At 38.9% G+C, this 57,671-nt stretch carries 48 protein-coding genes and 2 rRNA genes (1 of these 50 running past the window's edge); 19 read left to right on the top strand and 31 right to left on the bottom strand.

Annotated elements, in window-relative coordinates:
- Both GWI68_RS06415 and GWI68_RS06410 read left to right on the top strand, forming a co-directional pair.
- A protein-coding gene (locus tag GWI68_RS06415; RefSeq protein ID WP_166539733.1) for a glycerol dehydrogenase crosses the window boundary here: on the top strand, positions 1 to 690 show its 3' portion. The gene continues 414 nt to the left of window position 1, outside the view; 690 of the gene's 1,104 nt are visible here — the last part of the coding sequence; its start codon lies off the left edge, out of view; the stop codon is at positions 688 to 690.
- 59 nt (positions 691 to 749) lie between these two features.
- Positions 750 to 1,895 (top strand): phosphoenolpyruvate-utilizing N-terminal domain-containing protein, encoded by a 1,146-nt coding sequence (locus GWI68_RS06410; RefSeq protein WP_166539732.1) that lies wholly within the window; start codon positions 750 to 752, stop codon positions 1,893 to 1,895.
- A 180-nt stretch (positions 1,896 to 2,075) separates the two neighbouring features.
- On the opposite strand, the gene glpC is transcribed toward GWI68_RS06410, so the two are convergent.
- From glpC to glpA, 3 genes are read right to left on the bottom strand one after another with little or no spacing between them, the layout of a single operon-like run.
- Positions 2,076 to 3,269, bottom strand: a complete 1,194-nt coding sequence (gene glpC / locus GWI68_RS06405) for an anaerobic glycerol-3-phosphate dehydrogenase subunit GlpC (protein ID WP_109409219.1) — start codon at positions 3,267 to 3,269, stop codon at positions 2,076 to 2,078.
- On the bottom strand, positions 3,266 to 4,573 hold the full coding sequence (gene glpB, locus GWI68_RS06400; protein ID WP_166539731.1) for a glycerol-3-phosphate dehydrogenase subunit GlpB: 1,308 nt from the start codon (positions 4,571 to 4,573) through the stop codon (positions 3,266 to 3,268). The genes glpC and glpB overlap by 4 nt, the downstream gene beginning before the upstream one ends.
- On the bottom strand, positions 4,563 to 6,221 hold the full coding sequence (gene glpA / locus GWI68_RS06395; protein WP_198624321.1) for an anaerobic glycerol-3-phosphate dehydrogenase subunit A: 1,659 nt from the start codon (positions 6,219 to 6,221) through the stop codon (positions 4,563 to 4,565). The genes glpB and glpA overlap by 11 nt, the downstream gene beginning before the upstream one ends.
- A gap of 380 nt (positions 6,222 to 6,601) precedes the next feature.
- Between glpA and glpT the strand changes: the two genes are divergently transcribed.
- From glpT to GWI68_RS06365, 6 genes are all read left to right on the top strand, one after another.
- Complete coding sequence (glpT, locus tag GWI68_RS06390; RefSeq protein ID WP_166539730.1) at positions 6,602 to 7,954, top strand: glycerol-3-phosphate transporter; 1,353 nt, start codon at positions 6,602 to 6,604, stop codon at positions 7,952 to 7,954.
- A gap of 134 nt (positions 7,955 to 8,088) precedes the next feature.
- A complete protein-coding gene (glpQ, locus tag GWI68_RS06385; RefSeq protein WP_109409216.1) occupies positions 8,089 to 9,168 on the top strand; it encodes a glycerophosphodiester phosphodiesterase in 1,080 nt (359 codons plus the stop codon).
- A gap of 264 nt (positions 9,169 to 9,432) precedes the next feature.
- Positions 9,433 to 9,990, top strand: a complete 558-nt coding sequence (locus GWI68_RS06380; protein WP_072069826.1) for a LemA family protein — start codon at positions 9,433 to 9,435, stop codon at positions 9,988 to 9,990.
- Positions 9,991 to 10,026: 36 nt separating this feature from the next.
- Complete coding sequence (locus tag GWI68_RS06375; protein WP_109409215.1) at positions 10,027 to 11,100, top strand: hypothetical protein; 1,074 nt, start codon at positions 10,027 to 10,029, stop codon at positions 11,098 to 11,100.
- Positions 11,101 to 11,109: 9 nt separating this feature from the next.
- Positions 11,110 to 11,652: a LemA family protein gene (locus GWI68_RS06370; protein WP_166539729.1), complete on the top strand. Its 543-nt coding sequence runs from the start codon at positions 11,110 to 11,112 to the stop codon at positions 11,650 to 11,652.
- Complete coding sequence (locus GWI68_RS06365; RefSeq protein WP_166539728.1) at positions 11,649 to 12,062, top strand: hypothetical protein; 414 nt, start codon at positions 11,649 to 11,651, stop codon at positions 12,060 to 12,062. The genes GWI68_RS06370 and GWI68_RS06365 overlap by 4 nt, the downstream gene beginning before the upstream one ends.
- Before the next feature lie 43 nt (positions 12,063 to 12,105).
- On the opposite strand, the gene epmA is transcribed toward GWI68_RS06365, so the two are convergent.
- Positions 12,106 to 13,083, bottom strand: coding sequence for an elongation factor P--(R)-beta-lysine ligase (gene epmA / locus GWI68_RS06360; RefSeq protein WP_109409212.1), 978 nt, complete (start codon positions 13,081 to 13,083; stop codon positions 12,106 to 12,108).
- A gap of 944 nt (positions 13,084 to 14,027) precedes the next feature.
- Between epmA and frdA the strand changes: the two genes are divergently transcribed.
- From frdA to frdD, 4 genes are read left to right on the top strand one after another with little or no spacing between them, the layout of a single operon-like run.
- Positions 14,028 to 15,824, top strand: coding sequence for a fumarate reductase (quinol) flavoprotein subunit (gene frdA / locus GWI68_RS06355; RefSeq protein ID WP_166539727.1), 1,797 nt, complete (start codon positions 14,028 to 14,030; stop codon positions 15,822 to 15,824).
- Complete coding sequence (locus GWI68_RS06350; protein ID WP_166539726.1) at positions 15,817 to 16,554, top strand: succinate dehydrogenase/fumarate reductase iron-sulfur subunit; 738 nt, start codon at positions 15,817 to 15,819, stop codon at positions 16,552 to 16,554. Before frdA ends, GWI68_RS06350 begins: the two co-directional genes overlap by 8 nt.
- Positions 16,555 to 16,568: 14 nt before the next feature.
- Positions 16,569 to 16,961, top strand: a complete 393-nt coding sequence (gene frdC, locus GWI68_RS06345; protein WP_036933153.1) for a fumarate reductase subunit FrdC — start codon at positions 16,569 to 16,571, stop codon at positions 16,959 to 16,961.
- Between the two features lie 14 nt (positions 16,962 to 16,975).
- The gene (gene frdD, locus GWI68_RS06340) at positions 16,976 to 17,335 is read left to right on the top strand and encodes a fumarate reductase subunit FrdD (protein ID WP_023583699.1); all 360 of its coding nucleotides are present in this window, start codon (positions 16,976 to 16,978) and stop codon (positions 17,333 to 17,335) included.
- Positions 17,336 to 17,408: 73 nt separating this feature from the next.
- Here frdD and sugE read toward each other — a convergent pair whose 3' ends face one another.
- The 4 genes from sugE to hydN all read right to left on the bottom strand — a co-directional run bounded on the left by sugE (position 17,409) and on the right by hydN (position 19,124).
- On the bottom strand, positions 17,409 to 17,723 hold the full coding sequence (sugE, locus tag GWI68_RS06335; protein WP_072069833.1) for a quaternary ammonium compound efflux SMR transporter SugE: 315 nt from the start codon (positions 17,721 to 17,723) through the stop codon (positions 17,409 to 17,411).
- Between the two features lie 130 nt (positions 17,724 to 17,853).
- Positions 17,854 to 18,144 (bottom strand): hydrogenase maturation factor HybG, encoded by a 291-nt coding sequence (gene hybG, locus GWI68_RS06330; RefSeq protein WP_036933156.1) that lies wholly within the window; start codon positions 18,142 to 18,144, stop codon positions 17,854 to 17,856.
- A gap of 8 nt (positions 18,145 to 18,152) precedes the next feature.
- Complete coding sequence (hypA, locus tag GWI68_RS06325) at positions 18,153 to 18,494, bottom strand: hydrogenase maturation nickel metallochaperone HypA (protein ID WP_109409209.1); 342 nt, start codon at positions 18,492 to 18,494, stop codon at positions 18,153 to 18,155.
- A 72-nt stretch (positions 18,495 to 18,566) separates the two neighbouring features.
- Entirely contained in the window at positions 18,567 to 19,124 is a 558-nt protein-coding gene (gene hydN / locus GWI68_RS06320; RefSeq protein ID WP_109409208.1) for an electron transport protein HydN, read from the bottom strand.
- Positions 19,125 to 19,528: 404 nt separating this feature from the next.
- Between hydN and GWI68_RS06315 the strand changes: the two genes are divergently transcribed.
- Both GWI68_RS06315 and GWI68_RS06310 read left to right on the top strand, forming a co-directional pair.
- A complete protein-coding gene (locus GWI68_RS06315) occupies positions 19,529 to 21,142 on the top strand; it encodes a sigma 54-interacting transcriptional regulator (RefSeq protein ID WP_109409207.1) in 1,614 nt (537 codons plus the stop codon).
- Positions 21,143 to 21,313: 171 nt separating this feature from the next.
- The gene (locus tag GWI68_RS06310; RefSeq protein WP_166539725.1) at positions 21,314 to 22,201 is read left to right on the top strand and encodes a 2OG-Fe dioxygenase family protein; all 888 of its coding nucleotides are present in this window, start codon (positions 21,314 to 21,316) and stop codon (positions 22,199 to 22,201) included.
- 22 nt (positions 22,202 to 22,223) lie between these two features.
- Here the strand turns inward: GWI68_RS06310 and GWI68_RS06305 are convergent, their stop codons facing one another.
- The 4 genes from GWI68_RS06305 to fdhF form a co-directional block, all read right to left on the bottom strand.
- Complete coding sequence (locus GWI68_RS06305) at positions 22,224 to 23,000, bottom strand: MurR/RpiR family transcriptional regulator (RefSeq protein ID WP_109409205.1); 777 nt, start codon at positions 22,998 to 23,000, stop codon at positions 22,224 to 22,226.
- A gap of 109 nt (positions 23,001 to 23,109) precedes the next feature.
- Positions 23,110 to 24,471, bottom strand: coding sequence for a 6-phospho-alpha-glucosidase (locus GWI68_RS06300; protein ID WP_166539724.1), 1,362 nt, complete (start codon positions 24,469 to 24,471; stop codon positions 23,110 to 23,112).
- 14 nt (positions 24,472 to 24,485) lie between these two features.
- Complete coding sequence (locus tag GWI68_RS06295; RefSeq protein WP_166539723.1) at positions 24,486 to 26,063, bottom strand: PTS transporter subunit EIIC; 1,578 nt, start codon at positions 26,061 to 26,063, stop codon at positions 24,486 to 24,488.
- Between the two features lie 298 nt (positions 26,064 to 26,361).
- Positions 26,362 to 28,506 carry a formate dehydrogenase subunit alpha gene (fdhF, locus tag GWI68_RS06290; RefSeq protein WP_109409202.1) on the bottom strand — a complete coding sequence of 715 codons (2,145 nt, stop codon included), beginning with the start codon at positions 28,504 to 28,506 and terminating at the stop codon, positions 26,362 to 26,364.
- A gap of 529 nt (positions 28,507 to 29,035) precedes the next feature.
- Between fdhF and eptB the strand changes: the two genes are divergently transcribed.
- Positions 29,036 to 30,727, top strand: a complete 1,692-nt coding sequence (gene eptB / locus GWI68_RS06285) for a kdo(2)-lipid A phosphoethanolamine 7''-transferase (protein WP_166539722.1) — start codon at positions 29,036 to 29,038, stop codon at positions 30,725 to 30,727.
- A 113-nt stretch (positions 30,728 to 30,840) separates the two neighbouring features.
- Here eptB and GWI68_RS06280 read toward each other — a convergent pair whose 3' ends face one another.
- The 9 genes from GWI68_RS06280 to GWI68_RS06240 form a co-directional block, all read right to left on the bottom strand.
- Positions 30,841 to 31,416, bottom strand: coding sequence for a sel1 repeat family protein (locus tag GWI68_RS06280; protein WP_109409200.1), 576 nt, complete (start codon positions 31,414 to 31,416; stop codon positions 30,841 to 30,843).
- The gene (locus GWI68_RS06275) at positions 31,407 to 32,510 is read right to left on the bottom strand and encodes a hypothetical protein (RefSeq protein ID WP_166539721.1); all 1,104 of its coding nucleotides are present in this window, start codon (positions 32,508 to 32,510) and stop codon (positions 31,407 to 31,409) included. The genes GWI68_RS06280 and GWI68_RS06275 overlap by 10 nt, the downstream gene beginning before the upstream one ends.
- Positions 32,511 to 32,703: 193 nt before the next feature.
- On the bottom strand, positions 32,704 to 33,900 hold the full coding sequence (locus GWI68_RS06270; RefSeq protein WP_166539720.1) for a lactate oxidase: 1,197 nt from the start codon (positions 33,898 to 33,900) through the stop codon (positions 32,704 to 32,706).
- Positions 33,901 to 34,027: 127 nt separating this feature from the next.
- Positions 34,028 to 34,651 (bottom strand): isochorismate family cysteine hydrolase YcaC, encoded by a 624-nt coding sequence (gene ycaC / locus GWI68_RS06265; protein WP_166539719.1) that lies wholly within the window; start codon positions 34,649 to 34,651, stop codon positions 34,028 to 34,030.
- Positions 34,652 to 35,028: 377 nt separating this feature from the next.
- Positions 35,029 to 35,706 (bottom strand): respiratory nitrate reductase subunit gamma, encoded by a 678-nt coding sequence (gene narI / locus GWI68_RS06260; protein ID WP_109409196.1) that lies wholly within the window; start codon positions 35,704 to 35,706, stop codon positions 35,029 to 35,031.
- Positions 35,703 to 36,428: a nitrate reductase molybdenum cofactor assembly chaperone gene (narJ, locus tag GWI68_RS06255; RefSeq protein ID WP_166539737.1), complete on the bottom strand. Its 726-nt coding sequence runs from the start codon at positions 36,426 to 36,428 to the stop codon at positions 35,703 to 35,705. Before narJ ends, narI begins: the two co-directional genes overlap by 4 nt.
- Positions 36,428 to 37,981: a nitrate reductase subunit beta gene (gene narH / locus GWI68_RS06250; RefSeq protein ID WP_166539718.1), complete on the bottom strand. Its 1,554-nt coding sequence runs from the start codon at positions 37,979 to 37,981 to the stop codon at positions 36,428 to 36,430. Before narH ends, narJ begins: the two co-directional genes overlap by 1 nt.
- A complete protein-coding gene (locus tag GWI68_RS06245) occupies positions 37,981 to 41,742 on the bottom strand; it encodes a nitrate reductase subunit alpha (protein WP_166539717.1) in 3,762 nt (1,253 codons plus the stop codon). The genes narH and GWI68_RS06245 overlap by 1 nt, the downstream gene beginning before the upstream one ends.
- 52 nt (positions 41,743 to 41,794) lie before the next feature.
- Complete coding sequence (locus GWI68_RS06240) at positions 41,795 to 43,189, bottom strand: NarK family nitrate/nitrite MFS transporter (RefSeq protein WP_166539716.1); 1,395 nt, start codon at positions 43,187 to 43,189, stop codon at positions 41,795 to 41,797.
- Between the two features lie 296 nt (positions 43,190 to 43,485).
- Here GWI68_RS06240 and narX point away from each other — a divergent pair, with 296 nt between their 5' ends.
- On the top strand, positions 43,486 to 45,291 hold the full coding sequence (gene narX / locus GWI68_RS06235) for a nitrate/nitrite two-component system sensor histidine kinase NarX (protein WP_109409192.1): 1,806 nt from the start codon (positions 43,486 to 43,488) through the stop codon (positions 45,289 to 45,291).
- A 25-nt stretch (positions 45,292 to 45,316) separates the two neighbouring features.
- Positions 45,317 to 45,970: a two-component system response regulator NarL gene (narL, locus tag GWI68_RS06230; RefSeq protein ID WP_082239485.1), complete on the top strand. Its 654-nt coding sequence runs from the start codon at positions 45,317 to 45,319 to the stop codon at positions 45,968 to 45,970.
- Here the strand turns inward: narL and GWI68_RS06225 are convergent.
- Positions 45,967 to 46,869: a LysR family transcriptional regulator gene (locus GWI68_RS06225; protein WP_166539715.1), complete on the bottom strand. Its 903-nt coding sequence runs from the start codon at positions 46,867 to 46,869 to the stop codon at positions 45,967 to 45,969. The genes narL and GWI68_RS06225 overlap by 4 nt on opposite strands.
- 111 nt (positions 46,870 to 46,980) lie before the next feature.
- Between GWI68_RS06225 and GWI68_RS06220 the strand changes: the two genes are divergently transcribed.
- Positions 46,981 to 47,421, top strand: a complete 441-nt coding sequence (locus tag GWI68_RS06220; RefSeq protein ID WP_109409190.1) for a PACE efflux transporter — start codon at positions 46,981 to 46,983, stop codon at positions 47,419 to 47,421.
- Between the two features lie 38 nt (positions 47,422 to 47,459).
- Here GWI68_RS06220 and GWI68_RS06215 read toward each other — a convergent pair whose 3' ends face one another.
- From GWI68_RS06215 to GWI68_RS06185, 7 genes are all read right to left on the bottom strand, one after another.
- Complete coding sequence (locus GWI68_RS06215; RefSeq protein ID WP_072063842.1) at positions 47,460 to 47,690, bottom strand: hypothetical protein; 231 nt, start codon at positions 47,688 to 47,690, stop codon at positions 47,460 to 47,462.
- A 103-nt stretch (positions 47,691 to 47,793) separates the two neighbouring features.
- Positions 47,794 to 48,591, bottom strand: a complete 798-nt coding sequence (locus GWI68_RS06210; protein WP_166539714.1) for a sulfite exporter TauE/SafE family protein — start codon at positions 48,589 to 48,591, stop codon at positions 47,794 to 47,796.
- A 203-nt stretch (positions 48,592 to 48,794) separates the two neighbouring features.
- Complete coding sequence (locus GWI68_RS06205) at positions 48,795 to 50,540, bottom strand: biotin carboxylase N-terminal domain-containing protein (protein ID WP_166539713.1); 1,746 nt, start codon at positions 50,538 to 50,540, stop codon at positions 48,795 to 48,797.
- A 16-nt stretch (positions 50,541 to 50,556) separates the two neighbouring features.
- On the bottom strand, positions 50,557 to 52,134 hold the full coding sequence (locus GWI68_RS06200; RefSeq protein WP_166539712.1) for a 5-oxoprolinase/urea amidolyase family protein: 1,578 nt from the start codon (positions 52,132 to 52,134) through the stop codon (positions 50,557 to 50,559).
- 14 nt (positions 52,135 to 52,148) lie between these two features.
- A complete protein-coding gene (locus GWI68_RS06195; RefSeq protein ID WP_166539711.1) occupies positions 52,149 to 52,955 on the bottom strand; it encodes a putative hydro-lyase in 807 nt (268 codons plus the stop codon).
- Between the two features lie 2 nt (positions 52,956 to 52,957).
- On the bottom strand, positions 52,958 to 53,743 hold the full coding sequence (locus tag GWI68_RS06190) for a 5-oxoprolinase subunit PxpA (RefSeq protein ID WP_166539710.1): 786 nt from the start codon (positions 53,741 to 53,743) through the stop codon (positions 52,958 to 52,960).
- A gap of 13 nt (positions 53,744 to 53,756) precedes the next feature.
- The gene (locus GWI68_RS06185) at positions 53,757 to 55,007 is read right to left on the bottom strand and encodes an NRAMP family divalent metal transporter (protein ID WP_166539709.1); all 1,251 of its coding nucleotides are present in this window, start codon (positions 55,005 to 55,007) and stop codon (positions 53,757 to 53,759) included.
- 467 nt (positions 55,008 to 55,474) lie between these two features.
- Between GWI68_RS06185 and GWI68_RS06180 the strand changes: the two genes are divergently transcribed.
- Entirely contained in the window at positions 55,475 to 56,134 is a 660-nt protein-coding gene (locus GWI68_RS06180) for a GntR family transcriptional regulator (RefSeq protein WP_166539708.1), read from the top strand.
- Positions 56,135 to 56,270: 136 nt separating this feature from the next.
- Here the strand turns inward: GWI68_RS06180 and rrf are convergent.
- Positions 56,271 to 56,386, bottom strand: a 5S ribosomal RNA gene (gene rrf / locus GWI68_RS06175).
- A gap of 116 nt (positions 56,387 to 56,502) precedes the next feature.
- A 23S ribosomal RNA gene (locus GWI68_RS06170) occupies positions 56,503 to 57,671 on the bottom strand; the annotation flags it as partial.

Below are 57,671 nucleotides of genomic sequence, written 5' to 3'. Positions count from 1 at the left end.
AGTTATCTATTTTACCCAACCAACCCTGATGTGGTTGTTATGGATACTAATGTTATCGCCTCTGCGCCTGCCCGTTTATTAGTTGCAGGTATGGGGGATGCTTTAGCGACTTACTTTGAAGCGAGAGCCTGTAGCAACGCACAAAAACAAACTATGGCAGGGGGTAAGTCAACGCTTGCAGCGCTTGCTCTGGCTGAACTTTGCTATAACACTCTTTTAGAAGATGGCTATAAAGCAAAACTGTCGGTTAGCCGAGGAGTTTGTACAACGGCTGTCGAAAATATTATCGAAGCCAATACATTCCTAAGTGGTATTGGTTTCGAAAGTGCGGGCCTTGCTGCGGCTCATGCCATCCATAATGGATTTACTGCACTAGAAGAGTGTCACCATATGTATCATGGCGAAAAAGTTGCCTTTGGTACATTAGTGCAATTAGTGTTAGAAAATAGCCCATTAGAAGAATTAGAAGAGTTTCTCGACTTCTGTATTTTAGTGGGATTACCTGTCACCTTAGAAGAATTGGGTATCAATACCACAGGCGATGAGCTGAATGAAAAAATCATGGCAGTGGCTGAGTTAAGTTGTGCTGAAGGAGAGACAATTTATAACATGCCGTTTGATGTTGATTCAGATAAGGTTTACGCCGCAATTTTAACTGCCGACCAATTAGGACGGGAATGGCTTTATTAAAGCCTGAGTAAACAGGGAGTCTTTATCTCCCTGTTTGTATTCATAAAAAAGGGTGCTTTATGGTCAGTATCGTATTAGTTTCAAAAAGCCTTACGCTTGCCAATGGTATAAAAGAACTCGTTAATCAGACTGTAGATCGCCAAGTAAAAATTGCCATTGCGACCAATAATCAAACACCTTTAGATCTCACAAATGAAGTGTCTCCAGAAACTATACTCACAGCAATCAAAAAGTGTTATAGCAAGCAAGGTGTACTCGTTTTACTCGATACTTATCACTCAGCGCAAAATGCCGCACTTGCAATCGCAAATCTCGAACATGCCGTTGCAGCAAATGTAGCACTAAGCTCTGCTCCTATTGTTGAGGGAACACTAGCGGCAGCCAATAGCATTGCGCTCGGCGCTTCCCTTGAAGAAGCAGAAAAAGCAGCACATAAAACCATTACGATAAAGAAACTTCAATTAGGGGAAAATCTCCCTAACTTTAACATTCACCCCAAAAATACCAATTACGAACCTATTAGAATTATCACAGCGCCTGTTTGGCTCTACCCTTATCATCGCTTTGTTATCCCTAGAAAAAAAATATCTTCTCATTTATTACTCGAAGAGCAGAAACGCTTAGTTAAAGCGATTGAGCGTTCAAAAAAAGATATAGACTGGTTAACCGAAGAAACCTATCGCAAGATTGGCGAGCAATATACTCATATTTTTTCTAGTCATCGTTTCTTATTAGAAAATGCAGAATTACAACTAACTGTATGTAGCATGATAAGTAAACATCACTGTAATGCTGAGTTTGCCCTACAACAGACATTTATTGATTTAATAGATACTTATGCACAAATGGATGATGATAATATGCGTGCCAGAGAAAGTGATTTAGATGATATTTTATCTCGATTACTACGCTATTTGACGTCAGCACCACCACCAATAACGCCTCCTCCTTATCCGAATGCTATTCTAGTGACAAAACAACTTCATCCATCAACATTAATCGCACTTGATACCCATAAAATTAAAGGGATTTTATTAAGTCATGGGAATCCACTATCTAACACAACCGTATTAGCGAATGCATTAGATATCCCCATTATTAATGAGGCAGGAAAACAGGCATTATCGCTGACTGATGGGCAAAATATCACACTTAAAAAAGTCCAAAATATTTGGCTTTATCAAAACACCTATATCTCTCATTAAAAATAAAAGTATTTAAATAACCTGTGCTACACAATATCAGGTTATTTAATTTCCTTAATTTCTTATATTTCACATGTTTTTTAATAAGAATAAAAAAAGGGAATAAAAGATCCTCTTTTACTCCCTAGCTGCTTGCTATCTTAGTAATCAATTACTTTTTTATTATCTAATAGGCAATACTTATAATGCTCTTGCCAATAAACTAATGGGGTGTTCACATTTTTTCGTTGTTGACATTTCTATTTGCCATTTACAAGTTTCACAGTCTGTAATAACTAAATCACAACCACTCTCTTCAATTTGACGGAATAAGCCCGCACCAATGCCTTGAGCAACATCGTAATTTTCAGATTTAAAACCGTAAGTTCCGGCAATACCACAGCATTGAGAATCAAGAACAATCACCTCAACACCAGGGATACGTTTAATTAAATCAATGGAATATGCCGTCCATCCCATTTTTTCCATATGACAAGGGGTGTGATATGCCACTTTTAACGGGGTATGTTTCAGTGGTAATTCACGACCCTCTTCTAGTAAGCGATAAATATAACGTGTCGCTAATTCGATATTTTCACGTACTTTTGATGTATCAACATCAAGGATATGTTCATACTCATCACGAATAGTGAAGGTACAGGTTGATGATGTTGCAACGACAGGAATATTGTTTTCAACAATTTTTTCTGTCAGCGATTCGAGGTTCACAGCGGCTTGTTTTTTGGCTTGTTTAACAAAACCATTCGCAATTAATGCAACACCACAGCATTTTTCGCGTTTTAATAACTGAACGCCAATCTCCATTTTGTTGAATACTTTAACTAAATCTTTCCCTAATTGCGGGTGGTTATAGTTAGCATAACAACCATGGAAGAAGGCAACTTGATCTTTAAAGCGCGCCTGCTCTTCAACCTGTTTTTTCATCCATGTTCTAAATGTACCAAAAGAGTATTTTGGTAATTCACGACGATGGTCGATTTTAAGCGCTTTATCCAAGATTTTACGGACTGGTTTTAATCCGGTAATAGTATTTACTATCGGCGCCATTGGCGTTGATAATGTTCCCATTAAATCCGTATGACTTAAAATAGCATCCCGAATCTTAGGTGTTTTGGTGTTGTAGTTCAGTTTCGCACGCGAAATAATATCACCAATTTTTACATCTGACGGACATGCAACTTCACAACGCTTACAGTTAGTGCAATATTTCAATGCTTCATCATAAAGCATCGGATCTTTCAAGCGTAAACGCTCACCATCAGGGCCTGCTTGTTTAGGCCCAGGATAAAGTGGATTCACTTTTGCAACAGGGCAATAAGTTGTACAAACTGTACACTTAATGCAAGCTTCAAAACTGTTATCTTGTAAACTCATTGTGCTGCCTCCACAACCGCAGATGTGGTCTGTTCTGATTTATGATGCTGTAAAATTTGTTGCGCGGCATAAAGAGCGCTAATCATTGAAACACCCGCACCACAACCTTCATTTAGCGGATCAAATCCACCTAACACAGCGCCCACAGCATAAACATTGTCTAATACTTCACCATATTTCATGGGCCTTAATTGGCTATCGGTATTAACACCAAAGCGCATATAAGGCTGTTTCGCAAAGACATTCTCTTGTGTCCACTCATTACGAGGTAATGTCTCTAACAAATCCAGTTCCATTAAAGGCTCATAAACACGATCGAATTCGGCAATTAAGCCATTATTGAAAAAGCTTCCCGTTGCTAACACCACATGCTCACTGCGAATAGGAATATCAGTGTGATTTCTAGTATGAACGCCTGTAACAGTGTTACCCACTAAGTCAACTTCCTCCGCGCGATCACCAGGCATAATTAAACCACCCGCTTTTTGAAAACGCAGTTTTAATGCTTGATGTAGACGAATTCCTAATAGAGAAGGTGGCAATGTTGGTAATAGACAAATCGGTTTACCTACTAACTGTTGCAGTAATGTCACTGGCTCTTCAGCATCAAGCCCAATACATGCAGGTAAAATAATCGCCTCAACACTGTCATCAATGTGCTTTTTCAGTTCGTCAGCTAACGCTTGTGTGTTTTCTGGTTTATCTAAATAACGTGCAATATTAACTGCTCTAAATTCACTTGGATTATCACGCAATCTATCTAATAACGGTAAGTGGATATGATAAGGAATAGCTTCAACACCTTGCTCATTAAGCGTGTTGCTTGCAAATTGTGGCTGAAAATCTAAGAAACCTTCAATTCCTACCACAGCTAGTTTTTTCCACGGCAATGCTTTATCAATACCATGAATAGGAACTCGCATTGGACTCATCCAACTCATACGAGAGCGCCCTACTGGCGTAATACGATAATGGTTTTCATCACCATTACCTTGATACTCAAGACCACTTGTACTTGCCAACAATGCCTGAGCTTGTTCAATTAAAGTTGAAACTTGTATCTCACCAATACGGCTATACGGGTGTTTTGGCGCTAACTCTGCTAACGTTGCCAGTGCTTTTTTAGGCTGAGTCACCGCAGTTCCATCAGGTAGATGAGTTAATAAATCCAATGAACCTGATGAAAAATGCAACGCACTTTGACCATTACTAATGATTGCACAAGACTTACCGGCTTCGGCAAGACGAATACCAGCAGTTAATCCTGCCAGTCCGCTACCTATAATGATGACGTCAAATTTCATTATCTGCCTCCGCTGAAGCTGTTTTTTCAATCATATCTGCATCTAAACCACATAAACCTTGATAAACCCAACTGGTAAACTCACTTTCACGTAATGCATTGCCCCAAGCAATTGGTCGAATACCTTTCCAACGCTCATTCAGGAAATGAGCAAGTTGCTGCTCTGATTCATGAGGAGTAGTAACTTGTAAACGGTTTAATAATCCAGCGGCACGACAAGCACAGAGTTCACCTTGGCAAGTTCCCATACCCACACGAGTACGACGACGTAAATCAAGTAAGTTATTAACCGTTAAAGAGTTAACCGCATAGCGAACTTCAGCTGCCGTTACCGCTTCACATTCACATACTAAGCTTTTATCAATACGTTCATTGCTCAGTAATTTATTCGCTAAATCACCATGACGATAAACCGCTGAACCACGAATTGGTGCAGGTAATGAAACAACGCTACGTAATGCTTGCTCTGCTGATTGGCGAGAGCCAGGTAATGCCTCTTCTGCAGTAGTACATTTTGCAGAGACATTTAATTTCTCACAGATTTTATCTGTCGCCCATTCGGCCATTAAACGGTAAGTCATTAATTTACCGCCCGTAATGGTAATAAAGCCTTCTAATCCATCACGTTGCGCATGGTCGAGTAAAACAATACCACGGCTAACATTACGACCTGACGGATCATCATCACTTGCCACTAAAGGACGTACACCAGCATAAGCACGTAGAATTCGAGTTTGAGCCAGTTTTGGCGCTAACATTGAACCTTCACGAATAAGAATATCGACTTCTTCAGGGGTGACATACATATTGTCAATTTCATCGTAAGGTACGCGTGTTGAAGTTGTACCAATTAATGAAATCGTATCGCCAGGTACTAAAATATCGGCATCCGCAGGTTTACGACAACGGTTGATCACCATATTGTTAATGCGATGACCCAAAATCAGTAATGCCCCTTTTGCTGGGAACATTCGAACTTTTAACTCACCGTATTCAGCAATTTTTTGTCCCCAAATACCGCCAGCATTCGCCACAATTTGTGCGCGGATTTCGTACATTCTTTTCGTTTGATGATCGTAAACTTTGACACCTTTAACACGATCACCTTCACGAATAAGGCCAACGACTTCATGATAGGTCAGGACTTGTGCACCATGTTCGCGAGCATCTAACATATTTGCTGCGGTTAAACGAAACGGATCAACTGTGCCATCAGGTACTTTAACTGCACCGATTAGATTCGGATTAACAGAAGGCTCTAAGCGAATAGCTTCTTCGGGTGAAATCGCTTGAGCATCAATACCTGCAGCTTGGCAAGCTTGAATAAAAGTCTGTTGAAACTCTAAAGAATCTTCGGGTAGGGTAATAAAAAGGCCATCCGTCTTTTCTACACAATGACGAGCGACCCGTTTTAAGATCATATTCTCTTCAATACACTCACGCGCTGACTCAGGATCGGTTACTGCATAACGCGCACCACTGTGTAACAACCCATGATTTCGACCGGTTGCACCGGTTGCAATATCGTGTCTTTCAAGCAGGACGCAACGTAATCCACGGCGTGCACAGTCTCTTGCCATGCCTGCACCGGTTGCTCCTCCGCCAATAATAATGACATCAGTTTCTGTCACTGGTGAACCGCTCATCATAGAGATGCCCTCTCACATTACATTCAGCAAACGCTTAATTATTCTTTAGCGTTAATTATAGTGTATAAGATACACAAAAAGTGTGGTTAATGTTTGATAATGAGCAAAAACGAAAGAGAAACGCTCACAAGTGAAAAGTTAAAACCACATCTGTGATACTAATCACAAATTATTTAACAAAAAGTATTTGATAAAGTTAACATATCACTCAAAATTGCACATCTTGAAAAATTATTCGACAACTGAGTAATACCTCACAGTAAATTTGATTGTATAAGTTTACTATTAAGTTCGTTAAAGAAAATTTTTTGATAATTTCACTGTTCGTTTTGTCATTATTTAATATCAACATATTAAAATAAAAGCCATCGGAGGCTAATATGTTAAGTCTGTTTAGACCTGCGCCACATAAAGCGCGTTTGCCAAAAGAGCAGATAGATCCCGTCTATCGTCGCCTACGCTGGCAGATCTTTATGGGGATTTTCTTCGGTTATGCTGCTTATTATTTAGTAAGAAAAAACTTTGCGTTAGCAATGCCTTACCTCGTAGAAGAAGGTTTTTCTAAAGGTGACCTAGGTTTTGCTTTATCAGGGATCTCAATTGCTTATGGTTTCTCTAAGTTTATCATGGGCTCATTCTCTGACCGTGCTAACCCACGTTATTTCTTACCAGCAGGTCTTATTTTAGCGTCTGTAGTGATGCTATTTATGGGCTTTGTGCCATGGGCAACTTCGAGCATTATGGTAATGTTCGTTCTGTTGTTCCTTTGTGGTTGGTTCCAAGGTATGGGTTGGCCTCCTTGTGGACGTACCATGGTGCACTGGTGGTCACAGAAAGAACGTGGCGGTATCGTTTCAATTTGGAACTGTGCACATAACGTCGGTGGTGGTTTACCTCCGTTACTATTCTTATTAGGTATGGCGTGGTTTAACGACTGGAAAGCAGCGTTATATATGCCAGCAATTGCAGCAATTTTAGTTGCAATGATCGCATTCGCATTAATGCGCGATACCCCTCAATCATGTGGTTTACCTTCAATCGAAGAGTACAAAAACGACTATCCACCTGATTATAAGGAAACTGACGAACAAGAACTGACTGCAAAAGAAATCTTTATGAAGTATGTGTTCCCTAACAAACTTCTGTGGATGATTGCGATTGCGAACGTGTTCGTTTACTTACTACGTTACGGCGTGCTGGACTGGTCACCAACTTATCTGCGTGAAGTAAAACACTTCGCAATGGATAAATCATCATGGGCTTACTTCTTATACGAATACGCAGGTATTCCGGGCACACTGCTGTGTGGTTGGATGTCAGATAAAGTATTCAAAGGTAACCGTGGTGCAACAGGTGTGTTCTTCATGACCTTAGTTACTATCGCAACTATCGTATTCTGGATGAACCCAGCGGGTAACCCGAATGTTGATATGGCGTGTATGTTAATTATCGGTTTCTTAATCTACGGTCCTGTTATGTTGATTGGTCTGCATGCTCTTGAGCTTGCACCGAAAAAAGCAGCAGGTACAGCAGCAGGCTTTACCGGTCTATTCGGTTACTTAGGTGGTTCTGTTGCAGCGAGTGCTATCGTAGGTTACACAGTTGACTACTTCGGCTGGGATGGTGGCTTTATGGTCATGATCGGCGGTAGTGCACTGTCTGTTGTGTTATTACTTATCGTGATGGTTACTGAAACCAAACACAAACGTGAAATGCTTCAGAAGTACGAATAATCGCTAACTGATTATTTATGAAATTAGTTAAATCTCATCTCTAAAACCAAGCCACATCAACTGTTTTGATGTGGCTTTTTTATTGCCAACTGTACATAACTTTATTGTACGTAGAATTAAAATGGAGCTGCTTTATGAGTACATCTTTTAGAATAAAACCGTTAGTTGCAGGCGTTCTTTTAACTCTATCTTTAAGTGCAATCGCACAAGCGGCAAGCGATAAGGTTGTTATCGCTCACCGTGGTGCAAGTGGTTATTTGCCTGAACATACGCTTCCTGCCAAAGCATTAGCTTATGCCCAAGGCGCAGATTATCTAGAGCAAGACTTGGTGATGACCAAAGACAACGAATTAGTTGTTTTACATGACCACTATCTTGATCGTGTAACAGATGTGGCTGATCGTTATCCTGATAGAGCAAGAAAAGATGGCCGTTACTATGCTATCGATTTTACGCTTGAGGAAATTAAAGGGCTGAAATTTACCGAAGGTTTTGACATTGTTGATGGTAAAAAGGTCCAAAGTTACCCAAACCGTTTCCCTATGGGTAAATCGGATTTTCGTGTACATACTTTCCAAGAAGAAATTGAATTTATCCAAGGTCTAAACAAATCAACAGGCCAAGATATTGGTATTTACCCTGAAATTAAAGCACCTTGGTTTCATGAACAAGAAGGTAAAGACATTACCACCAAAGTGCTGGAAGTACTTAAACAGTACGGTTATACGAAAAAAACTGACAATGTTTATCTACAATCATTCGATGCTAACGACCTAAAACGCATCAAAACAGAATTAATGCCAAAAATGGGCATGGACTTAAAACTCGTTCAGTTAATTGCTTATACCGACTGGAATGAGACTTATGAGAAACAGCCTGACGGTACATGGACAAACTACAGCTATGAATGGATGTTTAAGCCGGGTGCAATGAAAGAGATTGCCACTTATGCTGATGGAATTGGCCCTGATTACCATATGTTAGTGGAAGAAAACTCAACGCCAGAAAAAATTACCTTAACGGGTATGTCTGCTGATGCTCATGCGAATAAATTGACCATTCATCCGTTTACTGTTCGTATTGATAAACTTCCTAAATACGCAAAAGATGGTGATCAACTTTACGACATCATTTATAACCAAGCGGGTGCAGAAGGTGTCTTTACAGACTTCCCTGATTTAGGGGTTAAGTTCTTACAAAAACAAGCTAAATAAATCATCGCATTTTATTTACGCTCTAAATAATTCAAGGTGCAGCTAGGCGACAAGTGAATGAGATACTAGGCATACATTAGTATGTGGTTAGTGCGAGTGAACACTGTCACCAATGCTGCAACTTGAAATAGGATATTTGCGCCCTTTCTGATTGTATATTTCTTCATCTTTATCTAAGTTACTCTAATAATTTAATTAAAAAACAAAAATAACTTTTTAAGTTAGCTATCATCATTTCTTAAATACTTAGAAGAAGGGATCACAATGACAATAATGGCCATTATTTTACTCGTTCTTATCGTTCTTTTTATTAGTTGGGGTATTTCAATTTATAACCGTCTTATTGCGACACGCAATCAAGTCAGTAATCAATTTGCAAACATTGATGTTATTTTAAAACAGAGAGCAGACCAAATTCCTCAATTAATGGCGGTAGCTGAAAAAGCAATGGAACACGAAAAAAGTGTATTTATTGCATTAAGCGATGCAAGACAACGCTACTTTAAAGCACAAAATATTAATGAAAAAATCAGCGCATCAAATGAGATGAATACAGCACTACGAGGCATGATTGCCCTTGCTGAAAATTATCCGACGTTAATTTCTGGTGAACAATTAGCACTACTTCAAACCGGTGTTAGTGATGTAGAAAATAAAATTGCTCAACGTCGTGAAGGCTTTAATGATGCAACCACCAACTACAACACCGCAATAGAGATGTTTCCTGATAGCTTAATTGCTGGCCTTTTCCGCTTTGAACGCATGCAATTGTTAGAAATACCCAAAGAAGAAATGAAATTTGATGGTATTCATTTTAAATAACAATGAGTTAAATAACCGCATTAAGGATAAATTGCAGTGTTAATTTATTTTTTTATCGGCTGTACCGTAGGTGCATTAATCTATTTTTTACGCAGTAAACGTGCTCAAAAAAAGAAGAACAACTTAGGTATTGTTCCCTTTTTAGGGATAGCGTTTGTGGCTGGAAATTATCTGTTTTTTTCGCGAGAAAATGGCCTTTATCCTAGCGGTGAAGACTCTGTTGTTAATCTTATCTCCTGTATTGCATTCGCTGTCATTTTGATATTTTCCTATGGTATTTCAAATCATATTGGAAATATTGGTGAAAAAGCGATAAAAAATTATCATCAATTACAAATGGAAGGTGAGTCTAAATTTTCAGCACTTATTAACACCGTATTTATTAGCCTTTTACTGCTCTGTTTAAGCTTTGGCTTTTTTATTGACCATAGATTGTTCTTTTTAAGTTTCGTTTTAATGTTCGTTTATCAAATTGCCAAAAAAACACCTGAAAAGCGTTTTTTACGTTTTCAAAAAATTCTAGCGACATCTAAAATTCGCTCTTTAGCCATTGGGCTGGTTGAAATTGAAGGCAAGATAACTGCGGGTAAAAAATTAACGAGTCGCCTAGGTAAAAAAGAGTGCTATGGCTACTGCTATTATGAATATGACATATCGACAGATAAAGAAGGTAAGAAAAGCTATCGCCAAACACTCTGTGACAAAAAGATCAACAATTTCACTATGACAGATGATACCGGCTCAGTTCAAATTCTTGCAGCTGATAAACCTTTAGTTCATCTTGGCATCGATCCTCACCAAGATCTGGAATATAACAATAAACGTTTTAAGGAGTACATTTTAGAAGCTGATACCACTTATTTATTGATAGGAAATGCAGAGCCTATCAATGATGAAGTTGTTATCACACATAATGCTCCTCACTATCTATTAGGTTTATCCCCTCAAGATTATGTTGTTAGTTGGAACAAAGCACGCCCCTTTCGTCGTAACTCGGCTATCATCGTTATTATTGCTCTTTTTGTTATCTTATCCATTCTGGTGGTACCAATGGATTACCAAAACGGCATCCTAACACTTTATTTTAATAGCACCTCTTCATCTTGGTAATTGATTAATATGGAATGGCTTATTTTCATCATTTTTATTCTCGCTTTGGTTTATTTTTTAATACGCCAATTAGTGATGATTTATAACAACATGGTAATGCTAAAGAACAATTGCTATAAAGCCTTTGCAAATATTGATGTTTTATTAAAAAAACAAGCTGACTTGATCCCCATGTTGGTAGTAATTACACAAAAATCGATGGATCATGAGAAAATCTTATTTGAAAAATTAGCTGAAAATAGAGATCACTATTTACGCACTGATGTATTAGACCAAAAAGTTGATTTAGCAAATCAGTTATTACCTCAAATAAAAAAATCACTCATCATTGCTGAAAAATACCCTGAACTTATCAGCGGAAAAAATTTACATGTATTACAAGCACAAGCTAAAGAATTAGAAGAGTGTATTGCTGATAGACGTGAGTTCTTTAATCAATCCGTCACACTCTATAATACTGAAATACATATTTTCCCTAATGTATTGTTTAAATTGATTTTTAATTTTAAAGATATCCCTCTTTTCTATCCTAGTAGGGAGACAGATTTATGATAGAAATTCCTTTTTCATTTTTTGGTATTACCGATTGGATATTGGGTCTTGGTGATCCCATCATGATTATTATGCTTGCCACTTTTGGTACATTATTTTCAATGGCAATCATTTTGCCATTAATAAGTATCACTCCTTTAAAAAGATATATGCCACAAATTGCAGGTGGGTTATTTAGCTCGGTATTTGTCAGCTTAATGGTCTTGATTAGTTTTAATTTAATACTCGGTGTTAACTCTGCCTTAAAACTACTCTTAATCTGGTGGGTTATTTTATTTTCATGTATTACGTATTGGTTTATTAATTATCGCTATATGAAAGACGTAACCGGAAATAAATTTGCGAAGTTTCAAGAAAAAGCGCTTGAAGCAGAAGAAAAGCGAAGACAAAGTCGAAAATCAAAAAAATAAAAGAGAGCCTAAGCTCTCTTTTATTACGCTATCAATATCACGTTTATGCCCTGTAAACAGGAAATGCAATCACATCACTAAGACGCTCGACACCAAGAGCCAACATAATGAGACGATCGACACCTAAAGCAACACCAGAACACTCTGGTAATCCCGCTTCAAGGGCAGCTAAAAAACGCTCATCAATAGGTTGCTCAGGTAATCCCATTGCCACTCGCTGACGATTATCACGTTCAAAGCGATGACGTTGTTCTTGCGCATCCGTTAGCTCACGGAATCCATTCGCTAACTCCACACCTTTAAAATAGACTTCAAAACGTTCTGCAACACGGTGATCTTCTGAGCTAATTTCAGCTAATGACGCTTGTGACGCAGGAAAATGATAGATAAAGGTTGGTTTTTCTAAGCCGATATGTGGCTCAACCCCAGAGACAAATAGCAATTGAAGCAGTGTATCTTTATCTTCTTCAGTCTCGGCAATATTTGATAAATCTAGTTTTGCAGCCACTTCACGTAATTTTTCTTTATCAACTGATAAAGGATCGATATCAAGATAGCGCAAGAATGCTTGTTGATAGGAGAGTGATTCTGATGCTTCACAATCTAACACTTCTTGCAATAAATCATCGACTTCATTCATCAACCGGTACATATCAAAACAAGGGCGATACCACTCTAACATCGTAAATTCCGGATTATGATATCTACCGGCTTCCTCATTACGGAAGCAACGCCCCATTTGATAAATAGGCCCACTGTTTGCCGCTAATAGACGCTTCATGTGATATTCGGGGCTTGTCATCAAATAAAGCTTTAGCCCTTGTGAAGCACCTGGCCCGACAAATTGGGTTTCAAATGGGAAAAGATGAACATCGGTAACGGTAGCCTGACTCATCATAGGTGTTTCAACTTCTAACACACCACGATCAGCGAAAAAACGCCTAATATTACTGACTATTTTCGCCTTTTTCAGTAAGTTGGCGATTGAGGCGCTTGGCTGCCAATCCGCGATATCACTCATGAACGAAAAACTCCAACAGAAAACAAAGCGTGCAGTTTACTCGCATCCTCCTCAACAGACAAATTTCTCCCTAATAAAGAGGCGTTTCATTTTATGTTTATTCATTATCTTTATGGTTTTTTAAGTAAAAACACATAAGACAAATAAATGTAATTCTACAAAACATCTACTTTAAGGCACTTTTTATCGTCGAAATAAACATCAATCTAATGTACCAAAGACAACTCGTTAACTATTATTTTATAATAAAAGTAAATTGTAATAATTCTTTTTCTCAATTACGAATAACAATAAACTAACACAATGCTTATATTTGAATAGCCAATCTCATTTTAACTTCAACGTTAACTTTCTATTTAAATTTGCGTATTTTGACGAGTATTAAAAACCTTTAGAAATATTATTAATATTTTATTAACAATTAACAAGACAAACCGATTTGTTTTAGATAAATAGTAAAAAATTTATTTTAATTTTCAGAATGATTTTTTATTAATTTAAATTAGCCAAAGGAAAAGTAAAAACTTTTACTCTTTAAAATCAATAAATAACAAAAAAACCTTGTCATTTTCAATTAAAGTTATCTATACTTTAAAAACAGATTATTCATTACTATTTATAATTTTCAATTTAAAAAAATATATTCTATTTTACCCTCAAGTTTATCTGGGCTCTTATTATCAAAACCCAGAATTCTTGGCTTGGATCACACTTTTTTTGCGAAATACGGGAAAACCATCATTCATATCAAATTTCGGTGCCCCACATTTCGTTATACTAAAATTACAGTCAATGATAATAAAGATGTTATCAAGCGCAGTCACAAGGCAGTGAAACAATTTCGTTACGGATAGCTTAAAAAAATAGCATTACAAATTAATAATGTCAGTGAATTGAATTCTAGACAATTATTCCAATTTTCACTTGAACAATGGAGAAGCGCAGTGCAAACCTTTAATGCCGATATAGCGATAATCGGAGCCGGGGGCGCAGGCTTACGAGCAGCAATAGCTGCCGCGGAAGCGAATCCTCAACTGAAAATTGCTCTGATCTCAAAAGTTTACCCAATGCGTAGCCACACCGTGGCAGCAGAAGGCGGATCAGCAGCAGTGACTCAGGCTCACGACTCCTATGATTTCCACTTCAATGATACCGTTTCAGGCGGTGACTGGTTGTGTGAACAGGATGTCGTAGATTACTTCGTTGAGCATTGTCCAACAGAGATGACTCAACTAGAACTCTGGGGCTGTCCTTGGAGCCGTAAAGAAGACGGGTCAGTCAACGTCCGACGTTTTGGTGGGATGAAGATCGAACGGACCTGGTTCGCAGCCGATAAAACCGGCTTCCATATGCTACATACTCTGTTCCAAACATCCTTAAAATATCCACAAATTCAACGTTTCGACGAACACTTCGTTCTCGATATCCTTGTTGATGAAGGTCACGCTCGTGGTCTTGTTGCGATTAATATGATGGAAGGTACGAAAGTTCAAATTCGTGCTAACGCTGTCATTATGGCAACGGGTGGTGCTGGACGTGTTTATCGTTTCAATACCAATGGCGGTATTGTTACTGGTGATGGTATGGGCATCGCTTTACGTCATGGCGTTCCACTGCGTGATATGGAATTTGTTCAATATCACCCAACTGGCCTACCAGGTTCAGGGATCCTGATGACCGAAGGTTGTCGTGGTGAAGGTGGTATTCTGGTCAATAAAGATGGCTATCGTTATCTGCAAGATTACGGTCTAGGACCAGAAACTCCATTAGGTAAACCAGAAAATAAATACATGGAATTAGGCCCTCGCGATAAAGTCTCTCAAGCATTCTGGCATGAGTGGCGCGCAGGCCGTACTATCAAAACTCACCGTGGCGATGTTGTTCATCTTGACTTACGTCATCTGGGTGCGAAAAAACTTCATGAACGTCTGCCATTTATTTGTGAACTGGCAAAAGCGTATGTGGGTGTTGACCCAGTTAATGAGCCAATCCCTGTTCGTCCTACTGCTCACTACACTATGGGTGGTATCGAAACCAACCAACAAACAGAAACTCGTATTAAAGGTCTGTTTGCAGTAGGTGAATGTTCATCTGTTGGCTTACACGGCGCTAACCGTTTAGGTTCTAACTCACTAGCAGAACTGGTTGTATTCGGTCGTCTTGCAGGTGAAGAAGCGGTTCGTTGTACTCAAGAAGCTGCACCAGCTAACGCATCTGCACTGGATGCACGTACTCGTGATATCGAAGATGACCTGAAAAAACTGATGAATCAAAAAGGTTCTGAAAGCTGGTCACAAATTCGCGATGAAATGGGTGAATCAATGGAAGAAGGTTGCGGTATCTATCGTACACCTGAATTAATGCAAAAAACCGTTGATAAATTGGCTGAATTAAAAGAACGTTTCAAACGTGTTGAAATTAAAGACACCAGTAGCGTCTTTAATACCGATTTACTGTATAAAATTGAGCTTGGCTTTGGTTTAGATGTCGCTGAATGTATGGCTCATTCTGCAATCAATCGTAAAGAATCTCGTGGTGCACACCAACGTCTTGACGAAGGTTGTACTGAGCGTGATGACGTGAACTTCCTGAAACATACTCTGGCGTTCTATAACCCAGAAGGTGCTCCTCGTTTAGAATATAGCGATGTGAAGATCACTAAGTCTGCTCCTGCTAAACGTGTCTATGGTGGTGAAGCGACTGCACAAGACAAGCAGAATAAGGAGAAAGCGAATGGCTGATGACATGAAGCACATTAAAATGGAAGTCATGCGCTATAACCCAGAAACGGACGAAGCACCTCATTTCGTCACTTATGATGTTCCTTATGATGAGCAAACCTCATTACTGGATGCATTGGGTTATATTAAAGACAATTTAGCGCCTGATCTTTCTTACCGTTGGTCTTGCCGTATGGCGATTTGTGGCTCTTGCGGCATGATGGTTAACAAAGTGCCTAAATTGGCTTGTAAAACGTTTGTTCGTGAATATCCAAACGGTGTAAGAATTGAAGCTCTGGGTAACTTCCCTGTTGAACGTGACCTTGTTGTCGATATGACTCACTTTATCGAAAGCTTAGAAGCGATTAAACCTTATATCATCGGTAATGATCGTAAGCCTTCAGAAGGTCCGAATAAACAGACTCCTGCTCAAATGGCAAAATACCACCAATTCTCTGGTTGTATCAACTGCGGTCTTTGCTATGCAGCATGTCCTCAGTTTGGTTTAAACCCAGAGTTTATTGGCCCAGCAGCGATTACGTTAGCTCAACGTTACAACACAGATAGTCGCGACCATGGGGTAAAAGAGCGTATGCCTCAGTTAAATGGTGAGAACGGTGTCTGGTCTTGTACCTTTGTTGGCTACTGTTCTGAAGTCTGTCCAAAACATGTGGATCCTGCTGCCGCTATTCAGCAAGGTAAAGCAGCCAGTGCGCAAGACTTTGTCATTGCGATGCTGAAACCACGTTAAGGAGGAAACAAGACATGACAACAAAACGTAAGCCTTATGTTCGTGGTATGCAACCAAACTGGTGGACGAAACTCGGTTTCTATCGTTTCTATATCACCCGTGAAGGTACTTGCCTTCCACAACTTTGGTTCAGTCTGGTTGTACTGTTTGGTGTATTCGCACTGAAAAATGGACCAGAAAGTTGGGCAGGTTTCGTTGGATTCCTGAGCAACCCAATTGTAATGCTGATTAACATTGTGACTCTTATTGCGACAGTATTCCACACTGCAACTTGGTTTAAACTTGCACCAAAAGCTGTGGTTATCGTTGTTAAAGATGAAAAAATGCCTCAAGAACCCATTGTTCGTGGTTTTTGGGCTGTCACTATCGTTGTTACTGCCGCTATTCTGGCAGTGGCGTTAATGTAACCCAGGAGGAAATAATGAATCAGAATCAACTTCCTAAGCGCTCTGATGAACCTATTTTCTGGGGATTATTTGGTGCCGGTGGTATGTGGAGTGCGATTGTTTCTCCAGCAATCATCATCCTGCTCGGTATCCTAATCCCTATGGGTATTGCGCCAGAAGCATTTACTTATGAACGTATTATGGCATTTAGCCAAAGCATTATTGGCCGTCTGTTCTTACTGTTAATGATCATTCTGCCAGTTTGGTGTGCATTACACCGTATTCACCATACTTTGCATGATTTTAAAGTGCATGTACCTGCAAGCAAATGGGTATTTTATGGTGGTGCTGCTATTATCAGTGTTCTCGCCATTATTGGTGTATTTACTCTGTAATTGATTAATACGTAAGATAAAAAGCCACTCAACTTTTGAATTGAGTGGCTTTTTTATACCGGATATTCACGATTTAACTCGCTAATTTCAGCCCAATAATACCAAAAATAATCATGGCTAAACTCAGTAAGCGATAGATATTCGCGGACTCACCAAAGACCAAAATACCAAAGATTGCGGTACCCACTGCACCAATACCCGTCCAAATTGCGTAAGCTGTACCCGCAGGTAAGCCTTTCATGGCGTAAGACAACATTCCCATGCTCACAACCATGGCACTAATAGTGATAATACTTGGCGTTAAGCGTGTAAAACCGTGTGTATATTTAAGGCCAACAGCCCAAACGATTTCCAACAAACCCGCAACAAAAAGAATAATCCAAGACATAACGTCCCCTATCGATAAATTGGGGTCGTCCCCTGAATACAAAGACAAAAAGCTGGGTCGTCCCAGCTTTTAAAAGATGAAGTTTAAGTATAAGAAAAAGAAATTAATCATGCAATAGCATAAAATTAACTCAATTTTTTTTAGGTGCGCCCTCTTCGCCATAAAGAAAAGCAGAGACATCATCCTCTACTTCTCCCATTGCCATCAAGGCATCCAGCGTCTCTTTTGCTTCTTCTTCATTGACGATACTCATGGCAAAACCCACATGTACTAATACCCACTTTCCAATCATCGTATGAGGCTCTCCCTCACAGACTAGTGCAATATTCACTTCACGTTTTACACCACAAACATCGACCATTGCATTTTCAGTGATTGTTTTTCCTACTTCAACAACCTGACCTGGAATACCAAGACACATAACAACCCCTATTCGATCTCTATTTGCTTTATTCGCATTGCATCATCATTTTCAACACGCATATTTTGGCTACCACAAGAAGGACATCCCGCGTTAAACGTTGAAACCGTCACGACTTGATGACAATCCCAGCACCACGCTTTTGCAGGAATAACTTCTATATGTAATTCACAGCCTTGTGCAATAGTGTCTCTACAAACAATATCAAAACAAAACTCAAGCGCACTCACTTCAACACAAGATAATGCGCCAATTTCCATCCATACACTTTTTACTTTTTTTGCATTATTTAATTTTGCCTGAGAATCTATTATCTCAAATGCACTTTGGCAAAGTGTGATTTCATGCATGTCGATACCTTATTGAAGCAGGATAAATAATAGCAACTATAGTATCAGCACATAGTTGCTTTATTATTGATCTTAAAACAACAATTCAGCACCGGTTTCAAAAGCTGCTTTACGACGACGCTCTTTCACCATATCTTCGAGTGCGTCTCTATCGATACACACTAAAGCATGCGTTGGGCAAACTTCAATACATGCAGGCCCTGCTTCTCGGTGATGGCATAAATCACATTTATTAGCTTCGGCCTTAAATGCATCAATAGTATTAAGCGCAGTTAATTTGCGCATGACTGGGCGTGAAACCACCTCCATAGTGCCATAAGGGCAAGCCAACACACAGGTTTTACAGCCGATACATTTATCCTGATCAACATAGTAATAATCTTTATTATGAATAATGGCACCATTCGGGCACACATTTGCACAAGGGGCATCTTCACATTGGTGACAGACAACTGCTGTACTAATTGAAAATCCTTTAACCACATGAATTCGCGGTTGAAAATTTTGCTCACTAATTTGCTCAATGGCTAAGTTATCTTGATCGGCTTGCTGATGTGAAACCACACAAGCTACCTCACAAGTATGGCAACCAATACATTTTTTAGGGTCTGCAATGATGAAACGGTTCATCATATTCTCCTGCTTTTTGTTATATATAGCCGTTATATATGGCGATAAATGCAACGCGTTATTCTAATTAAGAGTAATAATTAGAGTATCAATAGAATGAATCTAGCACGGTTCATGCCAATATATTTTTGATATAACTATTCCTTATTTTTCAATTAAATAATCTTTAAATAAAAATGATTATTAATTAATAAATAAGTCACTTCGTCAAATTATTCGACATTTTTGACGATAAATTAAAACGCTATATAATTTATTATATAGCTATTTGATAAGTTTATATTTTTAAGTTTCATTACAGATACAAAAATAGCGGGTTGGATCAAAAATGATTCAGTCATTGATATAAATTTATTATAAACCTACTACAATATAGCTAATTTTTTAGGGCAATCGGTGGTGTCATGAAATTAAGCAGTAACAATGCTGAAACTATGGAGAGCCTTCGTAATGAGCGTAACCAATATCGCATATTGGTTGATATCACAAACTCTGTATTAGCTCATCTAGACATGGATGGTCTTATTTCTGAAGTCTCTAAAGAAATACATCGTTTTTTTGGACTGAATCATATTAGTCTAATGTTATGCCGTACTTCATCACAAAATAGTCATGAAGGTATTCTTTATTCTAGCCGTTATCAGACTGGAAAATCAGTCATTCGCCAACAACGTAAGTTTAGTAGCGCGAATAACAAAGCAGAAGAAATTATTAATCAAAACAAACCTGTCTTAATTGATATTAATAATGAAGATCAAGAAGATGTTTTGATTAAGCGTCTAGTTAAGCAAAATATGCAGACGGCTTTGTTATTGCCACTAGCTTTTAATCATAAGCCACTTGGTTTATTAATTTTAGCACATGAAGTCGGTAGTGTTTTTACCGACGATACCTGTCAATTGCTACAACAGATTGCAGCTCGTATTGGTATCGCTATTGAAAACGCAGCTGCATATGAAGAAATAACGCATCTAAAAGACAGTTTAAAGAATGAGAATATTTGGCTTAATGAGCAAATAGATAAAAACGGATGCTTTAGTGAGATTATTTACCAAAGCGATGCCATGCATAATGTGCTCGAACAAATTGAATTAGTGGCACAAAGTGATAGCACTGTACTTATTTTAGGTGAAACAGGCACAGGTAAAGAATTAATTGCACGAGCTATTCATCGCCTTAGTCAGCGGAAAGGTAAGTCGATGATAAAGATGAACTGTGCTGCTGTGCCTTCTGGCCTATTAGAAAGCGATCTTTTTGGTCATGACAAAGGGGCATTTACGGGTGCAACCAATACGCATATTGGTCGATTTGAAATGGCGGATAAAAGCACTCTATTTCTTGATGAAATTGGTGATATGCCCATTGAATTACAACCCAAACTACTTCGTGTTCTTCAAGAGCGAGAAATAGAAAGACTGGGTGGTAATAAAGTTATTCCTGTTGATGTTAGGCTGATTGCGGCGACCAATAAAGATCTTCATGAATTAACTGATGAAGGTGAATTTAGAGAAGATCTATATTATCGTCTGAATGTTTTTCCTATTATTATTCCGCCGTTAAGAGAACGACCAGAAGATATTCCACTTTTGGTTAAACATTTTACACAAAAAATTGCACGTAGAATGGATAGAAAAATAGATTGTATTCCGGCTAATGCATTGGAACAATTAACTCTTTATCCATGGCCAGGTAATGTCCGTGAGCTTGAAAATATTATTGAGCGTGCGGTTATTTTAACCCGTGGTTCAACATTAAACCTTCAGTTAAAAGAGCTTCACATTAATAAGCCCTCTCGTTTAAAACAGGTACTGACTCAACCTTCATCCATTGAAAAGCGCATGCAAACTAATGCGCCAGAAAGTGATGATGAGGAGCGAGAAAGGATCATTCAAGCGTTAAGAGAAACCAATGGTGTTGTTGCTGGAGCCAGAGGTGCTGCTTTAAAACTAGGATTAAAACGAACAACGTTATTATCACGGATGCAACGCCTTGGTATTTCAATTCCGGAAATACTTTAATTCCAAAGTAATTTCTTCTTCAATTATTTAAGAAGAGTGTAATTAATTACACTCTTTTTTTATTAATTTGAAACTTATTAATCTCTATCTATAATTTAGTTGATTACATTTTATCAATTATTTCTCTAATTAATTATTAATAATATAAACCATCAATGGAGCATATTATATATGAATAGCCTGCTTATAAATAAAATTAATGAAATAAAAAAGGAATACAAAAATAACAAATATGTTTTTATTCCCCAAAATGTTGTTATTAACTTAATAAAGCAATTAGGTGCTGAAGAAAAAGATATCAATACACTAATAGAATACGGCGATTATTTAGCACAAGATCCTACTCTTTCGTTTCGTCACTCTCGAACAGGACGCTACCTTTTTGATAATGACATAGAAACTATCTCCAGATTAGAGTATCAACCTTTTGTTCTCACTGAAGAAGATGGATTTATTCGTGAAGACAGTGGTGCGCAAAGACATTTTAGAGCACTTGATGATCGCTGGCAGAGCAATACAGCCTATCAAGCCTTGTTAAAATTAAAAATGCTATTAATTCAAGGAAATACATTTACTCCTCGTCACTTAACAGATCAACAATCGCCAAAATCAATATCAACTGTTTTTCATTTAAGATTAATTGCTCAACCAGACTCTTTAAGCGAGCTTTCAATTGAAGGAGTGCATAAGGATGGAGTTGACCACACTATGGTTGTTATGATGAATAAGCATAATGTGAAGGATAATACTGGTGCTTTACGTGTCCATTCACCACAAGAAGCTATAGGAACACCTTGGCAAGAAATTAACCCTGAAAATGTGCTTTATGAACACAATAATGCACAATATCTTGATGTTCTATTAATTGCAGATAATGAATTAAATCATAGTGGTACACCTATTTTTACTCATGATAATAAAAATCAAGCTTACCAAGACTTTATGGTTTTATTATCTCGTTATCCCACCGTTGATACTCACCCATCACATAAATTCGACTCAATGAATGCACACCCTGATTTACCCTTAACTCTTTATTTAAATCAGTCAGTTGCTTAGTCATAAATCGTTATTACATAAATTAAAATCGTTGAGCTCGGCTAAGTAACAAATCAATAATTAAGACAAGGTTTGATTCAAAGGACGAGCTTTCGATAGTGTCACAATGATAATTCACTGCATCGTCATAAATGGGGAAATGAATATCAGCAAGTTCAGCCAACGGATTGGCACTTGCGCGAGTAAATGCAACAATCTTCATACCAATACTTTTTGCTATTCTCGCCTTTTCAACCACTTGTTCAGTCTCTCCACTACGAGATATCGCAATAAAAACAGTATAGCGTGAAGCATTATTAATAAAGATATTCTTACTGTCACTCAATCCTGAGAGAAATGCATCCTTACCAATCAGCTGTAATCGCTTACTGATATATTCTGAGAATATATGAGAAAACCCTGCCCCATAAATAAAAAATGAATTCTTGCTGTTAATTAAATCAACAAAAGCGTGTCTTTTCTCATCTGAAATTAACGTGAAGGTTTTTAAATAATTCGCCAAAAACTGATCAAAAAGAGGCTCTGTTACCTCGTTTTCATCACTTTTCAATTGATGGGATTTTTCAGCCGTGGATAACAATTGTTTGCAGTAATAAACTAACTCACTATAACCAGAAAAACCTAATTTCTGGCAAAGTCGCATAATGGTCGTTGTCGAAACAAAATTGGCTTGTGCTAGCGCTCTGATCGTAAGTTTTCCAACTTGTGTTGGGTTATCAATTAAATAAGAGAGAATACGATATTCTGCGCGTGTTAATTCTGTTGCTCTTGAGAGTAAAGATGATAATCGTGCCGACATACCGGTTACCTTAATTGATACATCGTCCTTACCAACATAAAAGGAAAATGCTGTTCTGGTGATAGAACAGCATTTTTATTCAATTACTCGTTAACAGCAAGTGTTCAGATCAAACACGCTTACCATTTACATAAGCTTTACGTAATTCAGGCCAATATTCTCGATTTGCTTCGATCATATCATCAAGGATCTTCTTCGCGTGGATCACACTTGGCACCGTTTTATTTAGTGTAAATGCCTCAAGTGCTTTTTCGTAGCTACCTTCAAGGGTTGCCTCCACCAATAATTGTTCTGAAGCCAGTTGTTGCTCTAACAAAGTACGGTGGAAACGAGGAATATCGCCGACACGAATAGGTTCAGGGCCGTGAGACGTGATATAAGCCGGTACTTCCACCATCGCATCATAAGGTAAATCAGAAATTGCGCCTTTATTTTCAACAATCACCAAGTGGCGCTGACGTAAATCAAAAGCTAAAGAGCAAGCAACATCAACAATAAAGGCACCATGAACACCAACATGGAATGCATCGGGTAAAATTCCCGTCTCTTTATATTCTCGAGCAGCTTCAAACAGGCGTTTTTCACGACCATCCATCACTTCGTTTGCACGAGTGTAGTCAGGATCTTGATGTTCCACGATATAATTTGGCATCAAGTAGTACTGTAAATATGGGTTTGGAATATATTCAGGGAATGCTTCCATTAATGGCTGAATATGACGCCACGTTTTCACCCATGATGGATCAGAGTGTTGTGGATCAGTTTGAGCTGCATCTTCTGTTAAAAGACCATATTTAGCGATATGTTCACGTAATTCAGGCAGTTTTTCTTCACCTTTTACACGCACAGAAGTAAACCAACCAAAATGATTTAAGCCAAAATAATCCACATCTAAATCATGACGATCCACTTTTAATACAGCGGCCATATTACGCATTGCCGCAACAGGCATATCACAGATATTCAATACTCGAGCATTAGGGCGTAGACGACGCACACCTTCAGCAACAATCGCAGCTGGATTGGAATAGTTTACAATCCATGCTTTAGGAGAGGCATATTGTTCAACTAAATCAATTAGCTCAACCATTGGTAAAATAGTACGTAAACCGTAAGCAAGTCCTCCAGGCCCACAGGTTTCTTGCCCAACAACACCATGACGTAATGGGATTTTTTCATCCTGTTCACGCATTTTGTATTGACCCACACGCATTTGGGCAAATACAAAGTGAGCACCATCAAATGCAGTTTCCGGATCTGTCGTCACCGTAAATTTAATGGTATCGCTATGATCACGGATCACTTTTTCAACCACGGGTGCAATCGTATCTTGGCGCTCTTTATCAATGTCGTATAAACGAATTTCACTCAGTGGAAAATCCTCTAAACGTACCATTAAGCTTTTTACAATTCCTGGTGTATAGGTGCTTCCGCCGCCTGCAATACTTAAGATAAAAGGTGATTTCGTCATCTTACTTTCTCCTATTAAAGTGCGGCTTCGACCGCTTCACGCATTTTTTTCACATGTAATCCATAAACCACTTGAACATTATTACCGTGGCGCACAACGCCTTTAGCACCGGTTTTCTTCAAGATATCTTCATGAATTACATCGACATTTTTAACAATGACTCGTAAGCGGGTATAACAATTATCAACCACTTCAATATTGTCACGCCCACCTAGCCCTTCAATAATCTCTTCACCTAACTCATTAATACTTTCAGTTATTCCTTCAGGATTAGTGACTGTTTCTGTTTTTTTCTTATAGTCTTCTTTGCTGTATAAACGCGTCTCTTCATCATCATCTTCACGACCAGGGGTTTTAAGATTGAGTTTTAAAATCAAGGTTCTAAAGATAACGAAATAGAGAACTGACATAATCAAACCCACCACGATATACATAGGCCAATTTGATTTTTCAGTGCCTAACGGCAAGTTATATAAAATGAAGTCAATGACACCATTTGCACCAATCGCATGAACACCTAATAGGTAGAACAACATCATGCCAATACCCGTTAATACGGCGTGAACCAAAAACAAAACAGGAGCAACAAAGAGGAAGGAAAACTCAAGAGGCTCTGTCACCCCTAACAAGAAAGAAGTTGCAGCCGCAGGAATTAAAATCGCCTTTGCCATCTGCTTTTTCTCTTTTTTGGCCACAGAGATCATGGCAGCAGCCGCTGCCGTTAAACCGAACATTTTAGCGATACCACGAGCATCCCAAATCACAGTGCTGCTGAGTTGTTTTACTTCAGGGCACGCCATTTCAGCAAAATAGATATTTCTTGCACCTTGGTAAGTTGTGCCACAAACATCAGCAACACCGCCTAGTTCGGTATACAAGAATGGGGTATAAACTAAATGGTGTAATCCCGTTGGGATAAGAATACGTTCTAAGAATCCATAAATCAGCGCACCAAAAGCACCTGAGTCATGAATAACAAGTGCCATTTTAGTAATACCTGCCTGAGCAAAAGGCCAGATTTCACACATTAAAACAGCGAGTGCAATGGTGAATGGAATAGCAATAATGGCGACAAAGCAGTGGCCAGAGTAGATAGCCATAATGCCGTTAAATTGACGACCTGAATAACGGTTATAAAGCCACCCAGATATTGCACCTGTTAAAATACCGGCAAATACCCCCATCTCAAGGACTTGAACACCTAATACCATGCCTTGGCCTGCAGCTCGCATCTCTTCTGTGCTAACCAACTTCCCTTGCAGTGTTAGCGTAATATTCATAGCATTTGTAAAAATAACAAACACCACTAAGCCAATTAATCCTGCATAGCCTTTATCTTTTTTTGCTAAGCCAACAGGAATACCCACAGCAAAAATCAGCGCTAAATTGACTAAAATAGCAACAGATGATTTTGCGAGTAATTGTCCAATACTTTGAATAACCGGGTGATTTAGAAACGGAATATATTCCGCAAGATTGCCATTGCCAAAGACGTTACCTAAAGCGATATATAAACCAACAATAGGTAATATCAAGACGGGTCCATATAAGGATTTACCAAACGCTTGTAGGGCATTAATGAGTTTTTTCATACGGTATCTCGTTGTTGTTTTCTTACACTCATTTCCATGACAGCATCCTGCGCTGGCCTTAAATAAAAAGCAATTTATCCACTTGATTTAGAAACGGATTACGTTAAAAGTAACATGTTACTTTTTTTATTGTGAGCCAACGCATGGTGAATATTCAGACAGATAAAAAGGGTTTTTTAACGATAAGCTGTAGAAAAAAGATCTGATGACAATAAAAAATCATAAAAAAACCGAGCTTACTGACACAAGGTCAATAAACTCGGTCTTAAGGCAGAAAAACAATATTAATCAGATAAAATTAGCCCTCGGCGGCTTCTCTTAAACGACGTTTAATATTGCTATATTCCGTTTTCACATAGTGTTCTGCCTGAGCCTGCTCCTTGATTGGCTCAACACATACTGCACAATATTTATACTCAGGTGTTTTAGTAATTGGGCTTAAATTTTCCGCAACCAGTTCGTTACAAGCACCAATCCACCATTGGTAAGTCATATATACCGCGCCTTTATTCGGTCTATCACTGACTGCAGCACGCGTAATTACTTTACCTTGACGAGAGCGTATCCAAACTAGCTCTTGATCTTTAATTCCTAGTTGTTTGGCATCTTCAGTGTTTAACTGAACATAACCTGGCTCATCAGCTAATGCCGCCAATGCTTTACAGTTACCCGTCATTGAACGGCAAGAGTAGTGCCCAACTTCACGGACTGTTGCCAGTACCATTGGGAATTCATCAGACAGTTTGTCAATTGGTGGCGCCCACTCACAAGTAAAGAATTGGCCTTTACCATTAGGGGTATCAAAGTTACCACCATCGTACAGATATTGTGTACCTGGGCTATCTTCTGTTGGGCAAGGCCATTGAATATAAGCCAAGTCCGCCATTTTTTCGTAAGTCGCACCATAATAAATTGGGCATAACTCACGCAACTCATCCCAAATTTCTTTGGTATTGTTGTAATGCATTGGATAGCCCATTGCTGTTGCCATCAGACTGATAATTTGCCAGTCTGTTTTCACATCACCAACAGGTTCAACCGCTTTATAGAAACGTTGGAAACCACGGTCTGCCGCAGTATAAACACCTTCATGCTCACCCCATGATGTTGCAGGGAAAATAACGTCAGCAATCGCTGCCGTTTTGGTCATAAAGATATCTTGGACTATCAGAAGATCCAGTTTTTCAAAGGTTCTACGGATGGTTGCTAAATCAGGCTCAGTTTGCAGTGGATCTTCACCCATTACATAGTGAGCTTTTAATAAGCCGTGATCGATATTGTGAGGAACTTCACTCAACGCATAGCCCACTTCATCAGGCATTGATTCAATGCCCCAGAACTTAGCAAATTTCTCACGTGCTTTTTCATCGGTAACGTATTGATAACCCGGTAGTGTGTTAGGTAATGCCCCCATATCACACGCGCCTTGTACGTTATTTTGACCACGAACAGGGCCAACTCCGACATATTTTTTACCTAAATTACCAGTTAATAATGCCAAACTAGTCAGTGAACGGACTGTTTCAACACCTTGGTAGAATTGAGTTACCCCCATTCCCCAAAGAATTGTTGCTGTTTCTGCTTTTGCGTACATACGCGCAGCTTCACGAATGATTTGAGCACTCAAACCTGTCGTTTCTTCAACTGATTCAGGTGTATAGCTTTCAACTAATTTGCAATATTCTTCAAATTGCTCAGTGTGATTTTCAATAAAGGATTTATCATGCAATCCTTCTTCAATAATCACATGTGCAATCGCATTTAATAGCGCAATGTTAGAACCATTTTTTAAGCCTAAGTGTAAATCGGCTAAACGTGCTGTTTCGATGTAACGAGGGTCACATACAATAATTTTGGCACCCTTTTCTTTCGCCTTAACAATACGGCGAGCAACAATAGGATGCGAGTCTGCGGCGTTATAACCGAAGACAAATAGACATTTGGTATCCTCAATCTCGACGATTGAGTTGCTCATAGCACCATTACCGACCGAACGCTGCAGACCTGCAACCGAAGGGCCGTGTCAGACACGAGCACAGCAGTCTATATTATTATTTCCGATAACCGCACGAGCAAATTTCTGCATCACGAAGTTAGCTTCGTTACCCGGACCTCGTGATGAACCGGTTGTCATAATAGATTTAGCACCGTATTTCTCTTTGATAGCAAGCAGTTTGCTACTGGCAAACTCAATCGCTTCTTCCCAAGAAACCGATTCTAATTTTCCGCCTCTTTCACGACGGATCATAGGTGTTTTAAGACGTGGAGTCAGTATCTTAGTATCATGGATAAAATCCCATCCATAATACCCTTTCAGACACAGCTCACCTTGGTTTGTTAAACCATTGGCTCCTTCAGCGCCAATGATTTTACCGTTTTCCACCTTCAGGTAGATTTTGCATCCTGAGGCGCAATACGGACAGACCGTGATGACTTTTTTCATCAACATTGCTCCTGTGTTCATCAACTTTCAGGTTATTACCTGATTCTCTCCTTTATCTATGCAGAGAGTGTGCCAAATAAGCACGCTTTTTTAGCTTTTTGTAATACAATGAAAAATAAAGAAAAATAAATTTGATAAACTAATAAGCAAATAATGAATAATAAAATAACAGGGGGTGATCGACACTAATGACGATATTTATGTCGACTTTCGTTTCCATCAATATACGTTATACATAAGAACTTATAGCGAAAGAACATCTTTCATTTGATAAGAAATAACAATTGAGCAAATACGCCTTCTTATCTGCCTTTATCAAGGTCTTACCGTATATAATGATGACAATCTCCTAATATCTCTACCAATATTTCTATCTACTAAAACTATTTAAAATTAATAATTTTGATATTAATGTTATTCAAATAAAAAATTTTTAAACTTCAATAAAAAAAAGCACATAATACTGAACCTGAAAACAACATCGCGGTCATAAAGACCTCTACACCATACATTTTGATAATAATTGAACATGCAAAAATTAAAGTTTTTAAGGTTTTCGAAAGAAAATATTGCCCTTTTTTTAGCAGTCTACCTTGGTTTTTTTCTTAATCTTTCCGTTTACATTGGCCGATACGGCACACAGAATACAAACAACCCCCTCATTGATGCATTATATATTCTAGGTGAAATTGCCGTTAATATTGCCTTCACCTTCTTCTTATTACGATTACTCTCTTTCTTCGGCACTCTCTTTTTTAAAATAATTGCCTCTTTTATTCTCGTCGTGAGTGTTTGCGCTAGTTACTATATTTCTTTTTATGACGTCGTCATTGGATACGGTATTATCATTTCAACACTCACCACCGATACCGATTTATCTAAAGAGCTGGTTAGCCCAAATGTAATTATTTGGATTATTGGCTTATCTATTTTGCCATTGGCGCTTATTTGGCTATGTAAAAAACCAGAGAAAAATCTCACGACTCAACAAAAGAAAAAAATCTGGATAAAAAATACGGCCAAAATGCTTGTGATCGCACTGGCTGTTTTTGCCTATTTGAAAACACTCGATTCAAGACAAAAAGCCTATGAAATAAAAAATAATTTGGATTTACCAAGTTATAGTGGCGGCTTAAGTTATGCATATTTACCAACAAATTGGATTATTCCATTATTTCAATATGCAATAACGCAGTATGACGATACGTTTAATAGCCAAAATATTTTTGATCCTGCCGAACACTTCACATACCAACCATCAAAGGCTAATGAAGATGTGTATGTTGTCTTTATTATCGGTGAAACAGCAAGATGGGATCATATGGGATTGTTAGGGTATGAACGCCAAACGAATCCTCTATTAAGCCAAGAAAAAAACCTTGTTGCCTTTAAAGGTATTTCTTGTGATACCGCAACAAAGCTCTCTTTAAAATGTATGTTTGTACGAGAAAACGGAACAGAAAGTAACGACCAACGGACATTAAAAGAGAACAATATTTTCTCAGTTCTAAAACAACTAGGTATGACATCAGAACTCTTTTCAATGCAAAGTGAATTGTGGTTTTACAATAAGCTTGATTTAAATAACTACGCCATGAAAGAGATGATGACAGCAAAAAATAGCAATTTTGGTAAAGAGCTTGATGACACCTTATTAATTGCTGAAACAGCAAATGCGGTTTCTCAGCATCCAAAGGGAAATCATTTAGTGATTTTACATACTAAAGGCTCTCATTTTATGTACTCACAGCGTTACCCTGAATCATTCAAAAAATATCAACCTGAATGTTTAAATGTGGATGATGAGTGTACTAAAGAGCAGTTAGTGAATGCTTATGATAACTCTATTCTTTATACCGACTATTTTATTGATGGTATACTCAACACATTACGCGATAAAAAAGCCATTGTGTTTTATACCTCCGATCACGGTGAATCTATTTCAGAAAAAGGTGGCTTACACGGCACACCAAAAGAAATTGCTCCACCGGAACAATTTAGAGTTCCTTTCTTAGTGTGGATGTCAGATAGCTATTTAGCAGAACCTCAAAATAAACAGTTATTTGATAACCTAAAACGTAATCAAGATACACAGCGCACGTTCTATCACCATAATATTTTTGATTCAATGTTAGGTTGCTTGGGTTATTCATCACCTGATGGTGGCATTAATAATCAAAATAACCTATGTTTTGGTGATACACCATCAACCCAAGAATAATTTTTTTAAACTAACAATATTCTTTTAAGTTGATAGAAAAAATAAATTGATAGAAAAAACCCACGTTCAATATTGAGCGTGGGTTTTATTATTTAATTAAATTGAATTCTATTTTATTCCAAATCTTTTAATCTCAACTTAACTGTATCATCCCAATTTTTAATATAATCTTGACACTCTATACAACCTAAATCAGCCGCTTTTTTATAAAAAACTTTCGCTTTAGCAAAATCTAATGGAATTGAATGACCTAAAAAATATTCAGTTGCCAATGCTTTGTATCCATTGCTATATCCTGCATCACCAGCAAATTGGAAAAGGGTCATAGCCTTTTCAATATTATTAGCTTTATCATATATATAGCCTAGATTTACAGCAGATTGGCCTAAATAATTATCTTTTCTATCAATAGAACGTTGATAATATTTTTCAGCCTCCAAGCCGTTATTACTTTGATCATAGATTGTAGCAACCATCCAATTAGCATCGCTATTTCCATTATCTGCAAGTTTTATCAAATCATAAAATTCATCTGCTGTATTTGGCATATCAAGACTAAATGATGATAAAAAATCGGGATCATGTAAATAAACTTTATCTGGTACAAGAATATTAGCCATTATTTTTCCACTTAACATAATTGCCATACTAAAAAAAATGATTTGGCTCCATCTATTTTTTATAGCCATAAGTCACCATTATTAGGTAAAGTATTATTTTGTTGGGAAGAAAAATGGGTATTAAATACAATATCTGAAATTTCAGTATGATGGCCATCATTCCATACAACATCGCTTGTTAATAAAAATTGATTTCCATTTTCATTTATAACGCCATTTTTCTTATAATTTAAATTTATTGATTCTATGCCTGAGCACTCAATCTTAATCAATTCATCAGCATCTGTTTTTCCATCAATATTTTTATCTATCCATAGATTTAAAGAAGACCAGATTATATCGCTCTTATCAATTCTATTATCTTGATTGCTATCATATTGAGATAGTGCTTCAAACCCGTGTTTTGCATAGCCCTCTGATATATTAGAAGTATTATTACCAAACATTTCATTCCCATTATCTATAACACCATTTTTATTTTTATCAAATACAAGGAATGCACTATTATTATCTATCCATCCTGTCGATTCTTTTACTTCATCATTATTATGATCAAAATGAATACTATCATCATCAGGTAATGTAAAAATCCCACTCTCTGTTAATGCAATAACTAATGGAGTTTCAGCTTCTTGCTGCTCCAGAATATACTCTTCTATTTTTTCAATAATTTTATTTGGTGTATCTCCCATTAGCTGCAATATATAGTCAGGATTATTCTCACCATTTTCCGTTAAAGCCAATAAATGGTTTACAAAATCAATGCAATTATTAGTTAGTAAATTATAGCTACTCGGGAAATGCTGATAACTTCCATTTTTCATTTGCTCAATAGCATTGCTAATACGGTCAGATATTTCTGGTGAATATAATGGAAACGTCATACTTGTCACTTTATTAGAGTCATATCCTTTAGAATCATGAAACGTTAGATTATCAGCGCCGCCTTCCATTTTAGTGTCACCAAGACCCCAGCCTATTGATTCGCCCCTAAATTCCACCCAGACATGCCCAAATGAAGACTTACTTGTTTGATTGTTAATATCTGTATATAAAGTACCAGAAGGAGCAATATTTACTTTTATAGTATCCACAATTGGGTAATGTTTATTTTTTATTTCATCACGTTCTATAAGGCCAAAATCTTGTCCTACATTATCCATTAATAACTTTCCTTGATTATAAAATAATCCTGTAAAACTAATTCTCTTTTATATAAAAGTCAAAAAAAATAAAAGTTATTAAATTTATTAAAAATACCGTTATATTATCTTAAGTTATAATTTTAAATAGAAAATTAAACCGCACTTAATATTTAACTTAAGTGCGGTTTTTAATTATCTAAATTACATTTAATTATTGATTAAAACTGGCATCAGTATAAAGTTGAGTGGCTTGAATATCTTTTACTGTTTTCGCCCCACCTAACATCATATTAATTTTTAATTCTTTATTTAAATGTTGGATAACTGAATTTACACCTTCAGCGCCCCCTAAATTTAATCCATAAAGAATTGGACGACCAACAGCGACAACATCTGCACCACTGGCTAATGCTTTAAAGACATGTGAGCCACGACGTACACCACTATCAAAAACGATAGGAACACGTTTATTTACCACTTTTGCAATCGCAGGTAATACATCAATAGTGGCTGGTGCGCTGTCTAATTGACGTCCACCGTGGTTAGAAACCCAAATAGCATCTGCGCCTGCTTTAATTGCCGTATCTGCGTCTTCAGGTGATTCGATACCTTTTACAATCACAGGTAAGCCAGACATTTTTTTCACATACTGAATATCTGCGGGTGTGAAGGCTTGTTTAGCTTGAGCATAAATTTCGCTAATACCCGCACCTTTACCTGTTTTCGATTTGTCATCACTGATTTTTGCAAACGCTTCTAAGTTGGCAAAACCTAATGGAAATTGGAAATTATTTTTCACGTCATCTTCACGATAACCACCCACTGATGAGTCGATAGTCATAATGATACCTTTAGCGCCATACTGTTTTGCTTGAGATAAAATATACTCGTTAAAGGCATCATTTTTACTCATATACAACTGGAAAAAGAAAGGATAACCCGGTTGAGCATCTGCCACTTCTTTAATAGTTTTATTACCATAAGTACTTAATGAAAAAATAGAGCCTGCTTTTGCCATACCTTTTGCTGTGGCGACTTCGCCTTGTTGATGTGCAAGCCCTTGAGCTGCCATCGGTGCCTGAATAATAGGCGTATCTAATTTAATACCCAAAAATTCTGTTTTTAAATCTAAGTCAGAAAATTCGATACCTTGTAATGAACGAGGCATAATATATTTTTTATCAAATGCCGTTGTATTTGAACGTAAATTATTTTCGTCTTCAGCACCACCTCGAATATAACCGAAAGCCCCTTTTTCCATATTCGCCTGAACTTGTGCTTCCATCGCTTTTAGGTTAACTATTTTAATTGGGCCTTCTGCTGTACTTGCTTTATATTCAGCGGCTTGTGCAACGCCCACGCTTAATGCCATCGCAATAGCGGTTGTTTTTAATAATTTATTTTTCATTTCTGATCCATTTATTAATTTAATCATGGGATTATATTTATAATTTAATAAATTTTAATTTTCATTAAATTATATTTACTGAAAAATAATATAAGCCCTATTTTTAGGAAAAACTTAAATTAATCACTTACTTTTTTGTTAAAGTATTATAGCTTGTCATAAGATTACGATAGTCTGGAATATGGTTAGCAAAGAGCGCACCTAATCCTTCAACATCATTACGCCAATCACGGTGTAACTCACAAGCTAAACCAAACCAGTTAATTAATTGTGCCCCTGCTTTTGACATTCTATCCCACGCAGAGTCACGAGCAATAGCATTGAAAGTCCCTGAAGCATCAGTGACAACAAACACTTCAAAACCTTCTTCAAGTGCTGATAATGCAGGGAATGCAACACAAACCTCAGTCACAACACCCGCAATAATTAGTTGTTTTTTACCTGTCGCTTTAACTGCTTTTACAAAGTCTTCATTATCCCATGCATTAATTTGTCCAGGGCGGGCGATATAAGGAGCTTCCGGGAACATCTCAACAAGTTGAGGCATTAGAGGGCCATTAGGGCCATCTTCAAATGAGGTGGTCAAAATGGTAGGTAAATTAAAGTATTTAGCGGCATTAGCTAATGCTAATACATTATTATTGAATTTATCAGGCTCGATATCTCTTACTAAAGAGAGTAATCCAGCTTGATGGTCTACCAACAGAACTGCAGCATTATTTTTATCAATACGATGATATGTAAAGCTCATAATAATCTCCGATAGTATAATAGAGTTAAGGCTCAATTAAATAATAGCGCCAAATTTACATGACAATACTCAGACCCTTTAAATTTACATTTTAATTTATTTATTATTAATAAATAATCGATTGTAAACTTTAAATATAATTAAATATCACGATATTTAATTAACTGATTATTGGTTTATATAAATTTATTCGTTTCGTTGAAAAGAATTATAAGTGTAATCATTCTTAAATGAATCTAAAGATTATTGTTTTAACCATTCAAAATTTTTGTTGATGTCTTAGGGCTGGAAAAAGAGATAAAAAAACCCCCGCGGGCGGGGGTGAGATAAGCGCAACTAAAAGGTCTCTAACTTACTATCAGGAGATAGATCATTCATTAATGACGATTACGCACAATTTGATAGCGACGAGTTAAGTACTCAACAGGTACGCTCCAAATATGGACTAATCGACAGAATGGGAATAATAAGAAAATCGTCATTCCTAAGAAAATGTGCAATTTAAATACCCATGCAACACCTTCAAGATTTGCTGAAGCACCACCATGGAATGTCACAATAGATTGTGCCCATGCCACCAGCTTCATCATTTCACTACCATCCATATGTTGTGCTGAGAACGGAATTGTTAGTAGACCTAATGCCACTTGAATAACCAGTAGCGTTAAAATCATAATGTCACCAAATGAAGATGTGGCTCTCACTCGTGGATTGGTTAAACGGCGTTTTAATAACATCACGCCCCCCACCAGCATTAACACACCACAAGTACCACCGCCTACCATCGCCATAATTTGCTTATATTCAATCGGTAAAAAAGATTCATACATCCAATGTGGTGTTAACATTCCCAGAAAATGACCAGCAAAAATACCGATGATCCCAACGTGGAATAAGTTAGATGCCAATCGCATATTTTTCTTGTCTAGCATCTGGCTAGAACCTGCACGCCAAGTGTATTGACCATAATCATAGCGTAACCAGCTACCGATAATAAAAACGGCACCAGCAATATAGGGATAGATATCAAAAAATAACATATTGATGTAATTCATTTTTGTGCTCCCGTATCCAACGAATTCCCCACATTGAGATATTGAACTGCCGTCTCTTGTGCAAAACGACGCTGATGTTGGCTAATATTGCTACTGCCACATTGCGTACCTTCTCCAAGGAACGTCACTTGTTCTTCTTCCCATACCGCATCTAACGCCGCAGGGGTATCATCTAAAGGCTCTTTTTCTACTTGAGCAGTGAGTTGTGATGCTTCTAATCCGCTTTGTGAAAGACAAAGCAATACATCAAAGAGAGCGTGATAATCACTGCCTCGCTGTTTTAAACGCTCACCTAACAGGGCCAAAATAGGCGCAATATTGTTTAGCCCTTCTATACACTCTGTGGTCGGTAAAAGTGTTAAATACTCAAGGTAAGTAGGCAAATAGTCTGGGAGTTCACGGCTACTTAATGTGATCCCCGCTTGTTGATATTGATTTAACAGATCAACCATTGCCTGACCGCGATCGCGAGATTCACCATGAACATGTTCAAATAACAACAGTGAGCGTGCTCGACCTCTATCAAAAAGTTCACTGTAGTTAGATTGTGCATCTAATAACTCTTGTTGCGTTAATGTGTGAATAAATGCCATCAATTTTGCAACTTGAGTCACAGGAAGCTCATCGGCCTCCTGTAATGCATCAATAAGCTCGCCACGGTTATCCCATAATTCTTGTGTGGGATAATCTAAAAGATGAGAAATAACTTTCAGAGAGATCATCATATTTTCTCCTCTGAACGACGTTCATCCTGAGGTGTTCTTGAAGTGATATCAATCGCATCAATGCGATGACTATTAAACAAATTAAATTTGCTATCACTACCATGGCAACCATCACCAAAGCTAAAACCACAACCATTACGTTCTGGGAAAGCTTCTCTTGCAAGTTCTCGATGGCTTGATGGAATAACAAAGCGATCTTCATAATTTGCAATAGCAAGATAGCGGTACATCTCTTGCGCCTGTGCTTCAGTCAAGCCGACTTGCTCTAACGCACTTAAATCTGTTTTTCCTTCTACGGTTTCAGCACGTTTGTAATGACGCATCGCGAGCATGCGTTTTAATGCTAATAACACAGGTGTAGTGTCACCAGCTGTCAATAAGTTAGCTAAATACTGAACAGGAATACGTAAGCTTTCTACATCAGGCAATACACCAGTATGAGGTAACACCCCCGCATCCGCAGCTGACTGAATAGGTGACAAAGGTGGCACATACCAAACCATTGGTAAGGTGCGATATTCAGGGTGTAGTGGTAATGCCAGCTTCCAATCCACTGCCATTTTGTAAACAGGTGAACGTTGTGCTGCATCAATCACACTTAACGGAATACCTTGCTCTTCAGCTGCTGCAATCACTTCAGGATCGAAGGGATCTAAGAAGATATCTAACTGGCTTTGGTATAAATCTTTTTCATTATCCGCACTGGCAGCTTGTGAGATTTTATCTGCGTCATACAGCATTACCCCCAGATAACGGATACGCCCTACACAGGTTTCTGAGCACAGTGTTGGCTGACCGGCTTCAATACGTGGATAGCAGAAAATACATTTTTCTGACTTACCACTTTTCCAGTTGAAATAGATTTTTTTATATGGACACCCAGTTAAACACATACGCCATCCACGGCATTTATCTTGGTCGATAAGTACAATACCGTCTTCAGCACGTTTATAAATTGCACCACTTGGACATGTCGCCACACAAGCAGGATTTAAGCAGTGTTCACATAAACGAGGTAAATACATCATGAATGTATTTTCAAACTGCCCGTACATCTCTTTTTGCATATTGGCGAAGTTTTTGTCCGCTGCACGTTTGCTAAATTCCCCCCCTAAATCGTCTTCCCAGTTTGGGCCTTTTTCGATTTTGGTCATGCGCTGACCGGTGATCAGTGAACGAGGACGTGCTGTCGGTAATGAGCCTTCTGGTGCATTTTTTAAATGCTCATAGTCATAATCAAACGGCTCATAGTAATCGTCCAATGCTGGAACATCTGGGTTGGCAAAAATTTTAGATAATAGACCAACACGGTTACCCATTCTTGGTACTAATTTACCTTTGATATTTTTGATCCAGCCACCTTTCCACTTCTCTTGGTCTTCCCAATTTTGGGGATACCCTGTACCTGGTTTTGTTTCAACGTTATTGAACCATGCGTATTCAACACCTTCACGGCTAGTCCAAACATTTTTACAGGTTACTGAACAGGTATGGCAACCGATACATTTGTCGAGGTTCAGTACCATACCGACTTGTGAACGAATTTTCATTATGCCTTCTCCTGTCCATTCAGGGTCTGTTGATAAGCATCACCTTCACCATCAAGCCAATCAATCTGTTTCATTTTACGCACCACAACAAACTCATCACGGTTAGAGCCCACAGTGCCGTAATAGTTAAAGCTATAAGCCAATTGAGCGTAACCACCAATCATATGGGTTGGTTTAGGGCAAACACGCGTCACTGAGTTGTGAATACCACCTCGCATTCCGGTTATTTCAGATCCTGGTAGGTTTATTTGGCGCTCTTGTGCGTGATACATATAAATCATGCCATCAGGAATACGTTGACTGACAATGGCTCTTGCCGTTAACGCACCATTACTGTTGTACGCTTCAACCCAATCGTTATCGCTAATTCCCATCTCTTTGGCATCATCTTCACTCAGCCACACTACAGGGCCACCACGACCTAGCGTTAACATGAGTAAGTTATCGCTATAGGTTGAGTGAATACCCCATTTTTGGTGAGGAGTTAGGAAATTCAGCGCTTTCTCAGGGAAACCATTTGGTTTTTTACCTTTAACCGCATCAATCGCTTTAGTATCAATAGGTGGACGATAGACCACTAAACTTTCACCATAAGCACGCATCCACTCGTGATCTTGATACAACTGCTGGCGACCACTTAACGTACGCCAAGGGATCATCTCGTGAACATTGGTATAACAGGCGTTATAAGAGACATGCTCATCTTCAAGACCAGACCATGTTGGGCTTGAGATAATCTTACGAGGCTGAGCAACAATATCGCGGAAACGAATTTTCTCGTCTTCTTTCACTTTGGCTAAATGAGTGTGATCGCGTCCTGTCACTTTACTTAATGCATCCCACGCTTTTACAGCCACTTGACCGTTAGTTTCAGGTGCTAAAGAAAGAATAACTTCGGCTGCATCAATCGCGGTTTCAATTGCTGGACGCCCTTTTGCCACACCATCATGACGGACACGATTGAGTTTTTTCAGGAAATCGACTTCTGTTTGCGTATTCCAACTGATCCCTTTACCACCATTACCCAATTTATCCATCAGAGGGCCAAGTGAGGTAAAGCGAGCATAGGTATTTGGATAATCACGTTCAACAGGAATAAGGTGTGGTGCTGTTTTACCCGGAATAAGGTCACATTCACCTTTTTTCCAATCTTTCACATCGAAAGGCTGTGCCATTTCAGCGGCAGAGTCATGCTGAATAGGCAATGTCACTAAATCCGTTTCAACCCCTAAATGACCTACACATAATTTAGAGAAGGTTTTAGCGATACCTTTATAGATTTCCCAATCTGTTTTAGACTCCCAAGCAGGATCAACCGCGGCCGTTAATGGGTGAATAAAGGGATGCATATCCGACGTATTCATATCATCTTTCTCATACCATGTTGCAGTTGGTAAAACGATATCTGAGAAAAGACAGGTACTTGACATACGGAAGTCTAAAGTCACCACTAAATCAACTTTACCTTCACCACCGTTATCTTGCCATTCCACTTCTTGTGGCTTAACTTGGCCTTGCTCGCCTAAATCTTTACCTTGTAATCCGTTTTCGGTTCCCAGCAAGTATTTCAGTAAATACTCATGTCCTTTACCCGCCGAACCTAATAAGTTAGAGCGCCAGATAAATAAATTACGTGGGAAGTTTTGTGGATTATCAGGTTGCTCTGAAGCAAAACGAATTTCACCTGATTTCAATGCATTAACGGTGTAATCAGCGGCACTAACACCTGCCTCTTGAGCTTTTTTCGCAATAGACAGAGGGTTTAAATTTAATTGAGGCGCCGATGGTAACCATCCCATGCGTTCTGAACGCACATTCATATCAACCAAGCTACCACTAAAGCGTGATTTATCCGCTAGTGGCGATAACAACTCTGTTGGTGATACGGTTTCATAACGCCACTGACTGGAGTGATTATAGAAAAATGACGTACTGTTCATATGGCGAGGCGGACGTTGCCAATCAAGACCAAAAGCTAAAGGCAACCAACCTGTTTGTGGTCGTAATTTTTCTTGTCCAACATAATGTGCCCAGCCACCACCACTTTGACCGACGCAACCACAGAAAATCAGCATATTAATAATGCCACGATAGGTCATATCCATGTGATACCAGTGGTTAATACCGGCTCCCACAATCACCATAGAACGACCATGTGTTTTTTCTGCATTATCTGCAAATTCACGCGCAATACGGGTGATATCTTGACGGCCTACACCTGTCACTTTTTCAGCCCATGCTGGTGAATATGCTTTGATTTCATCGTAATTTGATGCGCAATTTTCATCATTTAAACCACGATCAATACCGTAGTTTGCTAATAGCAAGTCATAGACGGTTGTAACGTATTTTTCTTCACCGTTCGCAAGTGTAATACGCTTAGTAGGCAGTTTATGAACAATTACATCATCAAGGGCAACACCTTCAAAGTATTCGCTCTTGATGCCACCAAAGTAAGGAAATGCAACGTCAACAACATCATCGTGGTTCTCTAAAAGCCCTAATTGTAAAGTGACTTCTTCACCACTCTTACCGTCTTTGGGCTCAAGATTCCATTTAGCAGCGCCTTCCCAACGAAAGCCCATAGAACCTTGAGGAGCAATCAGTTGCTGTGTTTTCTCATCAATAGCAATGGTTTTCCACTCTGGGTTTTTCTCCTGATCGAGATTGTTCACTAAATCAGAAGCTCGTAACATGCGACCCGCAACTAAATTGCCAGAATCATGTTTATCTAACATCACTAACATTGGCATGTCAGTGTAAGTGCGCACGTAGTTACTAAAGTATTCTGTTTGGCGTTTAACGTGGAATTCGTTAAGAATAACGTGTCCCATCGCCATTGCCATTGCGCTATCAGTACCTTGTTTTGGATTTAACCATTGGTCACACAGTTTAGCGATTTCAGCATAATCAGGTGTTACCGCTACGGTTTTTGTTCCTTTGTAGCGAACTTCTGTAAAGAAGTGGGCATCTGGAGTACGTGTTTGCGGTACGTTAGAGCCCCAGGCAATCAGGTAAGATGAGTTATACCAGTCTGCCGATTCAGGAACGTCTGTTTGCTCACCCCATGTCATTGGTGATGCTGGTGGTAAGTCGCAATACCAATCGTAAAAACTTAAACATGCCCCGCCAATAAGTGATAAATAACGCGCACCCGCAGCGTATGACACCATCGACATTGCTGGAATTGGCGAAAAGCCGATAATACGATCAGGACCATATTCTTTAGCGGTAAATACGTTAGAAGCAGCAATAATTTCATTTACTTCAGACCATGAAGAACGAACAAAACCACCACGTCCACGCGCTTGTTTATAGCTTTTAGTTTTTTCTGGTGAGCTAATAATTGAAGCCCAAGCATCGACAGGATCACTGTGTTGTGCTTTCGCTTCACGCCATAATTTAATTAAGCGTTTACGTACCATGGGATATTTAACGCGATTCGCGCTGTATAAATACCATGAATAACTTGCACCACGAGGACAACCACGAGGCTCATGATCGGGTAAATCAGGGCGTGTACGCGGGTAGTCCGTTTGTTGGGTTTCCCAAGTTACTAACCCATTTTTGACATAAATTTTCCAGCTACATGAGCCTGTACAGTTAACACCATGAGTGGAACGGACAATTTTGTCATGTTGCCAACGACTACGATAACCATCTTCCCAGTCACGATTAACATTTAATTCTTGGCCATGATCCTTTGAAAAGGTATCGCCAAGCTGTTTAAAATAGCGGAATCTATCGAGAAACTTACTCATCAGATACTCTCCCAATGCGCGCGAGCGCTCTCACATTGCGTATAATTCGTCATTATTGTTTATTGTGTTTACGTCCATAGACCAACCAAGTGATCAAGACGCAGGCGATATAAAATAGAACAAAGATTTTCATGGCTCCGGCAGGTGAGCCAGTCATTGCAAGCGATGTGCCAAAGGCTTTAGGAATAAAGAAGCCACCAATTGCACCAATTGCAGAGATAAAACCAAGCGCCGCAGCACTTTCTGTCACCGCTTCTTTTTGAGCAGCTTCATCGCAAGCGCCTTGTGCTTTCATGCGATCAACAGTGATTTTTCTAAACACCACTGCAATCATTTGGAATGTAGAACCGCTACCTAAACCTGCAGTTAAAAACAGCACCATAAAGACGCCATAGAATGCGATAAATGAGCCACCAGCACCGTTTTCAGGTAGTGTTAAGAAGAGTAGAGCAGAGAAAATTGCCATGATGATAAAGTTAATCAGCGTGACTCTAATACCCCCGAATTTATCAGACAAAGCGCCACCTACAGGACGAGCTAAAGCACCTAATAAAGGTCCAAAGAAGGCATAATGCAAAATAACGATATCTGGGAATTGGGTTTTAGATAACATCGCAAAACCCGCAGAGAAACCAATAAATGAACCAAAAGAGCACAGGTATAAAATGCTTAATAGCCAGAGGTGACCCCGTTTTAAAACAGGTAATTGCTGGCTTAAAGAGGCTTTATTAGCTGCAAGGTCGTTCATACCAAACCATGCTGCAAATGTCAGAATAAATAAGAAAGGAACCCAAATCCATGCAGCATTTTCTAACCATAAACGTGAACCATCTGGCTGAACAACACCCGGACCACTAAACATAGCAAATACGCCAACGCCAATCACTAATGGTGCAACCAACTGCATAACGCTGACACCCAGATTGCCTAATCCACCATTTAATCCTAATGCCCCACCTTGACGTGCTTTAGGAAAGAAAAAGCTGATGTTTGCCATACTGGATGCAAAGTTTGCTCCAGCAAAACCACATAACAGTGAAATAGCAATAAAGGTTGCGTAAGACGTTGTTGTATCTTGCACCGCAAAACCCAGCCAGAGACAAGGAATAATCAAAAATACGGTACTGATTGCTGTCCAGCGACGACCGCCAAAAATAGGAATAACAAAAGAATAAGGAACGCGTAATATAGCACCTGAGACTGAAGGCAGTGCAGTCAGCATAAACAACTGATCTGTGGTAAAGTTAAAACCTACTTTGTTCAAATTTACTGCAACCGCACTAAAAAGCATCCATACACAGAACGATAAAAGTAAACAAGGAACAGAAATCCATAAATTGCGTGAAGCGATCTTTTGACCAGTCTTTTCCCAAAAAGCTTTATCTTCAGGATGCCAATCTTCGATCACCCCTTTTCTCATTTTTTCTGGGTGTTGAGTGAGTGCCATAACAACCTCGATTAACGGTTAGATTGGCACCTTTTTACGATTAGAATTGTTAATAAGTCATGATCTGTATCAAGCAAACATTTGTTTGATTTTTAAGCTAAAGTGGTTGTTTACACCTAAGTATTAATAGGGTTATTCCTGATTTGTCATTACAAATTATAAGGTTAAATAGAAAACACAATAATTTAGAGGTGAAATTACCCTTACCAGCTATTTAGAGGTAATACTTTAGTAGTATATGACATTTGATACCTTTTTAAGGCAAGATAGCGACGGAATCAACTTGGAAAAAAATGATGAGCACGCATAAAATCCAATGGCACTACCGTTTTTCAATTATTAATCAAATAGCGATATTAATGTTACTTTTCACTCTATTGGGTGTGGTAGGAATGGCGATTTCTAACCATATTATTTTGAGTGTACAAGGTAATGCTCATGCGATTAATAAATCTGGATCGCTACGGATGCAAAGCTATCGCTTACTATCTGCTTTACCTCTAGATGAACAGCATCGTTATTACCTTCATGAATTAGAAACCGATTTAGACAGCAATGAGTTACTCCAAGTCCTGAGTAATGCATCATTACAATCACAATATGCCCAGTTAAATACATATTGGAAAGAAACCTTAAAACCAACCTTGCTCTATGCACAACAACGAGATGATGCAAAACAAGAAGTCGCCTTGTTTGTTTCTCAATTAGACAAACTAGTATTAAGCATAGATCAGTTAACAGAACAAAAAATAAGGCTGGTAGCTTACACTCAGCTTATATTTACCGCACTGACACTCTTACTGTTATTTGGCTCTGTCTGGCATTTCCGCCGCCGTTTATTGCATCCTTGGCAACAATTAATGCAAATGGCGAATTCAATTGGTCATGGTAATTTTTCAGCCCGCTTCCATCAACGTGCTCATCATGATGAAATTGCAACATTAGGTATTGCACTCAATACCATGTCAGAAGAGCTTTCAACGCTATATAGCGAATTAGAAAAAAGAGTGGTCGAAAAAACGCACGACTTACAACAGAAAAACAAAGTACTCTCTTACCTTTATCATTCAAGCCAGCAATTACACTCCCCTGCCCCTCTTTGCGCTCGATTAAGACAGATACTATTTGAACTTCAACAAATTATTCCTGATACCTATTTGCAGATACGTTTATATGAGGATAATCATCACACATTATTTAATGAAATCAGTTTAGAACCGCACTCACGTCCTGAGCATTGCCCAGATCAACAATGTGAGCGCTGTGATGAAACGGTTTCAGCCACTATTCCATTACGCAGTGAACTATTGCATTGGGAATTAGCTGATCAGATCCATCGTTATGGGTTATTTGTTATGCAACTACCCGAACACACAGTCCTGACTGACGAGCAGAATAATTTAATGTTATTACTGACAAAACAAATCTCCGCCATGCTGGCAATGGAACAACAAAATGAGCAACAACAACAGCTTTTACTCATGGATGAACGCTCTGCTATTGCCCGTGAATTGCATGACTCTATCGCACAATCACTTTCATGTTTAAAAATGCAAGTCAGTTATTTGCAAATGCAGTCAGAAACCTTACCGGATAATTGCCAAAAATTACTCAAAGAGATGCGAGAAGAGCTTAACGTGGCTTATCGCCAGCTAAGAGAATTGTTAACTACATTTCGTTTAAAACTTACTGAGCCGGGATTATTAGCGGCATTAGAAAGTACATTGAATGAATTTAATCAGCGACTTGGGTTTGCTATTAATTTTGACTATCAATTGCCTGCAAAATGTGTGAATTCACATCAGAGTATTCATGTGGTTCAAATTGTACGTGAAGCATTGAATAATATATTACAGCATGCTAATGCCAACTGGGCTGAAGTCTCTTTATCTCTTAATAATGGCATTATTGAATTAAAAATTAACGATAATGGTGAAGGAATTAGTCCTAACCCTGAAAAATTAAATCACTATGGCCTTATTATTATGCGTGAACGCGCAAATAGCTTAAATGGCTCTTATACTATAAAAGTACGTGAACAGGGCGGTACTCAAGTGCTTGTTAAATTTCCATTAATCACTACTCATAAAGACCCTGTATAACATGGAGCAAGTCGTAATGAATAACATGGGATCACCCACAGAAAAAGCGACAATTTTACTCATTGATGATCACCCAATGCTACGCAATGGCGTAAAGCAACTCTTAAGTCTTGATACAACATTAACTGTCGTTGGGGAGGCGGGTGATGGTATTCAAGGCGTGAAACTCGCAGAAGAATTAGATCCAGATTTAATTTTGCTGGATCTGAATATGCCAGGAATGAATGGTTTTGAAACACTTGATCAGTTGAGATTAAAGTCATTATCAGGAAGGATCGTTGTGTTTAGTGTATCAAACTACAGCGATGATTTAGTGACGGCGTTAAAACGCGGTGCTGATGGCTATCTTTTAAAAGATATGGAGCCTGAAGAATTGCTTGCAGCACTTAAACAAGCGGCGGCCGGAAAAATGGTTGTCAGTCCTGCATTAACACCGATTTTAGCGGAATCATTACGTGAAGATCGTTCTGAAGGTGAGCGTGATATTGAACAGCTCACCCCGCGTGAACGTGATATTTTAAAACTAATAGCGCAAGGGCTATCCAATAAAATGATCGCACGTAAACTTGATATCACAGAAAGTACTGTCAAAGTACACGTTAAACATTTACTGAAAAAGATGAAGCTAAAATCTCGCGTAGAAGTTGCCGTTTGGGTTCATCAACAACGTGTCGATTAATCAAAATTAGGTACAATGGGCTGATGAGAACTCATCAGCTCAACTAACTCTTTTGCCCCTTTTTGTAACGACTCCCCTTTTAACCACATGGCATGAATAGGCAATCGCAACTCATTTTTCGTATTTTTAAACTGAAGTTGTTTTAATTTACCTTTTTGCAATTGAGTATAAATCAACGAATATGGCAAATTACCCCATCCCATTCCCGCTTCAACCATACCTAATGCCATTTGAAAACTATCCGTTTGCCAATAATTTGTAGCCACTAATGAGCGCTCATCCCTCAACTCTTTGGTGTGACTTGCGATCATAATTTGGCGAACATTCACTAAATCCTCAATAAATACGCCAGAAGGGTGGGCTAATGCAATATGGCTTGCAGATATCGTTGCCACCAATGACTCAGAGCCAAGATATTGAAACTGCTCATCACCATTCACATATAATCCCCCATAGACTAGGCATAATTGAATTTTATGCGAATGTAACATCTCAATAATGTCATCTTGTGCCGCGGTTATCACATTCACATTAAGTAATGGATAACGTTGCGTTAATTCAGATAACGCAGGTAATAAATAATCAGGATTAATATCAGCTGCAACACCAATATTTAAGACACTTTCGAGATCCATTGAAAGCTCTTGTGCATGCACTTGTAATAATTTTAATTGCTCTGCGATCATTCTGGCATGAGGCTCAAGTGCTTTGGCTTTTTCGGTTGGCTGAGGCTCTCGTGATGAGCGCTCAAAAAGTGCATAACCTAATTCAGCTTCCATATTGGCAATCGCCATACTAACTGCAGAAGGAACGCGTTTTAATGAACGTGCTGCCGCAGAAAAAGATCCCTTATCCATCACGGCTAAAAATATCGCAATATGTTCACTTGAAAACTGCATGTTCACTCCTGATGTTTCAGTTAAATTGATACTAGCTGACTTTTTCTGTCATTCTTGCTGATTTATCTTACGATGCTTAACAACACTAATCCACAGAAAAAAGAGAGTACAATGCAAGGTATCAAACGAAAAATTGTCTACGTGACAGCTTATGAGATCTTTGGGTGGGTTATTTCATCCGTTGGACTTGCTCTTTTGGCTGATAGCTCAACAGCAGTAACGGGCCCATTAGCACTTGTGATAACAACAATCGCGGTGAGTTGGAATTTTATTTATAACTGTATGTTTGAATTTTGGGAAAGTCGGCAGATTTCAAGAATTCGAACTTTTAGACGTCGTATTGTACATGCTATTGGATTTCAGCTAACACTGGTACTCTATTTAATCCCATTAATTGCCTGGTGGCTTAATGTTTCGTTATGGCAGGCATTAGTTATGGATTTTGCGCTGATCATCATTATCCCTTGTTATACTTTCGTTTATAACTGGGTATTTGACAAAGTATTCGGTTTACCAACATCTGCACTACCTGAAAATGCGCCAGTAGCCTAAACGACAAACGAATTAAGAAGAGTGATCTGCAATTAAGATCACTCTTTAACAGGATAGATATCTTCTAATGCAAATTGCTCAATACCACCCTCTAATTCACAACGACCTAAACCAATATTTTTATCATCAGCCGTTGTTCTTTTGAGTAACTTACCTGTTACTTGAGAAAGTTGAGTATCTAACTCAACAACACGATAATATTCTTTCATATAGCTTTCTTCACCTAGCGCCATATAAACTAAAAATTCATCACCTATTTTAATGTTCATCTCGTTTCTACTTATTCTTAAAAGTTAATCTCATGATGATAGATTAGTTTAGTCTAACGAAAGGTAATAAGAGAAAAATTGACTCACTCGATCTTACATTAAGTTAATTTATTAACTTCCAACTCATCATAATGATGCTGATCAGAATAAAAGACAGTGTTAAGTATTGGAAAAAACGCTCTGATAAATACACTAAAAGATAGCGTGCTAGCGGAATAGAAAGTAATGATCCTAAACAGAGAATAAGTGCCGTGTGAACATCGGTATAACCACCAGCACTATAAGCGATAGCTGAGCCACCCGAAAGAATGGTGGTAATAAAAATAGAGGTACCAATCGCCTCCTTAATCCCCATTTGTGCAAAACGCATTAATACAGGCAATACCACTAATCCACCTCCAACTCCCGTCGCTCCAAGCACAAACCCTGCACTCATTCCTGGTACAAATAAGGAAGAAAAAGTAACAGATGAAGATGGTGGCAAAGAAATTAAAGGATCTGAACCTGTTGATCTTCTTATCATCCGTTGTAAAAACAAGATCAATGAAAATACGATGGCAACGATCATTAAAATATTAATACCAGATTCAACACGATCGTAATATTGAGGTTGCGATCCCAACCACGTCACCCCATAACTCGCTAAAAAAGTTGCAGGAAACATGATCGTCAAAATTAATAATGCGGGTTTTAATGGAATATTACCTAAACGAAAATGGATATAAGAAGACGAGAGTTTCATTAGCATAGATAACAAATTAGCCGTTGCCACAGCCGCTAATGCATTCATTCCAAAAAGATAAATAAGAACAGGCAATAAAATAACGCCTCCGCCAACTCCGGTCGTTGTAATAACTAACCCTATTGCAGCGCCGATAAGCAGTTGTGAGACGAGTAACATCCTATTTCCTTTTGCTGATAATTTAGCGAGCCTAGATTATAGGCAAAATAACTTATAACCAAAAGGAATTAGATATAACAAATGGATATATAAATAAAGTTATTATAAAAAAGCCCTTTAATACGGAATTTACTCATATTCAAGGGCTAAGATTAAAGGCAGTTATTATTCTTATTAATCAGTATATTAGTTATTTAACACTCTTAATTTATTTCAGCCAAAACGGTTTCTGCTGAAAAATAATCGCCTGTTTTCGCTTTTTGCTGTAATACCCCATCACGAGATGCGATCACCTGAACTTCCATTTTCATCGCTTCCATAATAGCAATAACATCACCTTCTTTGACTTTATCACCATCAGATAAGATCCAGCTATGTAATACGCCAGAGATTGGCGCTATCACCGCTTTTTCATTCTCTTCTTTCTCATGATTAGCACTAACAACTGTTGGTATTACCGCAGAAAGTGACAGTAATTGAGCAGGCAAAGCGAGTTCATGACGACGACCATCAATTTCAATAAAGGTACGAACTAGCTCTTCATTTTTTGCTGGTGTACTACGAGGGAAATGAATATTTTTTGCCTGAAAATCAGTTTCAATCCAACGAGTATGTACCTTAAAATCTTCAGTAAAATCGGTGTGTTCCATCATTTCACAATGGAAAGGTAATACACTTGCCACGCCTTCTATTTTAAATTCCGATAATGCTCGACGAGCACGAGCAATAGCTTGTTCGCGAGTTGCACCCGTCACTATCAGTTTGGCCATCATTGAATCGAATTGGCGTGAAACCTGATTATTCTCAGCAACACCACTATCAACTCGCACACCGGGGCCTGAAGGCTGAGAAAAATGCGTAATTAAACCTGGTGTCGGTAAAAAACCTTTGGTGGGATCTTCCGCATTGATCCTAAATTCAAAAGAGTGGCCACGCGGGACAGGTGTTTTATCAATACTGAGTGGCAAACCTTCAGCAATACGTAACTGCTCGATAACTAAATCAATACCTGCGGTTTCTTCCGTCACTGGATGTTCTACTTGTAGACGAGTATTTACTTCCAGAAATGAGATAGTGCCATTTGCACTTAATAAAAATTCAACTGTACCAGCCCCGATATAGCCCGCTTTAGCACAAATATCTTTAGCTGACTGGTGAATACGTTCACGTTGTTCGTCTGTCAAATAAGGTGCAGGTGCTTCTTCAATCAGCTTTTGATTACGTCGCTGTAGCGAACAATCTCGTGTTCCGACAACAACAACATTGCCCAGTTTGTCTGCGATAATTTGTGCTTCAATATGGCGAGGTTTATCTAGAAATTGCTCAACATAACATTCGCCACGTCCAAATGCGGTGACAGCTTCTCGTACTGCGGAATGATAAAGCTCTTCAATTTCTTCCATTTTATGGGCAATTTTTAAGCCTCGCCCACCACCACCAAAAGCAGCTTTAATCGCAACAGGTAAACCATATTGCTTGGCAAAATCTAATACTTCTTTAGCATTATTAACAGGATCAGCAGTACCATTAACTAAAGGAGCACCAACTGACTGTGCAATTTTACGCGCTTTCACTTTATCGCCAAGTACCTCAATCGTTTCAGAATTTGGCCCTACCCAAATAAATCCGGCTTCTTGTACCGCTTTTGCAAAATCTGCACGCTCTGAAAGAAAACCATAGCCTGGATGGATCATCGTTGCTTTAGCTTTACTAGCAATATCAATAATTTTGTTGATATCTAAATAGCTTTCTTTCGGTAAATTACCATTGAGTCCATAAGCTTCATCAGCAAGACGAACATGCAGTGCATCAATATCATCATTCGCATAAATAGCAATTGAAGTAGCACCATAATCCTGACAAGCACGAATGATACGAACCGCAATTTCGCCTCGGTTTGCAATAAGTACTCGATGCTTCACTCGTTGTTTTTGGTTAATTGTTGTCATGAGTGGCATTCTCCTATCAATATTCTTGAAATTCGGTAATTGGATTAAAACGAATTTTAGCGTTAACAGGGATCTGCCCTGCAAGTGGTAAGTGATATTCAGCGACAGCACCAATAACAGGATAGCCTCCTGTTAATGGGTGATCGTTAAGAAACAAAACAGGCTGCCCATTAATTGGTACTTGTATTGCACCAATACAGGTGCCTTCACTTGATAATTCTTGTTGTTGCTCTCGCGCAAGGGGCGTTTCGCCTAGTAAACGTAAACCAATACGATTAGATTGTGGTGTGACTTGCCACAATTGAGAGGTTAGCGTCTTTATTGCATCCACAGTAAACCAGTCAGTACGAGGACCTAAAACAATATCAAGAGTGACGATATCTCCTTGTTTTGGCAGTGTTAATATTGGTTGTTCCTCAACAATAATACGGTTTGATATGCTTTCGTTATTAAGGTGAAGTACATCTCCTTCTTGCAATGCACTAGGCCCAATTTGGGCTAAAGTATCAAAAGCATGACTACCTAAAACTTTAGGTAATTCAAACCCACCTCTCACAGCAAGATAGCTACGCACCCCTGTTGTTGGTATCCCTAAAATAATTTCATCACCACAACGAACATCTATTGGTTGATAGCTTGATAGATATTCACTCACTCCTGACTCAGGTTTTAATAAAATAGAACAATCCGCCCCAGTTAAGGCAATAACACAATCTTGTCGCGCTTTAAGTGTTAATCCACCTTGAGTTATCTCAAGTGCTACGAAAGTTGTCGGATTCCCCACCAAACGATTAGCCGCATGTAAAGCGGGTTTATCTAGTGCACCAGAAGCGGAAACCCCCATTGATGCAGCACCAATTCGTCCTTCATCTTGAAATAATGTCTGTAATCCTGCCGAAATGACATATAAGCCTTTATCATTTAATGAGATAGGAGAAGCTACTGCCGATTTTTTTTCAGGTAATGAAACTGTTATTGGTACTTTTTGTGCATCAATAAAATGCACTTCATTTCCCGGCAATAAAAAGGCAGGTTGTTTGCGTGATAGATCCCACATTTTTATTTCCGTAGTTCCGATTAACTGCCAACCGCCAGGACTTTGTTGTGGATATACACCACTAAATTCACCGGCTAATCCGACAGAGCCAGCAGGGATCCGTGTACGAGGAGTTTTACGACGAGGTACATAGAGCTGGGTTTCATCAGCGATCAGATAAGCAAACCCTGGAGCGAAACCGGTGAATGCAACTTGATAGGTTTGTTCAGTATGTCTGCGGATCACATCATTTATGGTTATGCCTAATAATTCAGCCACTTCACTAAGATCTTCCCCTTGGTAATGAACAGGGATCGTTAATGACTGTGTTTGACGTGCCGATAGTGCTTTGATTTCTAATTGTCGGAGCTGAACAACAAGTTCTTCAGCCGTGATTAGCCATGGCGTATAGTGAATTAAGAGCGTTTTCGCTGCAGGTACAATATCTTCAATAGCAGCAATATCTGCTTGTTTAACAGATTCATACAATGCGAGCGTCTCTTTTAAAGAAGAAAGCTCGACAAGTAAATGAGATAAGTTAACGGGTAAAAAGCGCAAAGTATCTTCCTCCCTTATACGTGATAAGCTGCATCGGGCACATCGGTAATAAACATATGCCCTGGAGCATGGCTAAGTGCAAAAGGAACACCTGAGCGCATCACCGCCGCTTGTGGGGTCACACCACAAGCCCAAAACACGGGGATCTCGCCGTCTTCAATTCTCACTGGTGAACCAAAATCTGGCGACATAATATCTTTAATACCCAGAGCTTCAGGTGAACCAATATGCACGGGAGCACCATGTACCGAAGGAAAGCGACCACTGATCATTACAGCATCAGCAATTCTATCAGAAGGAATAGGACGCATTGAGACAACTAACTCGCCTTCTAATCGCCCTGCTGGACGACATAAGCGATTGGTTTTATACATCGGAACATTGCAGTTATCCGTGATGTGTCGGATTTCAATACCCGCTTCTAACATCGGCGTTTCAAAAGTGAAACTACAACCAATAAGAAATGTCACGAGATCAGGGTGTTGTGCCCATATGGCTCTAGCATCTGTAATTTCATCCGTTAATTTGCCATTTTCCCAAACACGATAAAGAGGAATGTCGGTACGCAGATCGGCGTCTTTCGCTAAAACAGTACGATAACTACCTGATTCGCAAACATCTAAGATAGGACAACTTTTAGGATTACGTTGTGCATAAAGTAAGAAGTCGAATGCCCAATCACGAGGCAAACTAATCATATTTGCTTGTGTCATTCCTTTTGCCATACCTGCTGTTGGCATAGCTAAACCATGACGAATTGCTAATCGAGCCTCTTGTGCTTTGGCGATTGCATCAGCAGCTGCTTTCATTAAATTTGTCATATTTACCCCTCACTTTTCAGTAAAGCAGGCGCAAATGGTTTAATTACAACGCCATGATTTATTAAAGTTTTTTTTACACTTTTGGCTAAATTGACTGCATCAGGACTATCACCATGAACACAAATAGAATCTGCATCTATAGCAGTAAAAATACCTTCTATAGACTCAATACCACCTTCTTGTACAAGTTGTAACATACGTTGTGCAACACGTTCCGGATCATATAAAACTGCGCCCTCTTTTTTACGAGAAACCAGAGTGCCATCAGCGTGATAAGCTCTGTCTGCAAAGGCTTCGGCTATTACACGAAGCCCTTTTTCTTTAGCAAAAGTAATCAAGGGTGATCCTGCTAAAGCAACTAATACCAATTGAGGATCTACAGCAAGTATCGCCTCAATAACCGCAAGCGCTTGGCGTTTATCATGTGCAATTGTGTTATAGAGTGCACCATGAGGCTTAACATAAGTCACGCTCAAACCTACTGCTTTAGCTAACCCTTGCAAAGCACCAATTTGATAAATCACATCAGCGGTTAATTCATCACTGGCAATGTCCATATTACGACGACCAAAACCCACTAAATCAGGATAAGCAACATGAGCTCCAATCGAGACATTATGCAGTTTTGCCGCTTTTAATGTTCTTAAAATTCCATCAGGGGAGCCAGCATGAAAACCACAGGCAATATTGGCACTACTGACTATTTCAAGTACCGCATCATCATTGCCCATTGTCCATTGACCGAAGCTTTCACCTAAATCACTGTTTAAATCGATGGTATTTATCATTGTTATTATTCCTTTAAGCAATATTGAGGTAGTTGAAAATCGCACCTACTGACATGATGCCCATATACCAAGTCAGTACACAGACTAAAATGCCTGACCATAACAGCCATGCTGGGTATTTATAGCCATTCATTAAGTCTTGACGACGCCATGCAACAAAAATAAACAGTGTCATACCAATAGGTAAAATTAGACCATTAAAACCACCGGCAAAGACTAATAAAGCAGCGGGCGCTGTTCCCATCATCATATAAATAGCTAATGAAACAGCAATAAAGATAATGGTTGCGATATTACGCTGGCGCTCAGTGATCCCTTTTTTAAACACAGTGATAAATGACATAGAGGTATAAGCAGCACCAATAACACTAGTAAGAGCGGCTGCCCATAAGATAAGACCAAAGATACGTAACCCAGTTAAACCCGCAGCATGTTGAAATGCTTGTGAAGCAGGGTTTGCAGCATGGCTAGAAATATCTAATGTTACACCACTAGCTACAACACCTAAAATGGCAAGGAATAAAATGTAGCGCATCAATCCAACAACTAAGATACCTTTTGTTGCAGCGCTCGATACGGCTTCAATATTCTCAATACCCGTCGTTCCCTTATCAAGAAGGCGATGAGCACCTGCATAACAGATATAACCCCCTACTGTTCCACCCACAATTGTGGTAATTGTGGCAAAATTAATAGAGTCAGGTAAAACCGTTTGTCTTAATGCTTCACCAATCGGTGGATTAGAAGCAAACATGACAAAAACAGTGAGTAAGATCATGACCATACCAAGAATAATAATCATACGATCAATAAAGTTACTGGCTTTGCGTGAAGAGAAAATATAGATCGCAAGTAATGCACTTAAGATCCCACCCCATTTAGGATCTAGCCCAACCATCGCATTAAGCCCTAATCCTGCACCTGCAATATTACCAACGTTAAAAACTAAACCACCGAAGATAACTAATATCGCCAGCAAATAGCCACTTCCCGGGATAGCTTTGTTGGCAATATCCGAAGCGCGCATATTGGTTACCGTGATCACTCGCCAAATACTTTGTTGCACAATAAAATCAATCACAATCGACGCTAAGATCCCAAACGCAAATGCGGCACCCATTGTCGCCGTAAAGGTTGCAGTTTGCGTAATAAAACCAGGACCAATTGCTGAGGTTGCCATTAAAAAAATAGCGGCAATCAAAGAAGAACGTCTACTTTTTATAAACGAAGTTGGAGCTGTATTTGCAGAATCTTGTGTAGCCATAAGCTACCCCCTTTATCATCATTATTTTAATTATTATTACTAAGGCAATTTGCATGCCATTGTTGAGCATGAATATCTGATTGTTAATCAGCTGATATTAGATTGTTGAACAATTAATAATAATAGATGAATAAATAAGCAAATAGATTTAAATATAGGATGATAAAAGTGCAAAGAAGATCGCATTTTTAACATTTTATTGACAATTGTAGGTAATTTATTCGTATCAAAAATGCACGGGAATGAAGCATAAAAAGATAAGATGCACAAAAATAGTGCATATAAATGAAGAAAAATAAATTTGAGTATTAAAAATTAATAAAGAAAAAATCAATTTTTTTAATAAAAACAAACTGAAAGCAATATTGTAGAGAGTGATAAGTGCAACATACAGCGACAATAGAGGTTATATATTGTAAAGCTCACTGATAGAATAGATGTTTCTATTAAGCTAATAGCAGAAGATAATGCAGAAAAAAACATCGCCACAAATTCTTTCTCAAAAAGTTGCCAATATTATTCGGCAAAAAATCACTATCGGAGAATTACCTCCTGGTGAAAGACTTTCAGAAACCGCATTAAGTGAAACGCTAGAGATATCTCGTAATACCTTGAGAGAGGTTTTTCGTGTATTAACTCAAGAAGGGCTGTTAACTTATAAACCTAATCGTGGTGTTTTTGTTTCAGTGCCAGATATGGCAAGTATCATGGATATTTATCGTGTAAGACGATTAATTGAATGTGATGCTCTGCGACATTCTTATCCTATGCACCCTGCCATTATTAGAATGCAAGATAGTGTCGATCAAGCAAAAAAGTTTCAAGAACAACAAGATTGGAGTGGTGTCGGAACCTGTAACATGCATTTTCATACCGCTATCGCTGAGCTTTCTGATAGTCCCAGATTATTTAAGCAATACCAGCTTATTTTAGCTGAATTACGCTTAGCATTCGGCTTATTAAATGATCCTCAATTGCTACATGCACCTTATATTGAGAAAAATGAACAGATTTTAATGCTGTTAATGGATGGCAAAGCGCAAGAAGCGGCGATGGCAATGGAAGACTATTTGGAAATTTCAGAAAGGACTGTGCTAGCTGCTTTTTCTCGTCATAATTTTTGTTAATTATTCAATTAATAATAAAATGCCCTATATTGGGGCATCTAAATAACGATAGCGTGATTTTTCATTATTATTCGATTTAAAAACTCTAAACGCAAAAAAGCCAACCCATTGGGTTGGCTTTCTCGTCTTATTTAATGCCTGGCAGTTCCCTACTCTCACATGGGGAGACCCCACACTACCATCGGCGCTACAACGTTTCACTTCTGAGTTCGGCATGGGATCAGGTGGGACCGTTGCGCTATGGCCGCCAAGCAAATTCTGTTTAATCACCCGTTACTCCGATTTCTCGTCATAACCAGCAATTTCAATCTTAAACAAGCTTACTTCATCTACTCTTCGTCTCTCAGACAAAACACCTTCGGTGTTGTCAGGTTAAGCCTCACGGTTCATTAGTACTGGTTAGCTCAACGTATCGCTACGCTTACACACCCAGCCTATCAACGTCTTAGTCTTAAACGTTCCTTTAGGTCACTCAAGGTGACAGGGAAGACTCATCTCGAGGCAAGTTTCCCGCTTAGATGCTTTCAGCGGTTATCTCTTCCGCACTTAGCTACCGGGCAATGCCATTGGCATGACAACCCGAACACCAGTGGTGCGTTCACTCCGGTCCTCTCGTACTAGGAGCAACCCCTCTCAATCTTCCAACGCCCACGGCAGATAGGGACCGAACTGTCTCACGACGTTCTAAACCCAGCTCGCGTACCACTTTAAATGGCGAACAGCCATACCCTTGGGACCTACTTCAGCCCCAGGATGTGATGAGCCGACATCGAGGTGCCAAACACCGCCGTCGATATGAACTCTTGGGCGGTATCAGCCTGTTATCCCCGGAGTACCTTTTATCCGTTGAGCGATGGCCCTTCCATTCAGAACCACCGGATCACTAAGACCTACTTTCGTACCTGCTCGAGCCGTCACTCTCACAGTCAAGCTGGCTTATGCCTTTGCACTAACCGCATGATGTCCGACCATGCTTAGCCAACCTTCGTGCTCCTCCGTTACTCTTTAGGAGGAGACCGCCCCAGTCAAACTACCCACCAGACACGGTCCCCGATCCAGATTATGGACCTAGGTTAGAACATCAAACGTTAAAGGGTGGTATTTCAAGGTTGACTCCATGCAGACTGGCGTCCACATTTCATAGTCTCCCACCTATCCTACACATCAAGGCTCAATGTTCAGTGTCAAGCTATAGTAAAGGTTCACGGGGTCTTTCCGTCTTGCCGCGGGTACACTGCATCTTCACAGCGAGTTCAATTTCACTGAGTCTCGGGTGGAGACAGCCTGGCCATCATTACGCCATTCGTGCAGGTCGGAACTTACCCGACAAGGAATTTCGCTACCTTAGGACCGTTATAGTTACGGCCGCCGTTTACTGGGGCTTCGATCAAGAGCTTCTCCCTAAGGATAACCCCATCAATTAACCTTCCAGCACCGGGCAGGCGTCACACCGTATACGTCCACTTTCGTGTTTGCACAGTGCTGTGTTTTTAATAAACAGTTGCAGCCAGCTGGTATCTTCGACTGGCTTCGGCTC

The organism is Proteus sp. G2669 (assembly GCF_009915245.1).
In the GTDB taxonomy this organism is placed as follows: Bacteria; Pseudomonadota; Gammaproteobacteria; order Enterobacterales; family Enterobacteriaceae; genus Proteus.
Note: the sequence above shows the minus strand (reverse complement) of the source record. Positions and strands in the feature narration are given on the sequence as shown.

What these genes read in the sequence shown, in the direction of transcription:
- GWI68_RS06410 (WP_166539732.1), top strand. Translation starts at nt 750, where the DNA reads ATGGTCAGTATCGTATTAGTTTCAAAAAGCCTTACGCTTGCCAATGGT.
- glpC (WP_109409219.1), bottom strand. Translation starts at nt 3,269, where the DNA reads ATGAGTTTACAAGATAACAGTTTTGAAGCTTGCATTAAGTGTACAGTT.
- glpB (WP_166539731.1), bottom strand. Translation starts at nt 4,573, where the DNA reads ATGAAATTTGACGTCATCATTATAGGTAGCGGACTGGCAGGATTAACT.
- glpA (WP_198624321.1), bottom strand. Translation starts at nt 6,221, where the DNA reads ATGATGAGCGGTTCACCAGTGACAGAAACTGATGTCATTATTATTGGC.
- glpT (WP_166539730.1), top strand. Translation starts at nt 6,602, where the DNA reads ATGTTAAGTCTGTTTAGACCTGCGCCACATAAAGCGCGTTTGCCAAAA.
- glpQ (WP_109409216.1), top strand. Translation starts at nt 8,089, where the DNA reads ATGAGTACATCTTTTAGAATAAAACCGTTAGTTGCAGGCGTTCTTTTA.
- GWI68_RS06380 (WP_072069826.1), top strand. Translation starts at nt 9,433, where the DNA reads ATGACAATAATGGCCATTATTTTACTCGTTCTTATCGTTCTTTTTATT.
- GWI68_RS06370 (WP_166539729.1), top strand. Translation starts at nt 11,110, where the DNA reads ATGGAATGGCTTATTTTCATCATTTTTATTCTCGCTTTGGTTTATTTT.
- GWI68_RS06365 (WP_166539728.1), top strand. Translation starts at nt 11,649, where the DNA reads ATGATAGAAATTCCTTTTTCATTTTTTGGTATTACCGATTGGATATTG.
- epmA (WP_109409212.1), bottom strand. Translation starts at nt 13,083, where the DNA reads ATGAGTGATATCGCGGATTGGCAGCCAAGCGCCTCAATCGCCAACTTA.
- GWI68_RS06350 (WP_166539726.1), top strand. Translation starts at nt 15,817, where the DNA reads ATGGCTGATGACATGAAGCACATTAAAATGGAAGTCATGCGCTATAAC.
- frdC (WP_036933153.1), top strand. Translation starts at nt 16,569, where the DNA reads ATGACAACAAAACGTAAGCCTTATGTTCGTGGTATGCAACCAAACTGG.
- frdD (WP_023583699.1), top strand. Translation starts at nt 16,976, where the DNA reads ATGAATCAGAATCAACTTCCTAAGCGCTCTGATGAACCTATTTTCTGG.
- sugE (WP_072069833.1), bottom strand. Translation starts at nt 17,723, where the DNA reads ATGTCTTGGATTATTCTTTTTGTTGCGGGTTTGTTGGAAATCGTTTGG.
- hybG (WP_036933156.1), bottom strand. Translation starts at nt 18,144, where the DNA reads ATGTGTCTTGGTATTCCAGGTCAGGTTGTTGAAGTAGGAAAAACAATC.
- hypA (WP_109409209.1), bottom strand. Translation starts at nt 18,494, where the DNA reads ATGCATGAAATCACACTTTGCCAAAGTGCATTTGAGATAATAGATTCT.
- hydN (WP_109409208.1), bottom strand. Translation starts at nt 19,124, where the DNA reads ATGAACCGTTTCATCATTGCAGACCCTAAAAAATGTATTGGTTGCCAT.
- GWI68_RS06315 (WP_109409207.1), top strand. Translation starts at nt 19,529, where the DNA reads ATGAAATTAAGCAGTAACAATGCTGAAACTATGGAGAGCCTTCGTAAT.
- GWI68_RS06310 (WP_166539725.1), top strand. Translation starts at nt 21,314, where the DNA reads ATGAATAGCCTGCTTATAAATAAAATTAATGAAATAAAAAAGGAATAC.
- GWI68_RS06305 (WP_109409205.1), bottom strand. Translation starts at nt 23,000, where the DNA reads ATGTCGGCACGATTATCATCTTTACTCTCAAGAGCAACAGAATTAACA.
- GWI68_RS06300 (WP_166539724.1), bottom strand. Translation starts at nt 24,471, where the DNA reads ATGACGAAATCACCTTTTATCTTAAGTATTGCAGGCGGCGGAAGCACC.
- GWI68_RS06295 (WP_166539723.1), bottom strand. Translation starts at nt 26,063, where the DNA reads ATGAAAAAACTCATTAATGCCCTACAAGCGTTTGGTAAATCCTTATAT.
- eptB (WP_166539722.1), top strand. Translation starts at nt 29,036, where the DNA reads ATGCAAAAATTAAAGTTTTTAAGGTTTTCGAAAGAAAATATTGCCCTT.
- GWI68_RS06280 (WP_109409200.1), bottom strand. Translation starts at nt 31,416, where the DNA reads ATGGCTATAAAAAATAGATGGAGCCAAATCATTTTTTTTAGTATGGCA.
- GWI68_RS06275 (WP_166539721.1), bottom strand. Translation starts at nt 32,510, where the DNA reads ATGGATAATGTAGGACAAGATTTTGGCCTTATAGAACGTGATGAAATA.
- GWI68_RS06270 (WP_166539720.1), bottom strand. Translation starts at nt 33,900, where the DNA reads ATGAAAAATAAATTATTAAAAACAACCGCTATTGCGATGGCATTAAGC.
- ycaC (WP_166539719.1), bottom strand. Translation starts at nt 34,651, where the DNA reads ATGAGCTTTACATATCATCGTATTGATAAAAATAATGCTGCAGTTCTG.
- narI (WP_109409196.1), bottom strand. Translation starts at nt 35,706, where the DNA reads ATGAATTACATCAATATGTTATTTTTTGATATCTATCCCTATATTGCT.
- narJ (WP_166539737.1), bottom strand. Translation starts at nt 36,428, where the DNA reads ATGATCTCTCTGAAAGTTATTTCTCATCTTTTAGATTATCCCACACAA.
- narH (WP_166539718.1), bottom strand. Translation starts at nt 37,981, where the DNA reads ATGAAAATTCGTTCACAAGTCGGTATGGTACTGAACCTCGACAAATGT.
- GWI68_RS06245 (WP_166539717.1), bottom strand. Translation starts at nt 41,742, where the DNA reads ATGAGTAAGTTTCTCGATAGATTCCGCTATTTTAAACAGCTTGGCGAT.
- GWI68_RS06240 (WP_166539716.1), bottom strand. Translation starts at nt 43,189, where the DNA reads ATGGCACTCACTCAACACCCAGAAAAAATGAGAAAAGGGGTGATCGAA.
- narX (WP_109409192.1), top strand. Translation starts at nt 43,486, where the DNA reads ATGAGCACGCATAAAATCCAATGGCACTACCGTTTTTCAATTATTAAT.
- narL (WP_082239485.1), top strand. Translation starts at nt 45,317, where the DNA reads ATGGGATCACCCACAGAAAAAGCGACAATTTTACTCATTGATGATCAC.
- GWI68_RS06225 (WP_166539715.1), bottom strand. Translation starts at nt 46,869, where the DNA reads ATGCAGTTTTCAAGTGAACATATTGCGATATTTTTAGCCGTGATGGAT.
- GWI68_RS06220 (WP_109409190.1), top strand. Translation starts at nt 46,981, where the DNA reads ATGCAAGGTATCAAACGAAAAATTGTCTACGTGACAGCTTATGAGATC.
- GWI68_RS06215 (WP_072063842.1), bottom strand. Translation starts at nt 47,690, where the DNA reads ATGAACATTAAAATAGGTGATGAATTTTTAGTTTATATGGCGCTAGGT.
- GWI68_RS06210 (WP_166539714.1), bottom strand. Translation starts at nt 48,591, where the DNA reads ATGTTACTCGTCTCACAACTGCTTATCGGCGCTGCAATAGGGTTAGTT.
- GWI68_RS06205 (WP_166539713.1), bottom strand. Translation starts at nt 50,540, where the DNA reads ATGACAACAATTAACCAAAAACAACGAGTGAAGCATCGAGTACTTATT.
- GWI68_RS06195 (WP_166539711.1), bottom strand. Translation starts at nt 52,955, where the DNA reads ATGACAAATTTAATGAAAGCAGCTGCTGATGCAATCGCCAAAGCACAA.
- GWI68_RS06190 (WP_166539710.1), bottom strand. Translation starts at nt 53,743, where the DNA reads ATGATAAATACCATCGATTTAAACAGTGATTTAGGTGAAAGCTTCGGT.
- GWI68_RS06185 (WP_166539709.1), bottom strand. Translation starts at nt 55,007, where the DNA reads ATGGCTACACAAGATTCTGCAAATACAGCTCCAACTTCGTTTATAAAA.
- GWI68_RS06180 (WP_166539708.1), top strand. Translation starts at nt 55,475, where the DNA reads ATGCAGAAAAAAACATCGCCACAAATTCTTTCTCAAAAAGTTGCCAAT.